At 65.4% G+C, this 56,055-nt stretch carries 54 protein-coding genes and 1 pseudogene (1 of these 55 only partly in view); 31 read left to right on the top strand and 24 right to left on the bottom strand.

Annotated elements, in window-relative coordinates; translation table 11 throughout:
- The 5 genes in view from prfA to RBR29_RS00605 are tightly spaced (at most 57 nt apart) and all read left to right on the top strand, a layout consistent with a single transcriptional unit that may run on beyond the window.
- On the top strand, window positions 1-895 hold the 3' portion of the coding sequence (gene prfA, locus RBR29_RS00625) for a peptide chain release factor 1 (protein ID WP_320346208.1). 185 nt of this gene lie to the left of the window's left edge; only the last 895 of its 1,080 coding nucleotides appear in the window; the start codon falls outside the window, past its left edge; its stop codon occupies window positions 893-895.
- Window positions 892-1,713: a peptide chain release factor N(5)-glutamine methyltransferase gene (gene prmC / locus RBR29_RS00620; RefSeq protein ID WP_320346206.1), complete on the top strand. Its 822-nt coding sequence runs from the start codon at window positions 892-894 to the stop codon at window positions 1,711-1,713. Before prfA ends, prmC begins: the two co-directional genes overlap by 4 nt.
- A 57-nt stretch (window positions 1,714-1,770) precedes the next feature.
- The gene (grxD, locus tag RBR29_RS00615; protein ID WP_320346204.1) at window positions 1,771-2,112 is read left to right on the top strand and encodes a Grx4 family monothiol glutaredoxin; all 342 of its coding nucleotides are present in this window, start codon (window positions 1,771-1,773) and stop codon (window positions 2,110-2,112) included.
- The gene (locus RBR29_RS00610) at window positions 2,109-2,735 is read left to right on the top strand and encodes a UbiX family flavin prenyltransferase (RefSeq protein ID WP_320346202.1); all 627 of its coding nucleotides are present in this window, start codon (window positions 2,109-2,111) and stop codon (window positions 2,733-2,735) included. Before grxD ends, RBR29_RS00610 begins: the two co-directional genes overlap by 4 nt.
- Window positions 2,736-2,768: 33 nt before the next feature.
- Complete coding sequence (locus RBR29_RS00605) at window positions 2,769-3,995, top strand: HD-GYP domain-containing protein (protein ID WP_320346200.1); 1,227 nt, start codon at window positions 2,769-2,771, stop codon at window positions 3,993-3,995.
- Here the strand turns inward: RBR29_RS00605 and RBR29_RS00600 are convergent.
- Window positions 3,988-5,238 (bottom strand): MFS transporter, encoded by a 1,251-nt coding sequence (locus tag RBR29_RS00600; protein ID WP_320346199.1) that lies wholly within the window; start codon window positions 5,236-5,238, stop codon window positions 3,988-3,990. The two genes, RBR29_RS00605 and RBR29_RS00600, sit on opposite strands and share 8 nt — an antisense overlap.
- Window positions 5,239-5,438: 200 nt before the next feature.
- Between RBR29_RS00600 and RBR29_RS00595 the strand changes: the two genes are divergently transcribed.
- From RBR29_RS00595 to RBR29_RS00585, 3 genes are all read left to right on the top strand, one after another.
- A complete protein-coding gene (locus tag RBR29_RS00595) occupies window positions 5,439-6,527 on the top strand; it encodes a TRAP transporter substrate-binding protein (protein WP_320346197.1) in 1,089 nt (362 codons plus the stop codon).
- Window positions 6,528-6,641: 114 nt separating this feature from the next.
- On the top strand, window positions 6,642-7,253 hold the full coding sequence (locus tag RBR29_RS00590; RefSeq protein WP_320346195.1) for a TRAP transporter small permease subunit: 612 nt from the start codon (window positions 6,642-6,644) through the stop codon (window positions 7,251-7,253).
- 2 nt (window positions 7,254-7,255) lie between these two features.
- Window positions 7,256-8,935, top strand: coding sequence for a TRAP transporter large permease subunit (locus tag RBR29_RS00585; protein ID WP_320346193.1), 1,680 nt, complete (start codon window positions 7,256-7,258; stop codon window positions 8,933-8,935).
- Window positions 8,936-9,001: 66 nt separating this feature from the next.
- Here the strand turns inward: RBR29_RS00585 and RBR29_RS00580 are convergent.
- Window positions 9,002-11,515 (bottom strand): annotated as a pseudogene (locus tag RBR29_RS00580) (EAL domain-containing protein); the annotation flags it as partial.
- Window positions 11,516-11,795: 280 nt separating this feature from the next.
- Here RBR29_RS00580 and RBR29_RS00575 point away from each other — a divergent pair.
- Complete coding sequence (locus tag RBR29_RS00575; RefSeq protein WP_320346191.1) at window positions 11,796-12,998, top strand: glycine C-acetyltransferase; 1,203 nt, start codon at window positions 11,796-11,798, stop codon at window positions 12,996-12,998.
- A gap of 74 nt (window positions 12,999-13,072) precedes the next feature.
- Window positions 13,073-14,098, top strand: a complete 1,026-nt coding sequence (tdh, locus tag RBR29_RS00570; RefSeq protein WP_320346189.1) for an L-threonine 3-dehydrogenase — start codon at window positions 13,073-13,075, stop codon at window positions 14,096-14,098.
- Between the two features lie 3 nt (window positions 14,099-14,101).
- Here tdh and RBR29_RS00565 read toward each other — a convergent pair whose 3' ends face one another.
- Both RBR29_RS00565 and RBR29_RS00560 read right to left on the bottom strand, forming a co-directional pair.
- Window positions 14,102-15,073 (bottom strand): asparaginase, encoded by a 972-nt coding sequence (locus RBR29_RS00565; protein WP_320346187.1) that lies wholly within the window; start codon window positions 15,071-15,073, stop codon window positions 14,102-14,104.
- Entirely contained in the window at window positions 15,073-16,362 is a 1,290-nt protein-coding gene (locus RBR29_RS00560) for a Glu/Leu/Phe/Val dehydrogenase (protein WP_320346185.1), read from the bottom strand. Before RBR29_RS00560 ends, RBR29_RS00565 begins: the two co-directional genes overlap by 1 nt.
- 222 nt (window positions 16,363-16,584) lie before the next feature.
- Here RBR29_RS00560 and RBR29_RS00555 point away from each other — a divergent pair, with 222 nt between their 5' ends.
- The 3 genes from RBR29_RS00555 to RBR29_RS00545 all read left to right on the top strand — a co-directional run bounded on the left by RBR29_RS00555 (window position 16,585) and on the right by RBR29_RS00545 (window position 19,623).
- Window positions 16,585-17,352 (top strand): phosphoadenylyl-sulfate reductase, encoded by a 768-nt coding sequence (locus tag RBR29_RS00555; protein WP_320346219.1) that lies wholly within the window; start codon window positions 16,585-16,587, stop codon window positions 17,350-17,352.
- Window positions 17,349-18,260, top strand: coding sequence for a sulfate adenylyltransferase subunit CysD (gene cysD / locus RBR29_RS00550; protein ID WP_320346184.1), 912 nt, complete (start codon window positions 17,349-17,351; stop codon window positions 18,258-18,260). Before RBR29_RS00555 ends, cysD begins: the two co-directional genes overlap by 4 nt.
- A gap of 64 nt (window positions 18,261-18,324) precedes the next feature.
- Window positions 18,325-19,623: a GTP-binding protein gene (locus RBR29_RS00545; RefSeq protein ID WP_320346183.1), complete on the top strand. Its 1,299-nt coding sequence runs from the start codon at window positions 18,325-18,327 to the stop codon at window positions 19,621-19,623.
- A gap of 43 nt (window positions 19,624-19,666) precedes the next feature.
- Here the strand turns inward: RBR29_RS00545 and RBR29_RS00540 are convergent, their stop codons facing one another.
- Window positions 19,667-20,341, bottom strand: coding sequence for a Crp/Fnr family transcriptional regulator (locus RBR29_RS00540; protein WP_320346181.1), 675 nt, complete (start codon window positions 20,339-20,341; stop codon window positions 19,667-19,669).
- Window positions 20,342-20,490: 149 nt separating this feature from the next.
- Here RBR29_RS00540 and RBR29_RS00535 point away from each other — a divergent pair, with 149 nt between their 5' ends.
- The 8 genes from RBR29_RS00535 (at window position 20,491) to RBR29_RS00500 (ending at window position 30,016) form a co-directional block, all read left to right on the top strand.
- Complete coding sequence (locus RBR29_RS00535) at window positions 20,491-22,452, top strand: AMP-binding protein (RefSeq protein WP_320346179.1); 1,962 nt, start codon at window positions 20,491-20,493, stop codon at window positions 22,450-22,452.
- Window positions 22,453-22,461: 9 nt separating this feature from the next.
- Window positions 22,462-23,292 (top strand): ABC transporter ATP-binding protein, encoded by an 831-nt coding sequence (locus tag RBR29_RS00530; RefSeq protein ID WP_320346177.1) that lies wholly within the window; start codon window positions 22,462-22,464, stop codon window positions 23,290-23,292.
- Window positions 23,293-23,301: 9 nt separating this feature from the next.
- Window positions 23,302-24,231: a branched-chain amino acid ABC transporter permease gene (locus RBR29_RS00525; RefSeq protein WP_320346175.1), complete on the top strand. Its 930-nt coding sequence runs from the start codon at window positions 23,302-23,304 to the stop codon at window positions 24,229-24,231.
- Window positions 24,232-24,245: 14 nt separating this feature from the next.
- Entirely contained in the window at window positions 24,246-25,307 is a 1,062-nt protein-coding gene (locus RBR29_RS00520) for a branched-chain amino acid ABC transporter permease (protein ID WP_320346173.1), read from the top strand.
- A gap of 79 nt (window positions 25,308-25,386) precedes the next feature.
- On the top strand, window positions 25,387-26,718 hold the full coding sequence (locus RBR29_RS00515; protein ID WP_320346171.1) for an ABC transporter substrate-binding protein: 1,332 nt from the start codon (window positions 25,387-25,389) through the stop codon (window positions 26,716-26,718).
- Window positions 26,719-26,764: 46 nt separating this feature from the next.
- Window positions 26,765-27,592, top strand: coding sequence for an ABC transporter ATP-binding protein (locus RBR29_RS00510; protein ID WP_320346169.1), 828 nt, complete (start codon window positions 26,765-26,767; stop codon window positions 27,590-27,592).
- Window positions 27,593-27,607: 15 nt separating this feature from the next.
- Window positions 27,608-28,879: an AMP-binding protein gene (locus RBR29_RS00505; RefSeq protein ID WP_320346167.1), complete on the top strand. Its 1,272-nt coding sequence runs from the start codon at window positions 27,608-27,610 to the stop codon at window positions 28,877-28,879.
- A 117-nt stretch (window positions 28,880-28,996) separates the two neighbouring features.
- Window positions 28,997-30,016, top strand: coding sequence for an amino acid ABC transporter substrate-binding protein (locus RBR29_RS00500; RefSeq protein WP_320346165.1), 1,020 nt, complete (start codon window positions 28,997-28,999; stop codon window positions 30,014-30,016).
- Here the strand turns inward: RBR29_RS00500 and RBR29_RS00495 are convergent, their stop codons facing one another.
- The 3 genes from RBR29_RS00495 to dprA are packed head-to-tail and all read right to left on the bottom strand — an operon-like array spanning window position 30,017 to window position 32,613.
- A complete protein-coding gene (locus RBR29_RS00495; RefSeq protein WP_320346217.1) occupies window positions 30,017-30,490 on the bottom strand; it encodes a hypothetical protein in 474 nt (157 codons plus the stop codon).
- On the bottom strand, window positions 30,490-31,404 hold the full coding sequence (locus RBR29_RS00490; RefSeq protein WP_320346163.1) for a hydroxymethylglutaryl-CoA lyase: 915 nt from the start codon (window positions 31,402-31,404) through the stop codon (window positions 30,490-30,492). The genes RBR29_RS00495 and RBR29_RS00490 overlap by 1 nt, the downstream gene beginning before the upstream one ends.
- A 33-nt stretch (window positions 31,405-31,437) precedes the next feature.
- On the bottom strand, window positions 31,438-32,613 hold the full coding sequence (dprA, locus tag RBR29_RS00485; RefSeq protein WP_320346161.1) for a DNA-processing protein DprA: 1,176 nt from the start codon (window positions 32,611-32,613) through the stop codon (window positions 31,438-31,440).
- A gap of 290 nt (window positions 32,614-32,903) precedes the next feature.
- Here dprA and def point away from each other — a divergent pair, with 290 nt between their 5' ends.
- Both def and fmt read left to right on the top strand, forming a co-directional pair.
- On the top strand, window positions 32,904-33,428 hold the full coding sequence (gene def, locus RBR29_RS00480; RefSeq protein ID WP_320346159.1) for a peptide deformylase: 525 nt from the start codon (window positions 32,904-32,906) through the stop codon (window positions 33,426-33,428).
- Window positions 33,429-34,379: a methionyl-tRNA formyltransferase gene (fmt, locus tag RBR29_RS00475; RefSeq protein WP_320346157.1), complete on the top strand. Its 951-nt coding sequence runs from the start codon at window positions 33,429-33,431 to the stop codon at window positions 34,377-34,379.
- Between the two features lie 65 nt (window positions 34,380-34,444).
- On the opposite strand, the gene RBR29_RS00470 is transcribed toward fmt, so the two are convergent.
- The 4 genes from RBR29_RS00470 to rsmB form a co-directional block, all read right to left on the bottom strand.
- Window positions 34,445-35,158 carry a response regulator gene (locus RBR29_RS00470; RefSeq protein WP_320346156.1) on the bottom strand — a complete coding sequence of 238 codons (714 nt, stop codon included), beginning with the start codon at window positions 35,156-35,158 and terminating at the stop codon, window positions 34,445-34,447.
- Window positions 35,159-35,164: 6 nt separating this feature from the next.
- Window positions 35,165-37,498, bottom strand: a complete 2,334-nt coding sequence (locus RBR29_RS00465; protein WP_320346215.1) for an ATP-binding protein — start codon at window positions 37,496-37,498, stop codon at window positions 35,165-35,167.
- Entirely contained in the window at window positions 37,498-38,067 is a 570-nt protein-coding gene (locus RBR29_RS00460) for a DUF4390 domain-containing protein (RefSeq protein ID WP_320346154.1), read from the bottom strand. Before RBR29_RS00460 ends, RBR29_RS00465 begins: the two co-directional genes overlap by 1 nt.
- A gap of 88 nt (window positions 38,068-38,155) precedes the next feature.
- On the bottom strand, window positions 38,156-39,478 hold the full coding sequence (rsmB, locus tag RBR29_RS00455; RefSeq protein ID WP_320346152.1) for a 16S rRNA (cytosine(967)-C(5))-methyltransferase RsmB: 1,323 nt from the start codon (window positions 39,476-39,478) through the stop codon (window positions 38,156-38,158).
- A gap of 153 nt (window positions 39,479-39,631) precedes the next feature.
- Here rsmB and rimO point away from each other — a divergent pair, with 153 nt between their 5' ends.
- Window positions 39,632-40,954, top strand: coding sequence for a 30S ribosomal protein S12 methylthiotransferase RimO (gene rimO, locus RBR29_RS00450; protein WP_320346150.1), 1,323 nt, complete (start codon window positions 39,632-39,634; stop codon window positions 40,952-40,954).
- On the opposite strand, the gene RBR29_RS00445 is transcribed toward rimO, so the two are convergent.
- Window positions 40,951-41,907, bottom strand: coding sequence for a methyltransferase domain-containing protein (locus RBR29_RS00445; RefSeq protein ID WP_320346148.1), 957 nt, complete (start codon window positions 41,905-41,907; stop codon window positions 40,951-40,953). The genes rimO and RBR29_RS00445 overlap by 4 nt on opposite strands.
- Before the next feature lie 269 nt (window positions 41,908-42,176).
- Between RBR29_RS00445 and RBR29_RS00440 the strand changes: the two genes are divergently transcribed.
- Both RBR29_RS00440 and RBR29_RS00435 read left to right on the top strand, forming a co-directional pair.
- Window positions 42,177-42,734 (top strand): phosphoribosyltransferase family protein, encoded by a 558-nt coding sequence (locus RBR29_RS00440; protein WP_320346146.1) that lies wholly within the window; start codon window positions 42,177-42,179, stop codon window positions 42,732-42,734.
- 32 nt (window positions 42,735-42,766) lie between these two features.
- Complete coding sequence (locus RBR29_RS00435) at window positions 42,767-43,237, top strand: tRNA (cytidine(34)-2'-O)-methyltransferase (protein ID WP_320346144.1); 471 nt, start codon at window positions 42,767-42,769, stop codon at window positions 43,235-43,237.
- 55 nt (window positions 43,238-43,292) lie between these two features.
- Here the strand turns inward: RBR29_RS00435 and RBR29_RS00430 are convergent, their stop codons facing one another.
- Genes RBR29_RS00430 through RBR29_RS00415 form a run of 4 tightly spaced genes read right to left on the bottom strand, consistent with a single transcriptional unit; the run spans window position 43,293 to window position 45,589 of the window.
- Entirely contained in the window at window positions 43,293-44,333 is a 1,041-nt protein-coding gene (locus tag RBR29_RS00430) for an NAD(P)H-dependent glycerol-3-phosphate dehydrogenase (protein WP_320346142.1), read from the bottom strand.
- A gap of 20 nt (window positions 44,334-44,353) precedes the next feature.
- A complete protein-coding gene (secB, locus tag RBR29_RS00425; RefSeq protein WP_320346140.1) occupies window positions 44,354-44,863 on the bottom strand; it encodes a protein-export chaperone SecB in 510 nt (169 codons plus the stop codon).
- A 45-nt stretch (window positions 44,864-44,908) separates the two neighbouring features.
- A complete protein-coding gene (gene grxC / locus RBR29_RS00420; RefSeq protein WP_320346138.1) occupies window positions 44,909-45,166 on the bottom strand; it encodes a glutaredoxin 3 in 258 nt (85 codons plus the stop codon).
- Between the two features lie 12 nt (window positions 45,167-45,178).
- Complete coding sequence (locus tag RBR29_RS00415) at window positions 45,179-45,589, bottom strand: rhodanese-like domain-containing protein (protein WP_320346136.1); 411 nt, start codon at window positions 45,587-45,589, stop codon at window positions 45,179-45,181.
- 88 nt (window positions 45,590-45,677) lie between these two features.
- On the opposite strand from RBR29_RS00415, the gene gpmA reads away from it, so the two are divergent.
- The 4 genes from gpmA to RBR29_RS00395 all read left to right on the top strand — a co-directional run bounded on the left by gpmA (window position 45,678) and on the right by RBR29_RS00395 (window position 50,260).
- The gene (gene gpmA, locus RBR29_RS00410) at window positions 45,678-46,430 is read left to right on the top strand and encodes a 2,3-diphosphoglycerate-dependent phosphoglycerate mutase (RefSeq protein ID WP_320346134.1); all 753 of its coding nucleotides are present in this window, start codon (window positions 45,678-45,680) and stop codon (window positions 46,428-46,430) included.
- Window position 46,431: 1 nt separating this feature from the next.
- Entirely contained in the window at window positions 46,432-47,817 is a 1,386-nt protein-coding gene (locus RBR29_RS00405) for a peptidoglycan DD-metalloendopeptidase family protein (protein ID WP_320346132.1), read from the top strand.
- Between the two features lie 113 nt (window positions 47,818-47,930).
- Window positions 47,931-49,460, top strand: coding sequence for a S41 family peptidase (locus RBR29_RS00400; RefSeq protein ID WP_320346130.1), 1,530 nt, complete (start codon window positions 47,931-47,933; stop codon window positions 49,458-49,460).
- Complete coding sequence (locus tag RBR29_RS00395) at window positions 49,460-50,260, top strand: HesA/MoeB/ThiF family protein (protein ID WP_320346128.1); 801 nt, start codon at window positions 49,460-49,462, stop codon at window positions 50,258-50,260. Before RBR29_RS00400 ends, RBR29_RS00395 begins: the two co-directional genes overlap by 1 nt.
- Here RBR29_RS00395 and RBR29_RS00390 read toward each other — a convergent pair.
- From RBR29_RS00390 to RBR29_RS00365, 6 genes are all read right to left on the bottom strand, one after another.
- The gene (locus tag RBR29_RS00390) at window positions 50,190-50,945 is read right to left on the bottom strand and encodes a pyrimidine 5'-nucleotidase (RefSeq protein ID WP_320346126.1); all 756 of its coding nucleotides are present in this window, start codon (window positions 50,943-50,945) and stop codon (window positions 50,190-50,192) included. The two genes, RBR29_RS00395 and RBR29_RS00390, sit on opposite strands and share 71 nt — an antisense overlap.
- Window positions 50,946-50,947: 2 nt before the next feature.
- Window positions 50,948-51,853 carry an acetylglutamate kinase gene (gene argB, locus RBR29_RS00385; RefSeq protein WP_320346124.1) on the bottom strand — a complete coding sequence of 302 codons (906 nt, stop codon included), beginning with the start codon at window positions 51,851-51,853 and terminating at the stop codon, window positions 50,948-50,950.
- A 1-nt stretch (window position 51,854) separates the two neighbouring features.
- Complete coding sequence (locus RBR29_RS00380; RefSeq protein WP_320346122.1) at window positions 51,855-52,349, bottom strand: TlpA disulfide reductase family protein; 495 nt, start codon at window positions 52,347-52,349, stop codon at window positions 51,855-51,857.
- On the bottom strand, window positions 52,346-53,053 hold the full coding sequence (locus RBR29_RS00375) for a BON domain-containing protein (RefSeq protein ID WP_320346120.1): 708 nt from the start codon (window positions 53,051-53,053) through the stop codon (window positions 52,346-52,348). Before RBR29_RS00375 ends, RBR29_RS00380 begins: the two co-directional genes overlap by 4 nt.
- Entirely contained in the window at window positions 53,053-53,646 is a 594-nt protein-coding gene (locus RBR29_RS00370) for a phosphoheptose isomerase (protein WP_320346118.1), read from the bottom strand. Before RBR29_RS00370 ends, RBR29_RS00375 begins: the two co-directional genes overlap by 1 nt.
- A 65-nt stretch (window positions 53,647-53,711) precedes the next feature.
- Entirely contained in the window at window positions 53,712-54,098 is a 387-nt protein-coding gene (locus tag RBR29_RS00365; protein WP_320346116.1) for a YraN family protein, read from the bottom strand.
- A 145-nt stretch (window positions 54,099-54,243) separates the two neighbouring features.
- Here RBR29_RS00365 and rsmI point away from each other — a divergent pair, with 145 nt between their 5' ends.
- On the top strand, window positions 54,244-55,170 hold the full coding sequence (gene rsmI, locus RBR29_RS00360) for a 16S rRNA (cytidine(1402)-2'-O)-methyltransferase (protein ID WP_320346115.1): 927 nt from the start codon (window positions 54,244-54,246) through the stop codon (window positions 55,168-55,170).
- 88 nt (window positions 55,171-55,258) lie between these two features.
- On the opposite strand, the gene RBR29_RS00355 is transcribed toward rsmI, so the two are convergent.
- Window positions 55,259-56,055 (bottom strand): septal ring lytic transglycosylase RlpA family protein (locus tag RBR29_RS00355; protein ID WP_320346114.1); only part of this gene is annotated, 797 nt, incomplete at its 5' end.

Raw genomic sequence — 56,055 nt, 5'->3', positions numbered from 1 at the left:
GGACGCGGCGCGGGACATGCTGTCCGATCCCGACATGAAGGCCCTGGCCGAAGAAGAGCTGGCGGGTGCCGACGACCGCATCGAGGCGCTGGAGGGAGAATTGCAGATCCTGCTGTTGCCGAAGAATCCGGATGATGACCGCAGTGTCTTTCTGGAAATCCGCGCGGGCACGGGGGGCGATGAGAGCGCCCTGTTTGCGGGCGACCTGTTGCGCATGTATACCCGTTACGCGGAAATCTGTGGCTGGCGGGTGGAACTGATGTCCGAGAGCGCATCCGAATTGGGGGGCTACAAGGAAGTCATCGCCCACGTCGAAGGCGATGGCGTCTATGGGCGGCTGAAGTTCGAGTCCGGCGCCCACCGCGTCCAGCGTGTGCCCGAAACCGAATCCCAGGGGCGGGTCCATACGTCGGCCTGCACCGTGGCCGTGATGCCCGAGGCCGATCCCCAACTCGATATCCAGATCGACCCCAATGATCTGCGTATCGACACGTTTCGCGCCAGCGGGGCCGGAGGGCAGCACATCAACAAGACCGATTCGGCGGTACGTATCACGCACCTGCCGACCGGCCTGGTGGTGGAATGCCAGGACGACCGTTCACAGCACCGCAACAAGGACAAGGCCTTGCAGGTGCTGGCCGCCCGGCTGAAAGATCGCCAGCAGCAGGAAATCCATGCCCGCGAGGCGGCCCAGCGCAAGAGCCTGGTGGGCTCGGGCGATCGCTCCGAGCGCATCCGCACCTATAATTTTCCGCAGGGTCGCGTCACCGATCATCGCATCAACCTGACGCTGTACAAGCTGGCGCAGGTGATGGATGGTGACCTGGTCGAATTGACGGATGCCCTGTTGGCCGAACACCAGGCTGAACAGCTCGCTGCGCTGGCGCTGGAATGAGCCTGACCTTGCGCGAATCCCTGGTGACCAGCGCCTTGCCGCGCCTGGAAGCCCAGCTGTTGTGGCAGCGGGTACTGGGCGTGCCGCGCGCCTGGCTGATCGCGCATGACACCGACCCGCTGGATCCGGCGCAGGTCGCCGCCTATCGGGCGCTGGAGGCCCGCCGGCTGGCCGGCGAGCCGATCGCCTATATCCTCGGGTATCGGGAGTTCTTCGGGCGCAATTTCCAGGTCACGCCAGCGGTGCTGATTCCTCGGCCAGACACCGAACTGCTGGTCGAATGTGGCCTGCGGGCGATCCGGGACGTGCGCGCGCCCCGCGTGCTGGATCTGGGCACGGGCAGCGGCATCGTTGCCGTCACGTTGGCGCTGGAACGGCCCGATGCGCAGGTGCGGGCGACCGACTGCAGTGCCCAGGCCCTGGACGTGGCGCGAAAGAACGCAGGCGCTCTGGGGGCAAAACTATGGTTTTCGCACGGGAATTGGTACGATACAGACCTGGGTTCGGGGCAGTTCGACCTGATCGTCTCGAATCCGCCGTATATCGACGCGCGGGATGGGCATCTTGGGCGGGGAGACCTGCGTTTCGAACCTCTGGGCGCCCTGACCGATGGGGCCGATGGCTTGCGGGACTTGCGCGCGATCGTGCGGGGGGCGCCGGATCATCTCGCCCCAGGCGGGATTCTGTGTGTGGAACATGGCTGGGACCAGGCTGAATCGGTGCGCTCCCTGTTGCTGGACCGGCGGTTTGACGCTGTGTCCAGCGAGCGGGACCTGTCCGGCATCGAGCGTGTCACCCAGGGCCGTGCCCCGGCCTGAATTTTTTCCGCCAGGCTGCCGCAAGTGCAGCGTGGGGGGTTATCAAGCGAGACCAACATGAGCGAAACAGTCCAATCCGAAGTCCAGAATTTCATCCGTGAAACCGTCACCGGCCACCCGGTCGTCCTGTTCATGAAAGGCACGGCCCAGTTCCCGCAATGCGGTTTTTCCGGCCGTTCTGTCCAGATCCTGAAGGAAGCCGGGGTCACCAAGCTGGTGACCGTCAATGTGCTGGAAGACCCGGAGGTCCGCCAGGGCATCAAGGACTACGCCAACTGGCCGACGATTCCCCAGCTCTACATCAAGGGCGAATTCATCGGGGGCACCGACATCATGAACGAAATGCACCAGAACGGTGAACTGGCCCAACTGCTGAAGGACGCCGGGGCGATCGAGTGAATTCCCCCAGGGGGCCTGCCGAACACGTCCCGCGCCTGGTTGTCGGAATCAGTGGCGCAACCGGGGTTCGGTACGCCACGCGGCTGCTGGAAATCGCGCGGGAACATGGCGGGGTGGAAACCCACCTCGTCATGTCGCCTTCGGGCGTGCTGAATGTCCGCCATGAACTGGGCCTGGATCGCCAGGCCGTGCATGCGCTGGCCGACCACGTCCACAGCTATCGGGATGTGGGGGCCGTACTGGCCAGCGGCAGCTTTCGCACGGCCGGCATGGTGGTGGCGCCCTGTTCCATGCGGACGCTGGCCGCCGTGGCGCACGGTCTGTCGGACAACCTCATCACGCGGGCGGCGGATGTCACGCTCAAGGAACGTCGCCGGCTGGTGCTGATGGTGCGGGAAACGCCCTTCAACCTGGCGCATCTGCGCAACATGACGGCCGTGACCGAAATGGGCGGGATCATTTTTCCCCCGCTGCCGGCGTTCTACCTGCGCCCGGCCACATTGGATGACGTGATCGATCATACGGTGTGCCGCGTGCTGGAATTTTTCGATATCCATGTGCCCGGGCCGCAATGGGAAGGCCTTGACGATCCGGGTACGCCTCCGCGCACAGAGACCGTTTGATGCGTGGACCGCTGCTGTTTCCAGGAATTGTGCATGATCAAGAAAGTCCCTGTGTCCCAACTGTGCATCGGCATGTATGTGCATGATCTGGGTGCTTCCTTTTTGGATCACGCCTTCTGGCGTTCGCGGTTTCTGATCCACAACGAGCGCAAGCTGCGCCGCCTGCGGGAATCCAAGCTGGAATGGGTGCTGATCGACACCAGCCGGGGGGTGGACCTGCCCACGGGCGGGACCGGTGCCGTGGCTGCGCCGGCTCCGCAGGCAGCCCCCAGTGTGGCGGCGCCTGCCACGAAGGCGGTTGACGACGCTGCGCCCCCGCCCGCGACGACGGAGCAGCAGGCCTTTGATGATGCCAAGGACATCATCGACGGCTCGCGCGAGCAGGTCCAGCAGTTGTTTGTCGAAGCGGATCTGGCAGGCAAGATCGATCTGCGGCAGATCGAAGGCCTGGTCCAGGACATGGCGGATTCCATCGAGGGCCATCCGGATGCGCTGACCAGCCTGGCGCGCATCAAGCGTGCCGATCAGTACCTGTATGCCCATTCTGTGGCGGTGTCGGCGCTGATGACGGCCCTGGCGCGGACCCTGGGTCTGTCCGATGAACAGGTCCATCTGGCTGGCATGGCTGGTTTGCTGCACGACATCGGCAAGGTGCGCGATCCCGACGAGGCACCCGGCAAGCTGGGCCGCCCGGTCCAACTGGCCCAGGAACTGCAGCGCAAACACCCGCAAAGTGGCGCCGAAGTGCTGCGCCAGGACCCAAGCGTGCCGCCCGAAGTCATCGACGTCTGCCTGCACCACCACGAGCGCATCGACGGTACGGGTTTCCCGGACGGCCTGGCCGGGGAACAGATCAGCCTGTTGGCCCGAATGGCGGCCGTTTGCAATTATTACGACGACGTCACCTCGACGCGGCCTTTCAAAAAAGGCTGGGATCCGGCGTTTGCGCTGTTCAAGATGCTGCAATCCTCGGGGCAGTTCGACATGGATGTCCTGGGCGCTTTCGTGCGCACGGTGGGGCGCTATCCGCTGGGTTCCATCATCAGTCTGACGAACAGCGAACTGGGCCTGGTGGTGGCGCAGAATCCAGGCATGCCGGAACTGCCGGTGGTCAAGATCTTCTATTCGATCCGCTGGAGCCATGCCATTCCGGAACGCCGGGTGAATCTGGCCGATCCGGATTGTCCCAGCCGCGTCTTGCCCGTGGTTGCGCCGGTGGACTGGGCCCAGTCGGGCCTGCCGGTGCCGCCCATCATCTAGGGCCTGGACGCACAGGGCCAGGGCTGGTGGGAACTATCCTGCGCGGCAGCCAGCGCCAGAACATCCACGCAGCGACGAACCCCAGGGCGCCAATGGCGGTGATGCCGCTGGCCAGTGACAGGGCGGCAGTGATGGCCGACAGCAGCAAGGGGCCGCCGCCGCCGCCCAGGTCGGTGATCAGGCGCCAGATGCCCAGGAATCGGGTGCGATCGGCAGCAGGAGACGCATCGGCGCCAATGGTCATGATGATGCCCGAGCCGATGCCATTGCCCATGCCCAGCACGGTACTGACCACCAGCAGGCTGGAGAATCCCGTGGTCCAGGGGATGGCGATCAGGCTGGTGCCCATGATCAGCATGCAGGGCAGGGCCACCCAGAGACGCCCGCGCAGATCCATGACCCGGCCAGCCGGGTAGAACAGCAGCATGTCCACGCCGCCCATGATGCCGTAGATCAGGGCGGTTGCAGTTGCGTCCAGGCCGATCTGGTCGGCCCAGAGCGGAATGACGATCTGGCGGCAGGACCGGATCGCTGCGACCAGCGCCGTGGAAATGCCCAGCGTCAAAAAGACTCGCGCGTGTTCTCGGGCCAGCCTCGTCAGGGGGGAGTGGGGCCTGCCGTGGGCGGGGGCATCGTCGCGGGGGTGGAGATCCGGGACGGTCAGAGCCAGGATGCCGGTCCCCAGAAACGCCAGGATGGCCGCCCAGTAGGCTCCGGAAAGCCCCACCAAGTGGATGAAACCGGCGGCCAGGAAAGGGCCGGTGAACAGGCCCACCCGCATGGTGCCGCCCAGGGTGGACATTGCTCGTGCGCGCATCGAGGGCGGAACGGCCTCGATCAGATAGGTCTGGCGCGCCAGCATGAAAACGGAACTGGCCAGGCCGATCATCAGGACGCCCAGGCCAAAGACCCAGGGGGTATGGGCGGCCAGGCACAGCACCAGAGCGACCAGGCTGAACAGGGCAGCGCCGACCATGGCACGGCGTTCTCCGTAGCGGTTGGCCAGCATGGCGGCTGGTACGTTGGCCGCCATGGAGCCGATGCCGATCAGGGCCACGATCAGGCCCGCCTGCGCCGAACTGGCACCCAGGTCGCGGGCGCTCAGCGCCAGGACCGGGAAGATCGCGCCTTCGCCCAGTCCAAAGAGCAGCGAGGGGCCGAACGCTGGCAGGGCGATATGGATCAGGCTGAAGGTATCGGGATCGGAGGGCTTGCCAGCGGGACGTCGTGGCCAGATCGGCATGTGTTGTGCGCGGAACAGTCGATGGTTGCAGTGGATTTCCCTATCGCGGCCGTGGGATTGGCTGGCACCAGATCGGAACGCGCTAGCGTTTTTACCGATTGCGGGAAGCTTCAAGGTTCGTGCATTATGCCCCCGCTCTCGCCCGTTCACAAAACGGCACATTTGACCGGTTTACCAACCAAACTTAGGGGCTCTCTCTCATGCAACGTCGTTCCTTCCTCAAGAAGGCGGCCCTTGGCGCGGCCGCTGGCGGCGCTACCCTGGCCGCTCCCGCTTTTGCCCAGGAATCACCCACGATCAACTGGCGTCTCGCTTCCAGTTTTCCCCGTAGCGCCGACGCCATCTATTCCGGCGGCGAAAACATCGCCAAATTCGTGTCCGAGGCGACTGGCGGCAAATTCCAGATTCGCGCCTTTCCCGGTGGCGAGATCCTGCCCGCCCTGGGCGTGCTGGACGGCGTGCAGAACGGGACGGTCGAATGCGGCCATACTGCGTCCTACTACTATTTCGGCAAGGATCCGGCCCTGTGCTTTGATGGCGCCGTGCCCTTTGGCCTGAATACCCGCCAGTACAACGCCTGGGTGCGTCACGGTGGTGGCCTGCAGATCTTGCGCGAACTGTTCGCCAAGTTCAATATCGTGAATTTCCCCTGCGGCTACACCGGGACCCAGATGGGCGGGTGGTTCCGCAAGGAAATCAAGACGGTCGATGACCTGAAGGGCCTGAAGTTCCGCACGGCGGCCTTTGCCGGGGCCGTCCTGATGAAGCTGGGCGTGGTGCCGCAGCAGATTGCCGGTGGCGACATCTACCCGTCCCTGGAAAAGGGCACCATCGACGCAGCCGAATGGATCGGCCCCTACGATGATGAAAAACTCGGCTTCCATCGCGTGGCGCCGTTCTACTATTTCCCCGGCTGGTGGGAAGGCACGCTGCAAGTGTCCCTGTACGTCAACAAGGACCGATACGAAGCCCTGCCCAAGCATTACCAGGCCGTGCTGGACCAGGCGTCTGCCCTGGCGACCAATACCATGATCGCGACCTATGATGCCGAAAACCCCAACGCACTCAAGCGCCTGATCGGCGAAGGTGCCAAGCTGCGCGCCTTTCCGAAACCCGTCATGGACGCCTGCTACAAGGCGGCCCAGGAAACCTACGCGGAACTGTCTGCCAAGGATCCCGGCTTCAAGAAGATTCACGATGCGTACATGGGCTTCCGGGATCACGAAATCCCCTGGTTCCGTATTGCCGAAGGCAGCTTCGACCAATACATGGCCTCGGCAGCCAAGTAATCGACGCCTCGTGCCGGCCTGCTTTTGCAGGCCGTTCCTGACCCGATCATGTGCTGGCCCCCCTCGCGGGGGCTTGCGCGTGTCCGGTCGTAATCATTTGCATTGGCTCTTACCATGAATGCACTTCTCGCCCTGTCGCGAGCGATCGACGCCGTCAATCGCCGCGTGGGCCGGGCCGTGACCTGGTTGATCCTGCTTGCGGTGCTCGTCAGCGCCACCAATGCGACGGTACGCAAGCTGTTCAACGTCAGTTCCAACGCCTGGCTCGAATTGCAGTGGTATCTGTTCGGCGCCGTTTTCCTGCTGGCGTCCGGCTATACCCTGCTCAAGAACGAACACGTCCGTGTCGATGTCCTGGCCGCGCGCTTTTCCCGGCGCACTCAGCTGTGGATCGAAATCATCGGTGTGCTGTTTTTCCTGCTGCCTGCTTGCGGGCTGATCATGTGGCTGTCCTGGCCGTTTTTCATGGATGCTTTCGTCAACGATGAGCAGTCCTCGAACGCGGGCGGCCTGATCCGCTGGCCGGCCAAGCTGATGATTCCCATCGGGTTCGCCTTGCTGGTGTGCGCCGGGCTGTCGCATCTGATCAAGTGCATCGGCTGCCTGCGCGGCCAGTGCCCCGATCCCCGTGACGTGCATGCGGGCAAGTCCGCCGAGGAACTGCTGGCCGAGGAAATCGCCCGTGAGGCGCAACAGCGCGAGGCCGCCTCGCAGGTGAGGCACTGATCATGGAAGCATTGTTACTGGCCTATATGGCGCCGATCATGTTCGGCATGCTGGTGGTCTTGCTGTTGCTGGGTTTTCCGGTGGCGTTTTCCCTGGCGGCCAACGGCATTCTGTTCGGTCTGATCGGCATTGATCTGGGGCTGCTGTCCCCGGCCTTGTTCCAGGCCCTGCCGCAGCGCGTGTTCGGCGTGATGAGCAATGAATCCTTGCTGGCGGTGCCCTTTTTCACCTTCATGGGTCTGATTCTGGAACGTTCCGGCATGGCCGAGGACCTGCTGGAAACAGTCGGGCAATTGTTCGGGCCACTGCGCGGCGGCCTGGCGATCGCGGTCGTCCTGGTGGGGGCGATGCTGGCGGCCACCACGGGCGTGGTGTCGGCCTCGGTGATCTCGATGGGATTGATTTCGCTGCCCATCATGTTGCGCTATGGCTATGATCGTCGTCTGGCCACCGGGGTGATTGCGGCGTCCGGCACGCTGTCGCAGATCATCCCGCCGTCGCTGGTGCTGATCGTGCTGGCCGACCAGCTGGGCCGTTCCATCGGCGACATGTACAAGGGCGCCTTTCTGCCGGGCTTTGCCCTGACGGGGCTGTACATTCTGTATGTCATCGCGATTGCCCTGTTCAAGCCGAAATCGGCGCCCGCCATTCCGCCCGAGGCGCGCACCTTCGTCGAGCCCAATGGGGGGCATGGCATCCCCTCGCTGCTGGTGCTGATGGCCCTGTCCGTCGGCATCGCCTTTGCCGGTGTGGAATTCCTGCTCGATGACAATGTGCATGTGGATGAGCTGATCGTCACCAGTATCCTGATCTGGGGTGCGGCGGCCTTCGTCATGGCCGTGCTCAACAAGATCCTGCGTCTGGGCTTGCTGTCGCAGATTGCCGAACGCGTGACCTTTGTCATGATTCCGCCGCTGGCGCTGATCTTTCTGGTACTGGGCACGATCTTCATCGGGGTGGCCACGCCCACCGAAGGCGGCGCCATGGGGGCCGTCGGCGCGCTGGTGATGGCGCTGGCCAAGCGGCGGCTGAATCTCGGGCTGTTGCGTCAGGCCATGGACACGACCACGACGTTGACCTGCTTTGTGGTGTTCATCCTGATCGGCTCATCGGTCTTCAGCCTGACCTTCCGTGGCGTGAATGGCGACCTGTGGGTCGAACATCTGCTCACCAGCCTGCCGGGTGGACAGATGGGCTTTCTGGTCGTGGTCAGCATCCTGACCTTCTGCCTGGCCTTTTTCCTGGATTTCTTCGAACTGGCCTTCATCATCGTGCCGCTGATCGGCCCGGTGGCCGACAAGATGGGCATCGACCTGATCTGGCTGGGCATCCTGCTGGCCGTGAACATGCAGACGTCTTTCATGCACCCGCCGTTCGGTTTTGCGCTGTTTTATCTGCGGTCGGTCGCGCCCAAGGATGACTACCAGGATCGGGTCACGGGCCAGACCATTGCCAAGGTCACCACAGGCCAGATCTACTGGGGCTCGATCCCGTTCATCGTGATCCAGATCGTCATGGTCGTCGTGGTGCTGCTGTATCCGGGCATGGTCACGCACTACAAGGCTGATCGGCCCCAGGTGAATGTCGAAGACGTCGAACTCGACATCAGCGGCTTCAGCGGTTATGGCACCGGGGACGATGGCCAGACGTCGGATCAGGACTACAACAATATGTTCAAGTAGGGGGGTATCCTGCCGCTGGCCGCGCACCATGCCCAGCCAGGATTCAAGTGGCATGGGCCGGGCCAGCAGGTAGCCCTGCAGGGCATCGCAGCCGTGTTCGAACAGGAACTTGGACTGCGCCTCGGTTTCGACGCCTTCGGCGACCACGCGCAGGTTGAGCTGGCTGGCCATGGCCAGGATCAACTGGGCGATGGCGATGCTGTCGCTGTCGTTGGGGATGTCCTGGACCAGGCTCTTGTCGATCTTCAGTTCATACAGCGGCAGGCGTTTCAGGTAGGCCAGGTTGGAATAGCCGGTGCCGAAATCGTCGATGGAAAACCGGATGCCCAGCCGGGCCAGAGCCTGCATGCGGCTGGCCACGGCCTGCATGTCCTGGATCAGCACGCCTTCGGTGATCTCGAAGATCAGCCGGTTGCCCGGGACGCCCTTGCTGCCCAGAATGTCACGCACGGATTCGACGAACTGGGACTCCATCAGCTGGCGTGGGCTGACGTTCAGGGACAGGGGATAGGTTTCCCCCGCTGCCTGCAATGCCAGCAGGGCGTCGCAGGCGAATTGCAAGGACCAGGCCCCCAGCAGGCTGATCAGGCCGGTTTCCTCGGCGACGGGGATGAACTGGGCGGGCGGGATCGCGCCCCGGTCGGGGTGGGTCCAGCGGATCAGCAGTTCGCCGCCGGTGATGCGGCCGTCGCGCCCGAATTGTGGCTGGATGTGCAGGGTGAGGCCGGGGGTGTCGATGGCCTGCAGCAGATCGTGTTCCAGCCAGAGTCGTTGCTCGACCTCGGACTGCAGGCTCTGCTCGTAGAACGTGACCTGATTGCCGCCGTTCTGCTTGGCGCGGTGGATGGCCATGTCGGCCTCGCGCATCACGGTGTCGATGGTCTGGCTTTCGGGCAGGATCAGGGTCAGGCCGATGCTGCTGGTGGCGTAGGCGGGCTTGCCCTGAATGGAGAACGCGCTGTTGCAGATGGCGAGCCGCAGTTTTTCGGCCACGTGCATGGCGTTGCGGGCAGCATCGCTGATGGCGATGCCCAGGCCGTCGAGCAGCACGACGAATTCGTCGGCGCTGATGCGCGACACCAGATCGCGGTCGCGCACATTGGTCCTCAGGCGGTCGGCGATGCCGCACAGCACCTGGTCGCCGGTGTCGTGCCCGTGCATGTCGTTGATCCGCTTGAAGCCGTCCAGGTTGATCAGCAGCAGGGCGCCGATGGACCGGCCCTGTTGGGCCGATTCGAGCATCTGCGTCAGGTGGGCCAGCGCCGTGCGCCGGTTGGGCAGGCCGGTCAGTGCGTCGTAGAAAGCCAGGTGGTGGGCGGTTTCCTCGGCGCGCAGGCGTTCGGTGATGTCGGTGGCGACTGTGCAGATGGCTTCCAGGGCGCCGTCCGGGCCGTGCATCGGGGCCTTGATCGTCAGGAACGTACGGGGCTCGCCGTGGCGCGGCCGCAGCGTCATCTGGGATACGCTGCGTTCCTGGGAATCGATGACAGCCTGTTCGCTGAGGTGGATGCTGGCCAGGGAATCGGCGTCGGTCAGCGTTTCGTCGTCGCCCAGGCCGATGAGCCCGCCTTCGCCCAGGCCCAGGAATTCCTCCAGCTTGCGATTGGCAAAGGTATAGCGGTGGTTCAGGTCCTTGATGCTGACGGAGGCATCGATGGCGTCCAGAATGGCGCCCAGGCGGCGTTCGGATCGTTGCAGCAGCTGCCGCTGGCGGCCGAGCTGGATGCGCAGCGCCAGGGAAAAGAGCAGGGCCAGGACCAGCAGCCCGCCCAGTCCGGCAACGATCCAGGCGCCGTACTGGCTCAGCAGGGATTGGGTGCGCGGCAGGCGCCAGCTGTCCAGGGTGCGGTAATAGAATGAATCTGGCGTGGCCTGCCAGGCACCAAGATGGCGGTCGATGGCCGCCAGGACTTCCGGGTGCCGGCCCTTGGGCGTGGCATAGAAAGCCTGGGTAGGCTGGAAGATGATGGGCGTGGCGACCAGATGGTATTGCTGCGCGAACAATTCACCGATATAGAAGTCGGCCGCCACGGCGTCGGTCAGCTGGGACTGGACCCGCTGGAAGCCGAGTTCGAGCTGTTGGACGGCGTCGGCGCGGGCGTCGATCCGCAGGCCGGAGAACGTGGTCTTCAGGTAATCCTGCTGGGTCGATCCGGCCAATACGGCGATCGAATGGCCGTCCAGGTCTTCGATCGAACGCAGAGCGTGGTCGGGCCGGGCGTAGACCTGTGACCAGCTGTGCAGGGCCGGGACATGATGCAGGCCGAACGACTGCGCCCGTTCCGGGGTGTAGTAGACGTCGGGCAGCAGGTCGATTTTGCCATCGGTCAGCCACTGCATGCACTGCGCCCAGTCACAGGCCAGGGGCCGGATCGTCCAGCCTTCCTGGCGGGCGATTTCATTCAGCAGTTCGCCCAGAATGCCAGCCGGACGGCCGTCCCGGGCGATGTAGATATCGGGTTTCTGGCTGTAGATGCCGACGTCCAGCGTCAAGGCGCGGGCGAGCGGCGCGTGCAGGCCCAGGCACAGCGCCAGGGTCGGCAGAAAAATGCCACGGTGCGGACGGTCGCGAGAGGCCATGAATCGGGTTCGGTATCCGGATGGCTGGCGCACGAGCCTTCCCAGGATCGGTGCGCCCTTGGATAAAGCAAATAGAAATCATCATAGTGCCCGTCGTGCGGCGGCAAAGTGTTGCTCAGCCTGCTGGATTGTCACCAGTTGTCGAGATTGTCGGCCATGCAGACACTGTGGCTTGTGCGGCCAGGGTGGACTGGTGTTGAGGGTTGGGGGATCCGTGGGCTGCGGCGTACAATCCCGGCACGCGGTTTCATTCCAATGCATTCCCCCCAAAAGGTGGATCATGTCCCAGCGATTTCTTGCGGATGCGCGTGCCCGGATCGGGCAGTTGCGCGAAGACGGTTTCTACAAGTCCGAGCGCGTCATCGCCAGCCAGCAGTCCGCGCACGTGCGGCTGGGCGATGGCGCTGACGTGCTGAACTTCTGCGCCAACAATTACCTGGGCCTGGCCAACGATCCGCGCCTGATCCAGGCGGCCAGCGAAGGGCTGGCCAGCGACGGCTTCGGGCTGGCGTCGGTGCGTTTCATCTGTGGCACCCAGACCGGGCACAAGGCGCTGGAATCCGAACTGGCTGCTTGGCTGGGGATGGGCGATGCGATTCTGTATTCCAGTTGTTTCGACGCCAATGGGGGCCTGTTCGAAGCCTTGCTGGACGAGCAGGACGCCATCGTCAGCGATGCCTTGAATCATGCCAGCATCATCGATGGCATCCGTCTGTGCAAGGCGCGTCGCTATCGCTACGCCAACAATGACATGGGCGATCTGCGCGCGCAGCTCCAGGCGGCGCGCGATGGCGGGGCGCGGCACGTCATGATCGCCACCGATGGCGTGTTTTCCATGGATGGCATCGTGGCCGATCTGCCGGCGATCTGCGACCTGGCCGATGAATTCGATGCCCTGGTGATGGTGGATGATTCTCATGCCGTGGGTTTCATGGGCGCGGGTGGGCGCGGTACGCCGGAACACTGCGGGGTTCTGGGCCGGGTTCATATCCTGACCGGGACGCTGGGCAAGGCGTTGGGCGGGGCCTCGGGCGGGTATGTCGCCGCCGATCCCGTGATCGTCGATCTGCTGCGCCAGCGTTCGCGCCCGTATCTGTTTTCCAATACGCTGGCGCCGGCCATCGTGGCGGCGTCCCGGCGGGTGATCGATCTGCTCCAGGGCGCCGAAGGCGCCGAACTGCGCGTTCGCGTGCATCGCAACGGCGCGCATTTCCGCCGCGAGATGCAGGCGCTGGGGTTCGATCTGGTGCCTGGGGACCACCCGATCATTCCGGTGATGCTGGGCGATGCCGCCTTGGCCAGCCGCATGGCCGATGCCCTGCTGGCGCAGGGCATCTACGTGATCGGCTTTTCCTATCCGGTCGTGCCCAAGGGCCAGGCCCGCATCCGCACCCAGATGAGCGCGGCCCATGCGCCCGAGGACATCGACCGCGCCGTTCGCGCCTTTGCCCGCGTGGGCCGCGATCTGGGTGTGATCCGCTGACCGATCTTGCCGCCGCCCGGCCGTCCTCGGATTCACATGCCGAAGGCGCGGCCTGGGGGCATGAAGGAGCTTTCATGAGAGCCTTGGCCAAAATGCAGCCCGCTGCGGGGCTGGAACTGGTGGACGTCCCCAAGCCCGTCATCGGACACAATGATCTGCTGATCCGCATTCGCAAGACCGCCATCTGCGGCACGGACATCCACATCTGGAAATGGGATGATTGGGCCGCACGCACCATTCCCGTGCCCATGCATGTGGGCCATGAGTACGTGGGCGAGGTCGTCGAGATCGGTCAGGAAGTCCAGGGTTTCCAGATCGGCGACCGCGTCTCCGGCGAAGGCCACATCACGTGCGGTCATTGCCGCAACTGCCGTGCCGGGCGGCGGCATCTGTGCCGCAACACCCAGGGGGTGGGCGTGAACCGGCCTGGCGCTTTTGCCGATTATCTGGCGATTCCGGCCTTCAATGCATTCCGGATCCCGGACGATGTGTCCGATGACCTGGCCGCCATTTTCGACCCTTATGGCAATGCCACCCATACGGCCCTGGCCTTCGATCTGGTGGGCGAAGACGTGCTGATCACTGGTGCCGGTCCGATCGGGGCCATGGCGGCGGCAATCGCCCGCCATGTGGGGGCGCGCAATGTCGTCATCACCGATGTCAACGATTATCGCCTGGATCTGGCTGCCCGCCTGGGCGCCAGCCGCACCGTGAATGTGGCGCGCGAAGATCTGCGCGACGTGATGCGCGAACTGGGCATGACCGAAGGTTTTGATGTGGGCCTGGAAATGTCGGGGGTGCCCAGTGCCTTTGCCTCGATGCTGGATCAGATGAACCATGGCGGCAGGATCGCCATGCTGGGCATCCTGCCCGATGGCGTGGGCATCGACTGGAGCCAGGTGATTTTCAAGGGCCTGGAGATCAAGGGAATCTATGGCCGCCAGATGTTCGAGACCTGGTACAAGATGGTCGCCATGCTGCAAAGCGGCCTGGACCTGTCGCCCATCCTGACGCACCACTATCCAGTCGCGGATTTCCGCCAGGGATTCGAGGCTATGCTGTCAGGCCGCAGCGGCAAGGTCATACTGCAGTGGGATTGAGCCCTATAGCCTGCGCAACAGCCCGGCAATGTCGGTGCGGTCCAGGCCGCGCGCCAGCGCCAGGCGCAGGGTGATGCGTGCCTGCAGGGGGTTGAGCGCATGGGCCGCCAGCGGGCCGTGGTCGTCTTGGGAATCCGTGACCAGACCGTCCGGCACCCGGCTGGCGCGCACGCACACCAGACCGTGGCGGATGGCCTGGGCGCAGCCCCGCGCGGCGGCCGTGCTCAGGCTGCCGTTGCCCATGGCCGCGACGATGATGCCGCGAGCCCCGGCCTGGATGGCGGCGGCGTAGGGGTGCGCAGGCGCGTCCTGATAGTCCAGAATGATGTCCACTGGCGGCAGTGCGCGCAGACCAGCCAGGGAAAAGACCGCCGCATCGGGCAGGTCGGGTCGCAGGGCGTAGCGTACCTGGCCGTCGGTGATGGCGCCCAGGACGCCGGCGCCGTCCGTCCAGAATGCATCCACCCGGGTCGTATGGCGTTTGGCCGCATGCCGCGCCGCCAGGATGCGGTCATTCATGACGACCAGCACGCCCCGGTTGCGGCTGCCAGGATCGGCTGCCACCAGCAGGGCGTTGAGCAGATTCAGCGGCCCGTCGGCGCTCAGGGCCGAGGCGGGGCGCATGGCGCCCACCAGCACGACGGGCTTGGGGCTGTGTGTCGTCAGGTGGAGGAAGAAAGCGGTTTCTTCCAGACTGTCGGTGCCGTGGGTCACGACCACCGCGTCCACCGCCGGATTGCGCAGGTGGCGATTCACGGTGCGCGCCAGGCGCAGGACCTGGGCCGTGTTCAGGTTCCGGCTGTCCACATTGAACGGCTGTTCGCAGTGGATGTCGGCGATGTCGGCCACCCCGGGGATGGCCGACAGCATGGCCTCGATCCCCTGGGTGACCCGGTAGCCGGTCAGGGTGCGGGCGTCGCCAGCCGTGGCGGCAATGGTACCGCCCGTGCCGATCAGGACCAGGCGTGGTTGCATCAGGGATACAGGCCGCGCACCTGGCGGGCTTCGAGGATGCGGGTGCAAGCCACGATGAAGGACGCCGTGCGCAGTGACACCCCGTGCTGGCGGGCCACCGCAGATACGGAGGCATAGGCGGCACGCATCATGGCTTCCAGGCGGTGGTTGATTTCCTGTTCCGTCCAGAAGAAGCTGGAGAAATCCTGCACCCATTCGAAATAGCTGACCGTGACGCCGCCCGCGTTGGCGACGACGTCAGGGACGATGACCGTGCCTTTGGACGAGATGATGTCGTCGGCCTCGGGGGTGGTGGGGCCGTTGGCGCCCTCGACCAGGATCCGGGTGCGGACCAGGTCGGCATTGTCGCGGGTGATCTGGCCTTCCAGGGCGGCGGGGATCAGGATTTCGGTTTCCAGCGACCAGAATTCCTGGGGCGTGATCGCCTGGGCATCGGGGGCGCCCGCCACGCCGCCGTTTTCGCGTACGTGGTCGAACAGGGCCAGGACGTTCAGGCCATTGGCGTTGTGGACGATACCGGTGTGGTCGTAGACCGCGACGACCTTGGCGCCGGCTTCGTGGAACAGGCGCGCGGCGGTGCCCCCCACGTTGCCGAAGCCCTGGATGGCGATGCGTGCGCCCTTGATGTCGATGCCGGCTTCGCGCGCGGCTTCGCAGGCGGTCACGTACACGCCGCGGCCCGTGGCTTCGACGCGGCCCAGGCTGCCGCCCAGGGAGATCGGCTTGCCGGTGACCACGCCAGTGGTGGTGGCGCCTTCGTTCATGGAATAGGTGTCCATCATCCAGGCCATGACCTGGCTGTTGGTGTTGACGTCGGGCGCGGGGATGTCCTTGTTGGGGCCGATGATGTCGTGGATTTCACTGGTGTAGCGGCGTGTGATGCGTTCCAGTTCGCCCGGGGAATACTTGCGCGGATCGATGCGGATGCCGCCCTTGGCGCCGCCAAAGGGCAGGTTCACGGCGGCGGCCTTGATCGACATCCAGGCCGACAGGGCCATGACTTCCGACAGGGTGACGTCCTGGTGGTAGCGCACGCCGCCCTTGCCGGGCCCGCGCGAAGTGTTGTGCTGCACCCGGTAGCCTTCGAAGTGGGCGACTGTGCCATCGTCCAGTTCCACCGGCACGTCCACGATCAGGATGCGCTTGGGGCGTTTCAGGGTTTCGACCCAGCGTGTCAGGGAACCCAGGTAGGGTGCGACGCGATCGACCTGTTCCAGATAGATGCCCCAGGGGCCGGGGTGATCCGGATCCAGGTAGGAGGGCAGGGCTTGGGAAATCGGCTCGGGCATGATGTGCGACCTTTTGTATGAGTGCAGAACAGACAGTGACATACTACTGGCCCCATTTTAGTGCGGCTGCGGCGTTCTGTGTCCCGATCTGGCCGGAAGGGGACGTGATTCCGGTTATATCGAATCAACGTTTTTTTCGTTCCCTGCCGCCGCGTGGCCGGGCACACTGGTTGCTTCCGCCGGCAGGAAGCCGGCTCATCCTGTTGGAGATCGACCGTGCCGATGCTGCTGCCTGCGCCGCTGGCGGCGCGCTGGGAAGCCCTGCTGGCAGGCCTGGCGCGCATTGCGGAGGTGCATCCGGATGCGTTGCTGGCTTCGTCCATGGGGGTCGAGGATACGCTGCTGATCCACGCCGTGGCGCAGTTGCCCCGTCCGTTGGGCGTCTTCATGCTCGATACCGGCCGCCTGCATGCCGAGACCCTGGGCATGGTGGATGTCGTGCACGCCCGCTACGGCATTGCGGTCCGGGTGATGCGCCCCGATCCGGACGCGGTGCGGGCCCATGTGACCGCGCATGGTGAATTTGCCTTCTATGACAGCATTGAATTGCGCCAGGCCTGCTGCGGCATCCGCAAGGTCGAGCCGCTGCGCCGCGCGCTGGCGGGGCGTTCGGCCTGGGTGACCGGCCAGCGGCGCGAACAGTCCCTGACCCGGGTCGAACTGCCTGAAACCCAATGGGACGACGCCTTCGGCCTGCAGAAATTCAACCCGCTGGCGTTCTGGACAGCTGACCAGGTCTGGGCGGTGGTGCGCGCGCTGGACGTGCCTTACAACCCGCTGCATGACCGGGGCTACCCCTCGATCGGCTGCGAACCCTGCACGCGCGCCGTGCGTCCCGGCGAGGATCCGCGCGCCGGCCGCTGGTGGTGGGAACAGCGTGACAGCCGCGAGTGCGGCCTGCACGCCGGCAATCTGCGCGTGGCCGGCGCGCCGGCCGTGCATCCGCGCGCCTTTATTTCCACGGACACTACGGAAACCCCGACCCCATGAGCACTGCCCTGATTGCCCGAACCCATCTCGATTGGCTCGAATCGGAAGCCATCCACATTCTGCGCGAGGTCGCCGCCGAATGCGCACGGCCCGTGCTGCTGTTTTCCGGGGGCAAGGATTCCTGCGTGCTGCTGCGGCTGGCGGAAAAAGCCTTCCGTCCGGGGCGCTTTCCCTTTCCGCTGATGCACATCGACACGGGCCATAACTTTCCCGAAGTCATTGCCTTCCGCGATCGCCGGGCGGCCGAACTGGGCGAAGCGCTGATCGTGCGCAGTGTCGAGGATTCCATTGCGCGCGGCACGGTCGTGCTGCGCCATGCCAACGATTCGCGCAATGCGGCACAGGCCACCACCTTGCTGGAATCGATCGCGGAATTCGGCTTCGATGCCTGCATCGGCGGCGCCCGCCGGGACGAGGAAAAGGCCCGCGCCAAGGAACGCATCTGCTCGTTTCGCGATGAGTTCGGCCAGTGGGATCCCAAGGCGCAGCGGCCGGAACTCTGGAACCTGTACAACACGCGCGTGCATCCGGGCGAAAACATCCGCGTCTTTCCGATTTCGAACTGGACCGAACTGGACGTCTGGCAGTACATCGAGCGCGAAGGCCTGGATCTGCCTTCGATCTACTACGCGCATGAACGCGAGGTCGTGCGCCGCAACGGCCTGCTGGTCCCCGTCACGCCGCTGACGCCGCCGCGCGAGGGCGAAGCGGTCGAACGCCTGAGCGTGCGCTTCCGCACGGTGGGCGACGTGTCCTGCACCTGCCCGGTGGCGTCTGCGGCAGCCACGCCGGCCGACATCATCGCCGAGACGGCCGTCACCACCATCACCGAGCGCGGCGCCACGCGCATGGACGACCAGACTTCGGAGGCATCGATGGAACGGCGCAAGAAACAAGGCTATTTCTGAGCGCCTTGCCTGACAAGCCCAGGCATCCGGACTTGAGCATCCGAATCGGATCAAGGAAATCACCATGAACGCAATCAATGAACAATGGCAGGCTGCGCCGGAAACCAGTGTGCTGCGACTGATCACCGCCGGGTCCGTGGACGACGGCAAGTCCACGCTGATCGGCCGCCTGCTGCTCGACAGCAAAGGCGTGTTCGCCGACCAGCTGCAGGCCATTGCGGGTTCGAAATACACGCGTGCCCCCAATAGCGAACTGGATCTGGCGCTGCTGACCGACGGCCTGGAAGCCGAGCGCGAGCAGGGCATCACCATCGACGTGGCCTACCGTTATTTCGCCACTCCGGCGCGCAAGTTCATCGTTGCCGATGCCCCTGGGCACGAGCAGTACACGCGCAATATGGTGACGGGCGCTTCGACGGCCGATGCCGCCGTGATCCTGATCGATGCCAGCCGGGCGGGCGACGGCCGGCTGTTGCCGCAGACCAAGCGCCACAGCACGCTGGCCCGCCTGCTGGGGCTGCGCCACATCGTCGTGGCCGTCAACAAGATGGATCTGGTCGGCTGGGACCAGGCGGTATTCGACCGGATCCATACGGCGTACCGGGACCTGGCCGAACGGCTCGGTATACCGGCATTCCACGTCGTGCCGCTGTCGGCCCTTTCGGGGGACAATGTGGTGCGGCCAAGCGACCGGACGCCCTGGTATCCGGGGCCGCCGCTGCTGACCCTGCTGGAAAACCTGCCGGCGGCTGCGGAGCCTGCGCAAGCGCAGGCGCGTTTTTTCGTGCAATGGGTGATTCGCCACAACGGCAGCGGCCCGGGTGCGTTCCGGGGCTACGCCGGACAGTTGCAGGGCGGCACCTGGCGGGTGGGCGATGCCGTCCAGGTCCTGCCAAGTCGCGAACCGGCCCGGATTACGGGCCTGCTGCGCGGCGCGCAGGCGGTCGACCAGGCGCAGCCGGGCGACAGCATCACAGTGGTGCTGGACCGGGACATCGACCTGTCCCGGGGGGATGTGCTGGTCGATGCCCAGGCGCAGCCGGTGCTGGACCGGGATTTTGAGGCCGATCTGTGTTGGCTGGACCAGCAGGCGCTGAATCCGGCGCGGCTGTATTGGCTGAAGCAGGGCACCCGGCTGACCCAGGCGCGCATCCAGGCCGTGCACACCCGGCGGGACATCCATGAGTTGCGCTCGGTCGATTGGAACGGCACCCTGGCCATGAACGACATCGGCCGTGTGCAGCTGCGCACGCGCGACCCCCTGGTGCTGGACGATTACGATGCACTGCGCGCGACTGGGTCGTTCATCCTGATCGACATGGCCACGAACCAGACGGCGGCGGCGGGGCTGGTCCGGCGTTGAATGCGGGCTGCGGCGGTTGTGGCGACGATCGCCGCAGCGGCCCTCAGATCCCGTAGTGTTTCAGTCCGTCCAGGTCCAGCACCTGGACGGCGCCGTATTCGATCTTCAGCAATTGCGCGGCTTCCAGGGTGCGCAGGGCCTGATTGGTGCGCTGGCGGGATATGCGCGCCAGGAAGCCGATTTCTTCCTGTGTGATTTCCAGGCGCGTCGAGTTGCCTGGGTACAGCAGCGGATTGAACTGTTCCGCCAGGCAGCGTGCTACGCGGGCATCGGGTGCCAGCAGGCGGTCATATTCGGCCTTGCCAATGAATTGCGCCACGCGTTCGTTCAATTGGTGCAGCAGGTAGCGATTGAAGGGGATGCTGGCATCCAGCAGCCAGTAGAACGTGTCGCCGCGCAGGCGGGCAATGGTGCTGCGGCGCAAGGCGATGATGTCGTATTTGCGGGCTTCGCGTTTCAGCAGCGAACCCTCGCCGATCCAGCCGCCGGCCGGCACCCCGGTCAAGGATGCCAGCTTGCCGTCGGCATTGCCCACCGAGACTTTCAGCAGCCCGTCGAGCACGCCGATCCAGGCGCAGGCGACCACGCCCTTGTGTTCGATGATGGTGCCGGATTCAACATGCGCCACGGTGGTGTCCTGCAGGACGCGTGCCTGCTGCTCGTCGTCGAGCAGGTCGAACCAGGCGGCGCGGGCCGGCAAAGCCTGAGACAGATTCATGGGGACTTACCCTAGATCGAGATCGAATGTCATACGTGCGACAGTCCGAGCGGGTCGCAGCCTGTACTTTAGTGCACGACACCGCCCATCAGAGGCGCACTAAAAAGGCCACGCGGGTTGCAGGATCCTCGCAAGGCCCAGGAGACATCATGGTACAGGAAACCACCGCCGCGACGACGTTCCCCGCTCTGTTGATGCATCATGCACGGGTGCGCGGCTCGAAACCCGCGATCCGGGAAAAGGATCTCGGCATCTGGCAGACGCTGACCTGGGCCCAGGTGGCGGCCGAGGTCCGGCGCGTGGCCTCGGGGCTGGTCGATCTGGGGGTCCAGGCTGGCGAGCACGTCGCCGTCGTCGGCGAAAATCGCCCACGGCTGTACATGGCGATGATGGCGGCCCAGTGCATCGGGGCGATTCCCGTACCGCTCTACCAGGATGCCGTGGCCGAGGAAATGGCCTACGTGCTGCAGGACGCCGAGGTCGGCGTGGTGGTGGCCGAGGACCAGGAACAGGTCGACAAGATGCTGGAAGTCACAGGCCGCTGTCCGGCGCTGCGGCATGTCGTCTACGACGATCCGCGCGGCATGCGCCATTACGACGATCCATGCCTGCTGGCCTGGGAATCCCTGCTGGCCCGAGGTGAAGACCGCGTGCGGCAGCATCCCGACGAAATCGATGCGCGCATCGCCGCCATTGGCCCCGATGACACCGCTGCGATGTTCTACACGTCCGGGACCACCGGCAAGCCCAAGGGCGTGGTGCTCAGCCATCACGCGCTCATCGACCGGGCGCGGGTCATCGAGCGTTTCGAAGGCCTGACCGACCAGGAAGACGTGCTGGCCTACCTGCCGCCAGCCTGGATCGGGCAGAACATGTTTTCCTACACCCAGTTCCTGACCACGGGCTTCACCGTGAATCACCCGGAATCGCCCGAGACCGTGTCGATCGACATGCGCGACATCGGGCCCACCTATTATTTCGCGCCGCCGCGCGTGCTCGAAGGCCTGCTGACCCACGTCACGATCCGCATGGAAGACGCCGGCCGGTTCAAGCGCTGGCTGTACCGCCAGGCGATGGGCCTGGCGCGGCGGGTGGGGGACCGGATCCTGGACGGCGGCGCTGGCGTTGGCGTGTTCGACCGCCTGAAATACGCCCTGGGCGATCTGCTGATCTATGGTCCGCTGCGCAATGCCCTGGGCATGAGCCGGGTGCGCGTGGCCTATACGGCAGGCGAGGCCATCGGTCCCGATCTGTTCGTCTTTTACCGCTCCATCGGCATCAATCTGAAGCAGCTCTACGGCTCGACCGAGACGTCGGTCTTCGTCTGCGTCCAGGCCAATGGCCAGGTGCGCGACGATACGGTCGGCCCGCCCTGCGAGGGGGTGGACATCCGCGTGGCCGACAATGGTGAAATCCAGCTGCGCAGTCCCGGCCTGTTCACAGGCTACTACCGCAACCCCGAAGCAACGGCCGAATCCTACACGGACGACGGCTGGTATCACACCGGGGATGCAGGCTACCTGGATGCCGATGGCCAGCTCAAGATCATCGATCGCGCCAAGGATGTCGGCCGACTGGCCGACGGCAGTCTGTTTGCGCCGAAATTCATAGAAAACAAACTCAAGTTCTTTGCCTTCGTGAAAGAGGCCGTGGCCTTCGGGGCGGACCGTTCCGAGGTCTGCGCTTTCATCAACATCGACCTGGAAGCCGTGGGCAATTGGGCCGAACGGCGCGGCCTGCCCTATGCCGGCTATACCGACCTGGCAGGCAAGGACGAGGTCTATGCCCTGATCCGGGACTGCGTCGAGCAGGTCAACGCCGACCTGGCGACGGATCCGCAACTGGCCGCTTCCCAGATCAGCCGCTTTCTGATCCTGCACAAGGAACTGGACCCCGATGATGACGAGCTGACCCGCACCCGCAAGGTCCGCCGTGCCTTCATCGCCCAGAAATACGCTGTGCTGGTCGATGCGCTGTTCGAAGGCCGTGCCAGCCAGTTCATCGAAACCGAGGTCAAGTTCGAGGACGGCCGCACGGGCCGGATCTCTGCCGACCTGCGGATTGAATCTGCGGCCGTCATGCGGCCCGAACCCCTCAAGAAGGTAGCCTGAATGATCCAGATGGCGACAGCACAGACCACGGAGACGGCGCCAGGTGGCGCTGCGGACCGCGCCGGGCGCATCGGCGAGGTCATCCTGGACCTGCAGAACATTTCCCTGTCCTTTGGCGGTGTCAAGGCGCTGACGGACATTTCCTTCGATGTGCGCGAACACGAGATCCGCTCCATCATCGGCCCCAATGGCGCAGGCAAGAGTTCGATGCTGAACGTCATCAATGGGGTCTACACGCCCCAGGAAGGCCGCATCCTGTTGCAGGACCAGAAATTCACGCGGATGAATCCGCGCCGCGCTGCAGAAATGGGCATTGCCCGTACCTTCCAGAACCTGGCCCTGTTCAAGGGCATGAGCGTGCTGGACAACATCATGACGGGCCGCAACCTGCGCATGCGCAGCGGTGTGCTGGCCCAGGCGTTGCGCCTGGGTTCGGCCGAGCGCGAAGAAATCGCGCACCGGGAAGTCGTGGAAAACATCATTGATTTCCTGGAAATCCAGGCCTGGCGCAAGACGCCGGTCGGGCGCCTGCCCTACGGCCTGCAAAAGCGCGTGGACCTGGGCCGGGCGTTGGCCATGGAACCGCGCATCCTGCTGCTCGATGAGCCCATGGCGGGCATGAACATCGAGGAAAAGCAGGACATGAGCCGGTACATCCTGGACGTGAACGACGAATACGGCACCACGATCGTGCTGATCGAGCATGACATGGGGGTGGTCATGGACATCTCCGACCGGGTCGTGGTGCTGGACTACGGCCGCAAGATTGGCGACGGCACGCCCGCCGAGGTGCGGGACAATCCCGAGGTCATCCGGGCCTATCTGGGCGCCAGCCACTGAGGAGTCGCAATGGGATTCTTATTGGAAACAGTGATCGGCGGGTTGATGAGCGGCATGCTCTACGCCCTGGTGGCCCTGGGTTTCGTGCTGATCTTCAAGGCGTCGGGGGTGTTCAATTTCGCCCAGGGCGCGATGGTGCTGATCGCGGCGCTGGCCATGGCCCGCCTGTCGGGCTGGATCGACGCCTGGCTGGGTGGCGCCTCGCCCGTGCTGGCCAATCTGCTGGCTTTCGTGCTGGCCGCCCTGTTCATGTGGCTGATCGCCGTGCTGGTCGAACGCCTGGTGCTGCGCCATCTGGTCAACCAGGAGGCCACCACGTTGCTGATGGCCACCATCGGCATCAGCTACTTTCTGGATGGCATCGGCCAGATTCTGTTCGGCAGCTCGGTGTATTCGATCGACGTGGGCATGCCCAAGGATCCCGTCATCATCCTGGATACGGTGTTCGACGGCGGCGTGCTGGTCAGCCTGGAAGACCTGACGGCAGCCGTCATCGCTGCCGTGCTGGTGGCCGTGCTGGCGTTCTTCTTCCAGTACACCACCGTTGGCCGGGCCTTGCGTGCCGTGGCCGACGATCACCAGGCCGCGCAGTCGGTGGGCATTCCCCTGAACCGCATCTGGGTGGTGGTCTGGACCGTGGCCGGTCTGGTGGCCCTGGTCACGGGCATTGTCTGGGGATCCAAGTTCGGCGTGCAGTTCACCCTGTCCACAGCAGCCTTGCGCGCCTTGCCGGTGGTGATCCTGGGGGGGCTGACCTCGGTGCCGGGCGCCATCGTCGGCGGCCTGATCATCGGCGTGGGTGAAAAGCTGTCCGAAGTCTACCTGGGACCCTTCGTGGGCGGCGGCATCGAGATCTGGTTCGCCTACGTGCTGTCCCTGGTGTTCCTGCTGTTCCGGCCCCAGGGCCTGTTCGGCGAAAAAATCATCGACCGCGTCTGACAGGAAACCCGACCATGTTCTATCGTGAAAATGGCCAGTTCAAGAGTACCTACCGATCGGACCAGCAGATCTTTCCGATCCGCCAGGACCGCTGGTTCATCTCCGCCCTGCTGCTGCTTGCCTTCGTCGGCGTCCCCCTGGGGGCATCGGACTACTTTCTGCAGGCGATCTTCATCCCCTTTCTGATTCTGGCGCTGGCCGCCATCGGCCTGAACATCCTGGTGGGCTATTGCGGTCAGATTTCCATCGGTTCCGGGGCCTTCATGGCGGTGGGCGCCTATGCGGCCTGGAATTTCGGCGTGCGCCTGGACCTGCCGCTGGTAGCCCAGATCCTGATGGGCGGTGTGTTCGCCACCCTGACAGGTGTGGTGTTCGGCGTGCCCAGTCTGCGCATCCGCGGCCTGTATCTGGCGGTGACGACGTTGGCGGCGCAGTTCTTCATGGACTGGGCCTTCCTGCGCATCCCGTATTTCACCAACTATTCGTCCTCGGGCAATGTGTCGGTGCCGACGCTCGACGTCTTCGGCCTGCCGGTGGTCACGCCCGCGCAGAAATACCTGTTCGTGCTGTGCTTCGTGGCGATCATCGGCCTGCTGTCCAAGAATCTGGTGCGCGGCGCGATTGGCCGGCAGTGGATGGCGATTCGGGACATGGACGTGGCCGCTGCCGTCATCGGCATCCGGCCGGTGTACGCCAAGCTCACCGCCTTTGCCGTCAGTTCCTTCATCATCGGCGTGGCGGGTGCACTCTGGGCCTACATCCACCTGGGTTCCTGGGAACCCCTGGCCTTCGACCTGAACCGCTCGTTGCAACTGCTGTTCATCATCATCATCGGCGGCCTGGGGTCCATCATTGGCAGTTTCTTCGGTGCGGCCTTCATGGTGCTGGTGCCGGTGCTGCTGACCAACGTGCCGCACTGGCTGGGCCTGGACATCCCGGTGGACGTGGCCTCGCACATCGAGCACATGGTTTTCGGTTTCCTGATCGTCTTTTTCCTGATCGTGGAGCCGCACGGCCTGGCCAGACTGTGGAGCATCGCCAAGGAAAAACTCAGGATCTGGCCGTTCCCCCATTGAGGGGCCTTTGGGGCGGCGTTCGAACGGACCCGTTCTTTGTTGACACGATAGGTGCCATACGCACCAGGAGGAGCTACAAATGAAGCATGCATTGACGAAGACCGCCGCCGCAGCGCTGCTGGCTGCCGTCGGGTTGGCGGGGGTCGCGGGCACGGCCCAGGCCGCCGAGGAACAATTCGTCCCGCTGCTCGTCTATCGGACCGGCTCGTTTGCGCCGCTGGGCATTCCCTGGGCCAACGGCAAGATCGACTACCTCAAGCTCATCAACGAGCGCGACGGCGGCGTCAATGGCGTCAAGATCACCTACGAGGAATGCGAGACGGCCTATTCCACCGACAAGGGCGTGGAATGCTACGAACGCCTGAAAAACAAGCAGGGCGGGGCGTCCGGCTTTGATACCCAGTCCACCGGCATCACCTTTGCCGTGACTGACAAGGCGATCGTCGATGGGCAGTCGGTGATCACCGTAGGCTACGGTCTGTCGCAGTCGGCCGATGGCCGGGTCTTCAAATGGAATTTCCCGCTGCTGGGCACGTACTGGACGGCAGCCGATGTCATGATCCAGGACATTGCCAAGAAACTGGGCGGCGAAGACAAACTCAAGGGCAAGAAGATCGCCCTGATCTATCACGATTCGCCCTTTGGCAAGGAACCCATCCCGCTGCTCGAAGAACGCTCCAAGGCCAATGGCTTCGAGCTGCAGCTCTATCCGGTGGCCGCCCCCGGCGTCGAACAGAAATCCACCTGGCTGCAGATTCGCAAGAACCGCCCCGACTACGTCATTCTCTGGAGCGCCGGGATCATGACGCCGACCGCCATCCGCGAGGCGCAGGGCGTGGGTTATCCGCGCGACAAGATGTACGGCATCTGGTGGGCCAGTTCCGAGACCGACGTCCAGGATCTGGGTGACGTCGCCAAGGGCTATCACGGCATCACGATCCAGAACAGCGCGGAACATGGCCGGGTGCATGACGACGTCAAGAAATACGTCTACGACAAGGGCGAAGGCGCCGACAAGGACGGCACCACCTTCGGGTCGCTGGCCTACACGCGCGGCATGATGATTTCCATGCTGCAGGTCGAGGCCATCCGTACGGCCCAGGAAAAATTCGGTAAAGGCAAGCACATGACGCCCGAGCAGGTGCGCTGGGGGTATGAAAACCTGAATCTGGACCAGGAACGCCTGGAACAGCTGGGTTTTGCCAAGCTGATGCGTCCGGTGAAGACCTCGTGCGAGAACCACATGGGCGATGACTGGGCGCGCATCATCCAGTGGGACGGCAAGAAATTCAATGTCGTCTCTGACTGGTATCAGTCCAATCCGAAATACGTGCAGCCGCTGGTGAAGGCTCTGGGCGACAAGTACGCCGCCGAAAAGAAACTGCCGACGCGCGATTGCGCTGCCGAGTAAGCCGTGCCGGGGCCGGGCAGCGCCCGGCCCCCTGGGAGAGGAATCAATGGAAAGCGCACAGGCGTCCGAACCCGCAGTGCTGTTGAACGTCAACGGCATCGAGGTCATCTATAACCACGTCATCCTGGTGCTCAAGGGGGTGTCCCTGACCGTGCCGGAAGGCCGGATCGTGGCGCTGCTGGGCGCCAATGGCGCGGGCAAGACGACCACCTTGCGGGCCATTTCCAATCTGCTGCGCGGCGAGCGCGGCGAGGTCACCAAAGGTGGGATCGAATATCGCGGGGAACGCATCGAATCCCTGTCGCCGGCCGATCTGGTCCAGCGCGGGGTAGTCCAGGTCATGGAAGGCCGGCACTGTTTCGCCCACCTGAGCATCGAAGAAAACCTGCTCACGGGCGCCTATACCCGGCGCCTGAGTCGGGCCGATCTGGATGCGGCCCTGGACAAGGTCTACCGTTATTTCCCGCGCCTGAAACAGCGGCGCAAGAGTCAGGCGGGCTATACGTCTGGCGGCGAACAGCAGATGGCGGCCATCGGCCGGGCGCTGATGGCCGACCCGCGCATGATCCTGCTGGACGAGCCTTCGATGGGCCTGGCGCCGCAGATCGTCGAGGAAATCTTCGAGATCGTGCGCGACCTGAACCAGCGCGAGGGGGTCAGTTTCCTGCTGGCGGAACAGAACACCAATGTGGCCCTGCGCTATGCGGACTATGGCTACATTCTGGAAAACGGCCGCGTGATGATGGACGGCGACGCCCGCGCATTGGCCGAGAACGAGGATGTAAAGGAATTCTATCTGGGCGTCTCGGGGGCGGGGCGCACCAGCTTTCGTGACACCAAGTTCTATCGCCGGCGCAAGCGCTGGCTGGCTTGATGCGAGGGTAATGCCATGCAGGCATATTACGATGCGCGTGAAACCCTGCCTCCCGATGCGCGTGAGCGGCAGCTTTTCGAGCGCCTGCCCGCCGCGCTGGAGCGGGCGCGGGCGCGGGCGCCGGCCATCGCCCGGCAGCTCCAGGAGATCGATCTGGCGGCGCTGGATTCGCGCGCGGCCCTGGCCCGCGTGCCGGTGCTGCGCAAGAGCGAACTGTTGCAGGCCCAGCATGCCGCCCACATGGCCCGCACGGATGGTACCGGCGATGCCGAACGGCAGCGCGTGTTCGGCGGTTTCTCGACGCTCGGCTGGGGCGAGGCGCGGCGGGTGTATGCCTCGCCAGGGCCCATCTACGAGCCTGAAGGTCCGCGCCCGGACTACTGGGGTTTTGCCCGTGCATTGCACGCAGCGGGAGTGCGCTCCGGCATGCTGGTGCACAATTGCTTTTCCTATCACTTCACGCCTGCCGGTTCCATGATGGAAACTGCTGCGCACGCGCTGGGCTGCACGGTGTTCCCCGGCGGGGTCGGGCAGACCGAACTGCAGGTGCGCACCATGGCAGACTTGGCGCCGCATGCCTACACCGGCACGCCCAGTTTCCTGCGCATCATTCTGGAAAAGGCCGACGAAATGGGGGTGGCGTTGCCTTCGTTGAGGCGGGCGTTGTTTTCGGGCGAGGCGTATCCGCCGTCGTTGCAGGCCTGGTTCCGGGACCGTGGCATCCAGGGTTTCCAGGCCTATGGCAGTGCCGACCTGGGCATGGTGGCGTTCGAGACGCCTGCGCGCGAAGGCCTGGTCGTCAACGAGGATCTGATCCTGGAAATCGTCCGGCCAGGGACTGGCCAACCGGTGCCCGCAGGCGAGGTCGGCGAACTGGTGGTGACGACCTTGAATGCGGACTACCCGCTGCTGCGCTTCGGCACCGGCGATCTTTCGGCCTTGATGCCTGGGGTTTCGCCCTGCGGCCGGACCAATCTGCGTATCCGCGGCTGGCTGGGACGGGCTGATCAGACGACGAAAGTCCGAGGCATGTTCGTGCATCCCGAACAGATTGCCCGTGTGCTGGATCGGCATCCGGAAATCAGCCGCGCGCGCCTGGTGGTGTCGGGGGGCGCGGGTCACGACATCATGACGCTGCACGTCGAGACCGGGGGCGCGCTCGATGCCGCAGCCGTGGCCGATACGGTTCGCGAGCAGACCAAGCTGCGGGCGCTCGTCGAAATCGTGGCGGCCGGCAGCCTGCCCAACGATGGCAGGGTGATCGAGGATGCCCGCCACTACGACTGAATGGTCGTGCGACATGGCAGCGGCAGTGATCAACATATAGTGACAGGGCATATTGATTCCCGGGCTCCCTCGGTTACTATGTGCAAATCCGTACAGCAGACCAAGGGAGACCTTTCCATGCGTGGATTCAAACTGATCACTGGCCTGGCCGTCCTGCTGGGCGCCGGCATGCCTCTGGCCCAAGCCGATACCCTGTCCGTGGTCAAGGCACGCGGCGCTGTGCAGTGCGGCGTCACCACCGGCTTTGCCGGGTTCTCGGCGCCGGATGCCAAGGGCGAATGGAAAGGGCTGGACGTGGACATGTGCCGTGCCGTTGCGGCCGCCGTGCTGGGCGATGCGTCCAAGGTCAAGATCGTGCCTCTGAATGCGCAGCAGCGGTTCACTGCCCTGCAGTCGGGTGAAATTGACCTGCTGGCGCGCAACACGACTGTGACGCAGTCCCGCGATACCGCGCTGGGCGCCATTCATGTGGCCATCAACTTCTATGACGGCCAGGGTTTCATGGTGCCCAAGTCCCTGGGCATCGCCTCGGCCCGCGACCTGAATGGGGCCACGGTCTGCATGCAGACCGGCACGTCCAACGAACAGAACATGGCCGACTGGGCGCGTGCGCACAACGTGCAGTACAAGCCGGTCGTGATCGAGCAGTTCAACGAGGTCGTCAACGCGTTCTCGGCGGGCCGCTGCGATGTGTTCACCACCGATGCCTCGGGCCTGGCTTCGATCCGCATTTCCAAGCTGTCCAAGCCTGCCGACTACGTGATCCTGCCGGAAATCATCTCCAAGGAACCCCTTGGGCCTTTCGTGCGGCAAGGTGACGACGCCTGGCTGAACATCGTCAAATGGTCCTTTCACGCCATGGCGGGCGCCGAGGAACTGGGGGTGAGTTCGGCCAACGTCGATGCGCAGCTGAAAAGCGCCGATCCCAACGTGCAGCGCCTGCTGGGCGTGACCGGCAGCGCGGGCAAGAACCTGGGCCTGGACGAACAATGGGCCTACAACATCGTCAAGCAGGTCGGCAACTACGGCGAATCGTTCGAGCGCAATGTGGGCATGGGCAGTCCGCTGCAGATCCAGCGCGGCCAGAACGCGCTCTGGAAGGATGGCGGCCTGCTGTATCCGTTGCCGATCCGCTAATCAGGTTCTTTTTCGGTACACCAGGCTGATGCGCGCGAAGGCCGCCTGGAGTTCCGGCGTGCCGGCCTGGAAGACCACGGGCCGGCCCTTTTGCACGAAGCACACCAGTTTTTTCGAGGCGAACAGCGGAATGAACTTGGTGGACTGGATGTCGGCCCAGGGGACTTCGCGGCGCGTGATCCAGGATTGACGGATCCCCCAGCCGGAGATCTCTGTGACCGAGGTCCACATGTGGACGCTCATCCAGAGCAGGGCGCCGAAGCACACGACGATGCTGGCGATGACCGGCATGGGCAGTGATTCTGCAGGTGCCAGCTGCAGCACGATGACCAGGCGCACGGCGATCATGGCCATGATCACCCAGGCAATGGCTGCGATCCAGCGCGGCCAGGCGCGGCCGCGCAGCGGCAGCGGGCCGATCTGGGCCATGAGCGCCGCATGTTCTTCGGCTGAGGGACGGCCGAAAGGGGACATCAGCACGTCTTTTTCAGGGCCAGTGCGCGACCTGCGCGGCTGGCCGTGGAGCGGCCGATCTGTGCGGAAATCCATTGCCCGATGTCTACGACGGCATCCAGATCGACATCTGTGCGCAGTCCTTGGCCGCGCATCAGGTACAGCACGTCTTCTGTGGCAACGTTGCCGGTCGCGCCCTTGGCGTAGGGGCAGCCGCCCAGCCCGGCGACCGAACTGTGGAAGATGCGCACGCCGCATTCCAGCGCGGCCAGGATATTGGCCAGCGCCTGGCCATAGGTATCGTGGAAATGCCCCGAAACCCGGGTGCCCAGATCGGTGACCTGGCCAACGGCACGCAGCACGCGCCCGACCTGGGCGGCGGTGCCCACGCCGATGGTGTCGGCCACGTCGATTTCGTCGCAGCCCAGCCGCAGCAGGCGTTCGGCGACGTCCACCACAGCAGCGACCGGGGTTTCGCCCTGGTAGGGGCAGCCCAGCGCGCAGCTGATGCTGCCGCGCAGGCGCAGTCCGGCTTCTTTTGCGGCGGCCGCCACGGGTTCAAAGCGGGCGATGGATTCGGCGATGGAGCAGTTGATGTTGCGCTGTGAGAAAGCCTCGCTGGCGGCGCCGAAGATCACGATCTCGTCGGCACGGGCGGCCAGGGCACCTTCGAATCCGCGCAGGTTCGGCACCAGGACGGAATGGATCGTGCCCGCGCGGCGTGTGATCCCGGCCATGACGGCGGCACCGTCGGCCATTTGCGGCACCCATTTGGGGGAAACGAAGGATGCGGCCTCGACATTGGCGAAGCCAGCCGCCGTGAGGCGGTCGACGAGTTCGATCTTGATGGCAGTGTCGACGAACTGCTTTTCATTCTGCAGGCCGTCACGCGGCCCGACTTCGACGATCTTGATGTATTCGGCCATGGGGGTCATCCGGCGAAGTGTTCGAGGCAGGAGAAACAGCCATCATAGCGCAGCCGAGGGCGCACGCCGGTAGCGGCCATCGGCAGTGCGTTCGATCCGCCCGGCGATTTCCAACAGGGTCAGCCGGCTCATCAGGCGGTCGATGGGCCAGTCCAGATCGGCCTGCAGCGTGTCCAGGGCGACCGGGTCCAGGCCGATCCGCCCCAGCAGGGCGCGGGCGTCAGGATCCAGGGCGGAATCTTGGGCGGGTGCCACATCAGGAACAGTGGCAGATTCCGTCGGGGGAACGGGTGTGGTCCCTGTCAGGCCAGGCAACGTGCCCTGCCGGAGTTCCTCGACGATGTCCTGTCCGGATTCGACCAGCTTGGCCCCTTGGCGGATCAGGGCGTGGCAGCCGCGTGACAGGGGCGAATGGATGGAGCCGGGAATGGCAAAGACTTCGCGTCCCAGTTCGCCTGCCAGCCGGGCGGTGATCAGTGAGCCGCTGCGCGCTGCGGCCTCGACCACCAGCACCCCCTGGCTCAGGGCGGCGACGATGCGGTTGCGCTGCGGGAAATGAAACGGCAGCCCCGGCGCGCCGAGGGGAAATTCCGACAGCAGCAGGCCGCAGGCGGCGATGCGATGGGCCAGGGCATGATGCGCGGGGGGGTAGACCCGGTCGACGCCGGTGCCCAGGACGGCCAGGGTGCTGCCGCCCGATTCGCCTGCGTCCAGGGCGCCGGCATGGGCCGCGCCGTCGATGCCGCTGGCCAGCCCGCTGACGATGCACCAGCCCTGCAATGCCAGGTGGCGCGCGAAGGCGTGGGCGTTGCGCTCGCCGTCCGCTGTGGCATGGCGCGCGCCGACGATGGCCAGCATGGGGCGGCGCAGGACGTCCAGCCGGCCGTGGGCGTACAGGATTGGCGGCGGGTCGGTCAGCGCGTACAGGGTGCGTGGGTAGTGGGGGTCGGCCAGGGTCAGCAGGTGATGATCGTCGGCTTGCAGCCAGTCCAGCGTCTGATCGATTGCGGTCTGGATCGAAGATTCTGGGGGCTGGCGCAGACGGGCTGCCAGTGCGGGGTCCAGGTATCGGGCCAGGCTGCCGGTGGTGGCGGCGACGATCTGCTGCGGCAGGCCGAACACCGACAGCAACAGGCGGATCCGGGCCGCGCCAAGTTCGGGTTCGAGGCTCAGGCGAATCCAGGCACGCAGTTCGTCTTCAGCGATGGTCTGTGACATGGGTGCAGTGTGCCATGGATTGCCCGGGTCGCGTGGGCGAGTGTGACGCAAGCAGCATGGCATGACAGTGATTTCCGTCAACCCTGACAGGAGTCGAATCATGTTGCGTCACAAATGGCCCTGGATCCCCGCATCCGAGATTACGCCGGAATCTGTCTGGGCATCACGCCGGTCGTGGATGAGGCAGGTCGGATATGGCACCCGGGTCTTGAGCGCACTGGATGACGGGCTTGGGTGCTGTTCTATGTTCTATGATGGAGGTCTGGCTTTTATCGATTCAGACAATCACCATGGCCCTGCTACCCATTCTCAAGTATCCGGACCCCCGCTTGCACACGGTCGCCGCGCCGGTCCAGCAGGTGGATGACCGTATTCGCCAGCTGGTGCGCGACATGGCCGAAACCATGTATGCGGCACCCGGGGTCGGTCTGGCCGCGACCCAGGTGGATGTCCACGAACGTGTCGTGGTCATCGATGTCTCCGAGGACGGCAACGACCTGCGCGTACTGATCAACCCCGAAATCACCTGGAAAAGCGAGGAACTCCAGGTGTACGAAGAAGGCTGCCTGTCGGTGCCCGGCGTCTATGACGAGGTCGAACGCTCCGCGCGCATCCATGTGCGTGCGCTGGACGAACGCGGCGAACCCTATGAATTCGATGCCGAAGGCCTGCTGGCCGTGTGTGTGCAGCACGAACTCGATCACCTGTTGGGCAAGGTCTTCGTCGAGTACCTGTCCACGCTCAAGCAGAACCGGATCCGCACGCGCCTGCGCAAGCAGCAGCGCGAGGCCCAGCGCGAATCCGCCGGGGCCTGAATGCGCATCGCTTTTGCAGGAACGCCGGAATTCGCCCGGCAGGCCCTGGCCGCACTGATCGAGGCCGGGCACGAAGTCGTGTGCGTCCTGACCCAGCCGGACCGGCCGTCGGGGCGCGGCATGAAGTGTCTGCCCAGCCCTGTCAAACAGGCGGCCATCGACGCTGGCATTCCCGTGCTGCAGCCGCGCAGCCTGCGGCTGGACGGCAAATATCCAGAGGATGCCCAGGGGGCCGAGGCTGCATTGCGGGCCCTGGCGCCGGATGTCATGGTCGTGGCGGCCTATGGCCTGATCCTGCCCCGCTGGGTGCTGGACCTGCCGCGCTGCGGTTGCCTGAACATCCATGCCAGCCTGCTGCCGCGCTGGCGCGGCGCGGCGCCCATCCAGCGGGCGATCGAGGCGGGCGATGCCGCCAGTGGCGTGACCATCATGCAGATGGACGAGGGACTGGACACGGGCGACATGCTGCATCGGGTGGAACGCCCGCTGGCGGCAGACGAGACTGGCGCCAGCCTGCACGACAGGCTGGCGGCTGACGGTGCGCAGGCCATCGTGGATGTCCTGGCGCGGTTGGATGCCGGGGATGCGCCGACGCCGGTCCCCCAGCCAGAGGCGGGGGTGTGCTACGCAGACAAACTGCTGAAATCCGAATCGGCGCTGGATTTTTCCCGTCCTGCGACAGAACTGGCCCGTCGGGTGCGGGCCTTCGATCCGTTTCCCGGCACGACGATGGCATTGCCTGGATTGGATGCGCCGCTCAAGGTCTGGGGCGCGCAGGTGCTGACGAACCAGGCCGGTGCCGGTGGATCGGCGCCGGGCACGATCGTGGGCATGGGGCCGGACGGCATCGATGTGGCAACGGCCGATGGGGTGCTGCGCGTGACGGTGGTGCAGAAACCGGGCGGACGACGTCAGCCGGTGGCCGAATTCATGCGGGCGTATCGCGGCTAGGGTTGTCCTGCCTGCAGGGTTGGCGTTGGCCGGACTCTGGCTGGACGCCTGAGTGTGGCGCCGGATCAGCTGCCGGAGGATTTCTTGCGCGAAGTATCGATGCCGAGCTGTTTGAGCTTGCGGTACAGGTGGGTGCGTTCCAGCCCGGTGCGTTCGGACACCCGTGTCATGCTGTGATTTTCGTGCAGCAGATGGTATTCGAAGTAAATGCGCTCGAATTCGTCGCGGGCCTCGCGCAGGGGCTGGTTCAGTGAGATTTTGCCCAGGTACGAATCGTCGTGGGCCTGGGGGGCGGGTTCTGCGCCCATGGACGGCGGGACGGCAGGCCCGCCTGCCAGCGCCGGCGGTTGGGTAAAGACCGGATCGGCCGGGATCACTGGGCGTTCGGTGCGACTGCGCATGGAAGCCGGGATCACCGGGCGCGCGAGACCGGCAGAGACGGCCTTCAGCAGTTTTTGCAGGGTGATGGGTTTTTCCAGGAAATCGACGGCGCCGATGCGGGTCGCCTCGACAGCGGTGTCCACGGTTGCGTGGCCGCTCATCATGATGACGGGCATGTTCAGCAATCCCTGGCTGGACCATTCCTTGAGCAGACTGACGCCGTCGGTATCGGGCATCCAGATATCCAGCAGCACCAGATCGGGTCGCTGGCGGAGACGGGATTCCCGGGCCTGCGCCGCATTTTCCGCGAGCTCGACCGTGTGGCCTTCGTCGTAGAGAATTTCGGACAGCAGTTCGCGGATGCCGATTTCGTCGTCCACCACCAGAATTCTGGCCATATCACCTCACTTTAAGTTCTGCGTATTATCCTGTGCTTGCCGGGGCGCGTCCAGCCGGGGGGCCTCGTTGGCCAGTCTGGAAAACAGGATCGAAAGACGGGCGCCGCCTTCGGTCCGGTTGGAAATGTCCACTTGGGCTGCATGTTCTTCGATGATCTTCTTGACGATCGCCAGCCCGAGCCCGGTGCCGGTCGGCTTGGTCGTCACGTAGGGCTCGAAGACCCGGTGCAGGACTTCGGGGGCAAAGCCTGGGCCGTTGTCCGAGACGGTCAGCCGGACGCGTGGCTGGCCGGCATCGTCATCCGGGCGGATCAGGCGGGTCTGCACCCGGACTTCGGCCGTGCCGGGCGCGGCATGCTGGCAGGCGGCGTCGCGGGCGTTGGCCAGCAGGTTGTGGATCACTTGACGCAACTGGGCGGGGTCGCCCTGGATGAGGGGCAGGTCGGCGGCCAGCTGGGCATCAAAGCGGGCCGTGCCCTGGGTGGTCGGTGGCAAGGTGGGCTCGGCGGGATCCCAGCCGTACAGCATCAAGACTTCAGTCAGCAGGGCGTTCAGGTCGATGTCCTGCATCTGCGCCGGCGGCGTGCGGGCGTATTCACGGAAATCATCCACCATGCGTTTCAGGGATGCGACCTGGTTGACGATGGTCTGGGTAGACCGGTGCAGCATGGCGGCGTCGTCTGGTGTCAGCCGATCCGCCAGTTTCATGGCCAGTCGCTCGGCCGATAGTTGGATGGGGGTCAGCGGGTTCTTGATCTCGTGGGCCAGTCGGCGGGCGACCTCGCCCCATGCGACGGTACGGCTGGCGGAGATGACCTCGCTGATGTCGTCGAACACCACCAGGTAGCCATCCTCGCGGCCATCCATGATCAGCCGGGTGCCTCGGGCCAGCAGCGTGATGACGTGTTTCTTGCGTTCGTTGTCTGGCGCGGCCTGGAGTTCGATTTCGAACTGCTGCTGCCAGTAGGGGCGTGTGGATTCGACTGCATCGTGGGCAGAGAATGCCTGACGGATCAGGCGCGCGAGCGCCAGGGCGCCGTCTGCGGTTTCCAGCGGGCGGCCCTGCACGGTGCGCAGATCGACGTGCAGGATGGTCTGGGCGCCCTGGTTGAACAGGGTCAGGCGGAAGGCGCGGTCGAACACCAGCACCCCGGAGGACAGGTTGCTGAGCACGGATTCCAGGTACAGATTGCTTTGTTCCAGCTGGCGACGATGGCGGTCCACCATCTGACGGGCTTCGTCCAGCTGGCGTGTCATGGCGTTGAACGATCGCGTCAGCTGGCCGACCTCGTCGCGGGCCGGGGGTTCGGGCAGGGGGCGATAGTCGCCGACCCCGACGGCCTGGGTACCCGAGGCCAGGGTCAGCAGGGGCTGTACCAGGCGCCGCGAGACGGCCAGCGCCACGACCACGGCGGCGAACACGGCCAGTATCAGGGCCAGGGTCAGGGTGATGCCGTAGAGTTTGCGCAGTCCCAGGCGCGACAGGGCCAGTTCCTGATAATCACGGAACCCCTGCTGGACCTGGCTGGCGTTGTGGGCGATGCGTTCCGGCACGGCCTGGATCACTTGCAGCCAGCGCGAATCGCCCCCCAGGCTCATGGGGCTGCCCAGCCGGTCCGATGTGGCCGGCCCCAGCGGGATGATGACGCGCAGGTGCAGAGCATCGTTGGTCGGCCCGTCGCCGTTCGCCACATCGGCTTCGGCCGCCGCGTAGCCCTGGGCCACGCGCAGTTGGTTCATGACGCTGCTGGGGGGCGGGTCCGGCAGCAGCTGGCTGAAGGCGGATGAGGAAAAAGCGATCAGGCGGCCATTGCCGGTAAAGACCATGGCTTCGTCGATTTCGTTCGCGGATCGCAGCGAGGTGAGCAGCGAGGCGATTTCGGCATCGCTGGCGTTCGTGAGCCGCAGGACCATGTTGCGCGCCCGGCCATTGAGCTCGGCAAGTTGCGTGTCCAGCGCTGCGCGGCCAAGGTTCAGGCCGGCTTCCAGGGCGGTGTCCACCCGCACGTTGAACCAGGATTCGATCGAGCGCGACATGAACTGTACTGACAGCACGTAGATCAGCACGCCGGGCAGAATGCCGATCAGGGTGAAGTACAGCGTGAAACGGGCCGTCATCCGGGCGCCGAACTGGCGCCTGCGGATCTGGCGCCACAGCCGGATCGCGAGGATGGCGACCCAGGAGATCAGGGCGATCGCCAGTATGCCGTTGAGCAGCAGCAGTACGTCGTATTGCTGCGCATAGCGCGAGGCATTGCCGGTGGACCAGACCAGCAGGCCCAGCAATGCGATCGCACTGGCGGCGGCGACCCCCAGCGCAGAGCGCAGCGCCCAGCGGATCAGCCGCGGGGTGTTGCGGCGGAGATTGAAAAGGTGAATTCTTTCCATGGGGTCGTCAGTGACCAGGCAGCGCTGTTGAGCGCATCGACCTGGAAGGGGCGGGCCAGGCGGGAAGTATCCAGCCGCAGCCGCAGCCGTCCCTGGTAGGTCTGGTCGGGCGTGAACTGGTCGGCGTTGCCGAGGGGCCAGTCGCGGATATGGCGAACCAGGTCCAGGGCTTCGTCCAGGGATGTGGCCGGCAGGGACAGGTCCCCGGTGCCGACCCGCCACTGGCGGGTCAGGGCGTTGTACTGGATGCGCCAGGTCTGACTGGCCGACAGGACCGTTTTGTTGAACCACCACCAGCGAGGGTGTTCGATGTTCAGGTCGGCTGTGAAGTACAGGGGCAGCCCCTTGCGGGCGGCTTCGTGCAGTTCGCCGCCCAGCGTGAAGTCGATGTCGGCATTCAGCAGCAGCTGTCCCTGGCTGAGCACGGGTTCGATGCGGATGACCTGGCCGTCATCGGCCTGGGCAGCCGCAGGTGCCAGGAACAGAAGGCTGAAGGCCAGGAGAATCAGAAAGCGTGGCATGCGCTGGCGGTGGTGGGACATAGGATCGCGGACAGTCGCAGTATTGTTGACCCAGCGCCAAAGCGCAAGCCGCGCGGCCCTGTCCGGGTCATGCGGGCTTGCGCAGCAGGGCGAAATAGAAGCCGTCGCCGTCGTCCGGGTTGCCGGGCAGGATGTGGCCGGGTGCCGGCATGCGTCGCGCCTCGGGGTGCCGGTCCAGGAAGGCTGCGATCTGCCATTCACCTTCCTGGGGAAAGATCGAGCAGGTGGCGTACAGCAGGTGGCCACCGGGAGCCAGCAGCGGCCACAGCGCATCCACGATGCCGGCCTGGCTTTCTGCCGTGCGGGCCAGATCGTCGGCGCGGCGCAGCCAGCGGATATCGGGATGGCGGCGCACCACGCCGGACGCCGTGCAGGGCACGTCGGCCAGAATGGCTTCGTAGGGCTGGCCGTCCCACCAGTCGCCGGGGCGGGCGGCATCGGCGCATCGCAAGCACACATCGGGGGATTCCAGGCCCAGCCGCTGCAGATTTTCGCCGACGCGGCCCAGGCGCTGGGCATCGCTGTCCAGTGCAGTCAGGCGCAGGGTATGGCGTTCCAGCAGGTGGGCCGTCTTGCCGCCTGGTGCTGCGCAGGCGTCCAGCACGCGCATGCCGTCTTGCAGCGGCAGCAGCCGCGCGGCCTGCTGGGCCGAGAGATCCTGTACCGACCACCAGCCTTCGGTGTAGCCAGGGATGTTGCGCACGGGGCGCGGTGTGCCCAGAATCAGGCCGTCCGCGCCCGCAGGCCGGGCGTCCAGACCCGCAGCATTCAGGCGCGTCTGCAGCGTGTCCCGGTCGATGCGCCGGACATTGGCACGCAGCGCCATGGGCGGCGCCTGATCGGCGGCGGTCAGGATTGTCTGCCAGTCGTCCGGCCAGGCAGTGCGCACCGTGTCGATCCACCAGCCGGGATGGTTCCAGACGGCCTCGGGCGTATCGGCCAGCGCGGCGTTCAGCGCTGCGCGCTCGCGTCCGTAGCGGCGCAGCACGGCATTGATCAGGTTCTTGGCGGGTCGCGTGCGGCGGTCGGCGGCAGCGGCTTCGACCAGCTGGTGGACCAGCGTGTGTGCGGTGTAGATCGGCGTGCCGGGCGGCTGGTCGGCGCCTTCGGCCTGGCGCAGGCTGGCTTCCAGCAGGCTCAGGCCCAGCAGGATCAGGGCCTCGACCAGGCGTTCCGGCGGGCGGCGCGGCACCAGCCGTTCGCGCACAGCGCGGGCATGGCCCAGGCGGCGCATGGCGTGAAAGGACAGGGCCTGGGCGGCGGGGCGCAGCGCAGCGGGGCTCGATTCCAGCGCTTCGGACAGCGACTGGCCGCCCAGTACCGCACGGATGGCACGGGCGGCGGCCAGCAGCTGGTCGGACAGAGCGGGGGAATGTGGCGATTCCGGCACGGAAAGTATCCAGAATGGAGAAATGATGAGTCAGACCCCGGGGACTTTAGCACCGATTGGCTAAAATCAAGGATTCGCTTCGTTCCGGTTCGCCTGGCTGTGGCTGGCCGGGGCGCATGATGTCTTTCCGTCCGCCTGCCACCGAGTATTCCCATGAGCCAATCCCCCCGTGTCGGTTTCGTCAGCCTGGGTTGTCCCAAGGCCCTGGTCGATTCCGAACGCATCCTGACCCAGTTGCGCACCGATGGCTACACCATCAGCCCCGATTACGAGGGGGCCGATGTCGTTGTGGTGAATACCTGTGGTTTCATCGACAGCGCCAAGGCTGAATCCCTGGATGCCATTGGCGAGGCCATCACGGAAAACGGCAAGGTCATCGTCACTGGTTGCCTGGGCGTGGAAGCCGACATGATTCGCAACGTGCACCCGGCCGTGCTGGCGGTCACCGGTCCCCAGCAGTACGAGCAGGTGGTGCGCGCCGTGCATGCCGCTGCGCCCCATGAACGTCCGCACGATCCCTACGTGGACCTGGTGCCGCCCCAGGGCATCCGCCTGACGCCGCGCCACTATGCCTACCTGAAGATCTCCGAAGGCTGCAACCACAACTGCAGTTTCTGCATCATCCCGTCCATGCGCGGGCGGCTGGTCAGCCGGCCGATCGGCGACGTGCTGGGCGAGGCCCGCCGCCTGGTCGATGCGGGGGTGAAAGAACTGCTGGTGATTTCCCAGGACACCAGCGCCTATGGCGTGGACGTCAAATACCGCACAGGTTTCTGGGACGGCCGCCCGGTCAAGACGCAACTGACCGCGCTGGCCAATGCGCTGGGCGAGTTCGGTGTCTGGGTGCGCATGCTCTATGTCTATCCCTACCCCCATGTGGATGAACTGATCCCCCTGATGGCCGCAGGCCGCATCCTGCCGTATCTGGACATTCCCTTCCAGCACGCCAGCCCGCGCATCCTGAAAGCCATGAAGCGCCCCGCCTTCGAGGACCGTACCCTGGCCCGCATCCGCCAGTGGCGCGAGGCCTGTCCGGACTTGACGCTGCGTTCCACTTTCATCGTGGGCTTTCCCGGTGAAACAGAGGAAGACTTCCAGTACCTGCTGGACTGGATGACGGAAGCCCAGCTCGACCGCGTTGGCTGTTTCCAGTATTCGCCAGTCGCAGGCGCGCGCGCCAATGAACTGGCCGATCCCGTGCCCGACGAGGTCAAGGCCGAGCGCTGGGAACGCTTCATGGCGCATCAGCAGGCGATTTCCACGCAGCGGCTGGCGGCCAAGGTCGGCCGCACCCTGATGGTGCTGGTGGACGAGGTGGACACAGAAGGCGGCGCCACGGCGCGTTCCATGGCCGATGCCCCCGAAATCGACGGCAATGTGTTGCTGCGCGATGCGGCGGGCCATGCTCCGGGCGATCTGATCCAGGTCAGGATCGAGGACGCGGACGAATACGATCTGTACGGGGTGCCGGTTTAAGCCGGGTCTTCGGGTTTGCGCGGCACCACGCGCGGGGGCGGTTTGCCGGCTTCCAGGGGCTGGGCGCGCTTGAAGGTGGTCACGGGCAGGTCGCCGAACACGCCGCGCCGTGCGGCGGCGCGCCAGGCGTGGCCATAGGCGACTTCCAGGCTCAGGTGGATCGTGCCGTCGGCGTGGCGGCGGCGTTCCAGGGCGCGGACCAGGCGTTCGCGCCAGGCGCGGCCCGGCAGGCCCGGCCTGCGGCTTGGGTGGGGGTTGCCCCCCAGCGCGCGCACGTCTTCCAGCAGTTTGTCGGCGGTCTTGTAGGTCAGGGTGATGATTTCCTGATCCATGACGGGGTCGGCGAACCCCACTTGCAGCATCAGGTCGCCGAAATCGTGCATGTCCACGAATTCCATGGGTTTCGTGTCGGGGTCGGCTTCGGCCAGGGCCTCGCGCAGTTCGCGGAAGGTGCCGGGTCCCAGGCTGGAATACATCGCCAGCGCGTCATTGCGCAGGATGCGGCGCCATTCCTGCAGCACCAGATGCGGTTCCGGGTGCCAGTGCAGCGCCAGGTTCGACCAGACCAGGTCCAGGCTTTCGTCTGCCAGGCCGGTCTCGGCCAGATCCGCTTGCCGGAAATCCGGTTTTGGCGTGGGTTTGTTGCGCAGCCGGTGCCAGAAGCCAGGCCGGGTCGCGTAGCGGCTGCGTGCCGTGTCCAGCAATGCGCCGCAGGCGTCCAGGCCGATGTAATGCTGGTCGGGATAGCGGGCCCGTAACGGGTCCAGCGCATGGGCCGCACCGCAGCCTGCATCCAGGATATCGTGCGGCGCGATGCGGATATAGCTCAGGCGGCGCAGCATGCGCTGGGCAATTTCCCCGTACAGGAATTGCGGGGCATCCAGGGGCGCGCGCCGGGCGAACTGGCGCGTCACGGCCTGGGGGTCGATGGGCAGTCGGGGCAGCTGTGGCATAAATGATCAAGACTGGCTTCGGGACGCCCCGAAGCGTGCTGTGATAGCGGTTTCCTGTGGAGGGACACGCCATTATGCTGCATCTGCCGCTGAACCGTTGGCGCGACTGGATTCCAGCCGACTGCCCGTGCTGTGGCCGCCGCACGGCCGGCCAGGGCCCATGTCCCGATTGTCAGGCGCGCCTGCGGCCGGATGATGCGCAGCCACGTTGTCCGTGCTGTGCGCATCCGTTGGACGCAGGGCGGTGTCCTGATTGCGATCCGGGGCAGATGGCTTTTGACCGTGTGGTTGCCGCGTTCGATTATGCCGGTTTGGGCCGGGGACTGATTCATGATTACAAGATCCGGCACCGCCTGCCCCTGGCGGGCGTACTGGTGGATCAACTGGAACGGGCGGTGCGTGCGGCGGGGACGCAGGCCGATCCGCCGGACTGGATCGTGCCGGTACCGGCCAGGCGTGCAGCGTTGCGCCAGCGCGGATTCAGTCCGCCCGCCGAGGTGGCCCGCCTGCTGGCGCGCAGGTTGGGACTGCGCTATCGGCTGGATGGTGTGCTGCGGGTCCGTGAAGGCGGCCGGCAAGTGGGGCGGGACCGTGCGTTGCGCCTGCAGGCCCAGGCCGGGTCATTTGCGTGCGGTGTGCCGGGCGGGGTGTGCGGCCAGCGGATCGCGGTGGTGGACGATGTCCTGACCACGGGCGCCACGCTGCAGGCGGTGGCCGCCGTGTTGAAGGACGCGGGCGCCGCCCGGGTCGAAGGCTGGGTCCTGGCCCGGGCGGTGCATGTGCACCACCATGGCGGTGCGCCTGCCGATGGGCGCGCCGTACAATAGGCGCCGCTGGCTCGCTGCCTTGATTCCGATCCATGTTCCACATCGTCCTCGTCGAACCCGAAATTCCACCCAATACCGGCAATGTGATCCGCCTGGCGGCCAATACCGGTGCGTTTCTGCATCTGGTGCGGCCGCTGGGGTTTGCCCTGGATGACGCGCGCATGCGGCGGGCGGGGCTGGATTATCACGAATGGGCGCGTTTGCAGGTGCATGATGGCCTGGATGAGGCGCTGGCGGTGATCGGCGGGGATCCGTCACGGCGTTTTGCGCTGACGACGCGCGGATCGTCACTGATCGGCGGACAGACATTCCAGCCGGGCGACGTGTTCGTATTCGGACGAGAAACCGCCGGCCTGTCGGCTGGACAACTGGCCGTTTTCCCCCTGGCGCAGCGCATCCGCCTGCCCATGCAGCCGGGACAGCGCAGCCTGAACCTGTCCAATGCCGTGGCGGTCACGGTTTTCGAGGCCTGGCGGCAGGCCGGTTACGCGGGCGGTATTTAATTACTGCACGGCAAGGCGAACCAACGAGGCAATTCGACCGAATGCCGGGTCGGAATTATTCGTCGCGCGGATCGCGTGCCAGCAACGCCGCCACTGCCTGGGTCGGGGCGACACCGCCGAACAGCACGCCGCAGACGGCGTTTGTAATGGGCAGGTCCAGGCCGTACTGTCGGCCCAGGGCCTGGGCGGCGCGCGCGCAGCGCACGCCTTCGGCGGTCATGCCGCCCGCCAGGATGGCGTCCAGTGTTTGGCCCTGGCCAATGGCGATACCTACCTGGCGATTGCGGGACAGGTCGCCCGTGGCCGTCAGGACCAGATCACCCAGTCCGGTCAGGCCGGTGAATGTGTCTGCCTGCCCCCCCAGCGCGATGCCCAGACGCTGGATTTCAGCCAGCCCGCGTGTGATCAGGGCGGCGCGGGCATTGGTGCCCAGTTGCAGGCCATCGCTGATGCCGCAGGCGATGGCAATGACGTTTTTCAGGGCGCCGCCAACCTCGACTCCCATGACGTCCCGGGTGCTGTAGATACGTGCCCGGGTGCCATGAAAGGCAGCCTGGGCGGCGCGGCCAGTGGCCGGATCGTGGCTGGCGGCCGTCAGGGCCACTGGCAGGCCCTGGGCCACCTCGCGGGCGAAGGATGGGCCCGACAGCACCCCGGTGCGCAGCCAACCGATGCCGGACAGGGCTGCATCCACGATCTGGTGCGGCCATTGGTGGGTGTCTGGGGTGATGCCTTTGCATGTCCACAGCAGATGGACCGGCGGCGCGTCGGCGGCACGGTCAGGCAGTGCGTCCGCGATGCGCCGGCACACGTCGGCCAGGCCCGCCATGGGCACGCCCAGCACGATCAGGCGTTCTGCCGGGGTGGTGGCGTTCAGCACATGTGCCAGGGCGGTGTCGAAATCGCCGGTCGCCCGCAGGGTGGGCGGCAGCGCGATGTCGGGCAGGTGGCGCGGATTGAGATGCTGCTGGTCGATGGCACGCGCCTGGTCGGGGTCGCGGGCCCAGATCAGGACGTCGGACCGGGCGCTGGCCAGGGCCGCCAGGGCGGTGCCCCAGCTGCCCGCGCCCAGGACGCAAAGCCGGACCGGCGCCATGGTTGTGCGGTCCTGCGCGATCAGTTGCGCGCGCCAGGCGGCAGGATCAGGCCCGAGTCCTTGTCCTGGGCCGGCTCGCTGCCCGCTTGTTGTGCCAGGCGCTGTTCGTACAGGGCCTGGAAATTCATTTCGCTCAGGTGCAGCGGCGGCATCGAGGTGCGCGTGATGGCATCGGCGACGTTGGCGCGCAGATAGGGGTAGAGCATGGTCGGGCAGACGATGCCCAGCAGCGGGTCGAGTTGTTCGGCCGGGATGTTGGCGGCTTCGAAGATGCCGGCCTGGCAGAGTTCGACCAGGTACAGGACTTTGTCGCCGATGCGGGTGGTCACCGTGGCCGTCACGGTGGATTCGAATACCGATTCGGCCAGTTGCTGGCCGCCGACCTGGATGGAGACCTCGACGGTCGGGCCTTCCTGTTCAAGGAAGATTTCCGGGGCGTTGGGCATTTCCAGCGACAGGTCTTTGACGTAGGTGCGCTGCAGGCCGAAGCTGGGGGTCTGGCCGTTCTGGGTTTGGTTTTCGTCGGACATGAGGGGTTCCGGTAAGGGGTGGGTGGGCTGAGCTTGCGCGCGGGATCAGGCCTGCAGCAGGGGCAGCAGGCCGGCAGCGCGGTCGAGCGCCGAAAGGTCGTCGAAGCCGCCGATATGGCGTTCGCCGATGTAGATCTGCGGGACGGTGCGCCGGCCAGTGCGTTCCATCATGATGGCACGCTGGTCGGGATCGCGGTCGATGAAGATCTTGTGGATTTCGGTCACGCCGCGTTGTTTGAGCAGCATTTCGGCGCGTATGCAATAAGGGCACACGGTGGTGCAGTACATGGTGACTTGGGCCATCGGGATTTGCAGTCAGGATTTTTTCAGGGGCAGGCCGCTTTCGGTCCAGGCGTTCAGTCCGCCATCCAGGCAGGATACCTGATCGAAGCCGTGCTTGCGCAATTGCGCGACGGCCTTGGCGCCGTCGCGCCCATGGGCATCGACCAGGACGATGGGCTTGTCCTTGGGCAGGCTGTTGATGTGGGCTTCCAGCGTGTCCAGAGGGATGTTGCGCGCCTGGGGGATGGCGCCGGTCTTGAACTGGTCGGCGGGGCGCACGTCCACGAACAGGCCATGTCCCTGGTTGACCTGGCGGATGGCTTCGGCCAGGGCGACGCGCCCGGTTGCGCGGCCCTTGGACAGGCTGGGCCACAGCAGCAGGCCTCCGGAAGCCAGGGCGATGAGCAGAATCCAGAGGTTGTTCTGGCTGAGTAAGAAGTCCACGGCAGTTCCTGTGACAGGGGTCGGAAAAAAAGAAAGCCCCGGGATTATAAAATGGTCGGCAGTTTTGAACTTTGCAGGCTTGCCGATCATGCACAAACTGGTACTCATGCGCCATGGCGAAAGCCAATGGAATCTCGAAAACCGCTTCACGGGCTGGACGGACGTGGATCTCACCGACACCGGCCGTGAACAGGCACGCCTGGCAGGCAAGCTGTTGCGCGAGCAGGGCTACGAATTCGACCTGGCCTACGCCTCGGTGCTCAAGCGCGCCATTCGCACCCTGTGGATCGCTTTGGATGCCATGGATGCCATGCATACCCCCATCGGGCTGCACTGGCGGCTCAACGAGCGCCACTATGGGGCGCTGCAGGGGCTGAACAAGGCCGAGACGGCTGCCCGCTATGGCGAGGATCAGGTGCTGCAATGGCGCCGCGCCTATGCGATTGCCCCCGATCCCCTGGCCGATGATGATCCGCGTCATCCGCGCTTCGATGCCCGTTATCGCCGCGTGCCAGCCAATGAACTGCCGGCCACGGAATGCCTGCGCGACACGGTGGATCGTGTGGTGCCCTTCTGGAATGAATCCATTGCACCCGCCATCCGTTCCGGGCGGCGGGTGCTGATCTCGGCCCATGGCAACAGCCTGCGTGCCCTGATCAAGCATCTGGACGGGATCTCGGATGAGGACATCGTCGGCCTGAATATCCCGACCGGCCAGCCGCTGGTCTACGAATTGGATGACGAACTGCGCCCCTTGCGCCACTATTACCTGGGCGACGAGGAACAGATCCGCGCCGCCATGCAGGCGGTTGCCAACCAGGGCAAGGCAAATCAGGCCTGATATGCGCCATATAGGCCCGGGGTTGCTGCTGTGCCTGGCCGCAGTCTGCGCCCAGGCACAGCCGTCCTTGCAGGCGCGCCAGGCGCAGGCCCGCGAGGATCGGCAAACCTTGCGCGAGCAGATCGATGCGCTGCAAAAACGCATCGAATCGTCAGAATCATCGCGCGCTGACGCCAGCCGTGCGCTGCAGGCTTCCGAGCAGGCCATTTCCGACATCAGCCGTGACCTGGCCGAACTGGGCCGGCGCCAGACTGCGCTGCAGGATACCCTGCGCCAGCTGGATGCCGCGCATGGCCAGCAGTCCGCAGAACTCGAACGCCAGCAGCGGGCTCTGGCCGACCAGTTGCGTGCCCAGTACGCGAGCGGCCTGTCGCCCTGGACGGCCTTGCTTTCGGGGCGCGATCCCCAGGATATCGGCCGTGAACTGGCCTGGCTGGCCTATGTCACCCGGTCCCGCACCCAGGCGCTCGATGCCTTGCAGGGCACGCTGGATCGGCTGGCCGAATTGCGCCAGCAGACCGACGACAGCCGCCGCGCCCTGGATGCGGTCCAGGCGGATGTCCAGGCGCGGCGCGAGGCATTGCAGGCCCAGCAGGCGCAGCGTCGCGAAGTCCTGGACAGGATCCGGGCGCAGTTGGACGATGAGCGGGGCCAGGCAAAACAGCTCCAGGCGCGCGATGCACGCCTGGGCCGCCTGATCAAGGATCTGGATGTCGAGATCGCCCGGGCCGAGGCCCGGCGCCAGGCGGCGCTGAAGGCCGAGGCCGAGCGCCGCGCCCGCGAACAGGCGGCTCGCGAACAGGCCGAGAAAGCCCGTCAGGCACGAGAGCGAGCACGCGCCGCCGAACAGGCGCGCCAGGTGCGCGAGCAGGCCGAGCGGCATGTGCGAGAAACCGAGGCTCAAGAGTCCGGGGCAGATCAGGCTGCCGATGATCGTGCATCTGTACGGACTGAGCCGTCCGGAGAGGCAAGGGGCACGCGGACTGAACCCGAGGGCGGCTTCCCCGGCCTGAGCAAGGGGCTGCCGCGCCCTGTTGCCGGCCAGATCCAGGGCCGGTTCGGTGCCCAGCGCCCCGATGGCGGCCTGTGGCGCGGGGTCGTGCTGCGTGCGACTGCGGGCACGCCCGTGCGTGCCGTGGCCGCTGGTCGCGTGGTGTTCGCGCATTGGCTCAGCGGTTTCGGCAATTTGCTGATCATCGATCATGGCAAGCAGTATCTCAGCATCTACGCCTACAATCAGGCGCTGCTGCGTCAGGTCGGGGATGTGGTGGCTCGGGGTGACGAAGTCGCGCGGGTCGGCGCTACCGGTGGGCAGGTCGAACCCGGCCTGTATTTTGAATTGCGGCACCAGGGGGCGCCCATCAATCCAGAGGTCTGGTTGAAATAGAGTCGGCCCCCTGCGGATGGCCTGCTGCGGACAATTCCCCGCTTAATTTTTGTACTATGTACCATTCGTCGTCTGTGGCGCCGTCCGGCGGCCCGACCACCATAGGAACGTGCATGAGCACTCGAAAAAATCGATCGTTGAGCTGGGTCCTGGCGGGCTTTCTGGGGGGGATACTGGTCAGCCTGGGCATCTCGGCCGTTGCGCAGAAAGGCGAACCTTTGCCGCTCAAGGCATTGCAGCAGTTCGCCAACGTTTATGGCGCGATCAAATCCAGCTATGTCGAGCCGGTGTCCGACCAGACCCTGATCGACGATGCGATCAAGGGGCTGTTCACGGATCTGGATCCACATTCCGTCTATCTGGACGAAGAAGCCTACAAGCAGATGCAGGACATCACGCGCGGCGGCTTCGGCGGATTGGGTATCGAGATCGGTACCCAGGACGGCATGCCCAAGGTCATTGCGCCGATCGAGGACACCCCGGCAGCACGCGCCGGCATTCTGACGGGTGACCTGATCACCCATGTCGATGGCGAATCCACCAAGGGCATGAACCTGAACGACGCCGTGAAAAAAATGCGGGGCGAGCCCGGCACGCCGATCGACCTGACGATTCAGCGCGCCGGCAGTCCCAAGCCGCTGAAATTCCACATCGTGCGGGAAATGATCAAGACCCGCAGCGTGCGCGGCAAGATGCTCGACCATGACATTGCCTACGTGCGCATCAGCCAGTTCCAGGACCGCACCACGTCCGACATGATCCGGATGCTGGCCAGCCTGTCCAGGCAGCACGCGCCCAAGGGGCTGGTGCTCGACCTGCGCAATGATCCGGGTGGCCTGCTGGACGGCGCCATCGGCGTGGCTTCTGCCTTCCTGGAACCCGGCAAGCTGGTCGTGTCCACCAAGGGCCGCATTCCGTCCTCGAACGAAGAATTCTACGCCCGCCCCCTGGATGGCAGCCATGGCATCGAGGGCGGCAGTCTGCTGCCCGCCTGGACGCGCACGGTGCCGATGGTGGTGCTGGTCAACGTGGGTTCGGCCTCGGCCTCGGAAATCGTGGCCGGCGCCCTGCAGGATTACAAGCGCGCCCGCATCATTGGCAACCGCACGTTCGGCAAGGGTTCCGTCCAGTCCGTCCTGCAGTTGGACAAGGATACGGGTATCAAGCTCACCACGGCGCGCTACTACACGCCCAGTGGGCGTTCGATCCAGAATACGGGGGTGGCGCCGGACGATGTCGTGGACGACAGCGCCGCCGGCAACCTGTTCCGCATGCAGCGCGAGGTCGATCTGCAGCATCACCTGGAAAGCCAGTCCGGCGCTCCGGGCGCGGACGATCCTGAGGATGGCGATTTCGTCCAGGGCGAGATCAAGATGTTTGAATTCGGGGGGGCTGATGACTGGCAGTTGCAGCAGGCGGTCAATGCCTTGCTGGGCCGTCCGGTCCAGAAGTCCGATCCGGAACAGGTCCGGCAGGCGCGTGCCGATGCCGCAGCAGGGGAAGCGACAGCCAGGCCCGCCGCCGATGCAGGGAACGGTTCCAGTCGGAAACCCGCCCAGGCGGAAAAAAAAACCCTGAATGACGCCGGCGACGGGGTCGAGCGCTACCGTGTCACCCCGGATGGCCTGATCAGGGTTCGGTGATGGGAGCTGCATCCGCCCTGGATGATGATGCGCGTCTGACGCGCTATGCCCGGCACATTCTGCTCGATGATCTGGGCATCGAGGGGCAGGAACGCCTGCTGGCCGCCCATGCGCTGATCGTCGGTGCGGGCGGGCTGGGTTCCCCGGCGGCGCTGTATCTGGCCGCCGCGGGCGTTGGACAGATCACGTTGGTGGACGATGATGTGGTCGAACTCAGCAATCTGCAGCGCCAGATCCTGCACGTCATGGCCAGCCTGGGCCGGCCCAAGGCCGAGTCGGGGCGGGATGCCCTGCTGGCCCTGAATCCCGACGTTCAGGTGCGGGCGCTGGTCGAGCGCCTGGATGCATCCCGCTTGTTCGAACTGAGCCAGGACGCCGATGTGGTCCTGGACTGCTGTGATAATTTTGCTACCCGGCACGCCATCAACCGCGCCTGCGTGGCGGCCCGCAAGCCGCTGGTGTCAGGGGCGGCGATCAAATTCTCGGGCCAGATCAGCGTCTATGATCTGCGGGCTGCGGATGCCCCCTGTTATCACTGCCTGTTTCCCGAGGCCGCCGATGTCGAGGAACTGCGCTGCGCGACCACGGGCGTGCTGGGACCATTGGTCGGCATGGTCGGCAGCGTTCAGGCAGCCGAGGCCATCAAGGTGATCGCAGGCATGGGCGAACCCCTGGTCGGGCGGTTGCTGTCGGTGGATGCCCTGCGGATGCAGTGGCATACGATCCGTTTCAGGCGCGACCCCGATTGCCCGGTATGCGCCCGGCGCGGGCTTGCACCAACAGCGACCCCAGGCGGTTGATCCTGGCGTCCACATACAGGTCGCGGCCGTTGCGCTGGCGGGAAAACGGTGTGCCCGGATGATAGATCCAGACGGTGCGCATGCCGACCTGGCGGGCGGATTTCAGATTGCGCTCGGTGTCTTCGACCAGAATGATCCGGCGGGGCGGCCCCCCCAGTCGCGCAGCCACCATGCGCATCAGGCCAGGCGAAGGCTTGGGCCGCGCCAGTCCCATGGGCATCATGTGGTCGATGGCCCACAGGCCATCGAATTCCTGCAGGATGCCCAGGGCGCGCAGCACGCGCCGGGCGTAGTGAGCCGGGGCATTGGTCAGCACGATGCGCCGGCCAGGCAGGCCGCGCAAGCGGGCCGCCAGGCCGGTTTCCGCATGCACGAGCGGGGCGATGTCGAAATCATGGCAAGTGGCCAGGAACTGGTGCAGATTCACCCCGTGGTGGCGCGCCAGGCCGATGGCGGTCGCACCATAGCGTTGCCAGTAGCGCAGGCGCAAGGCATTGGCCTGGTCCTGGGGTAGATTCAGGGCCCGGGCCACGGCAGCGCCCATGCGCTGGTCGATCACACGAAAAATACCCCGCGAGGCGTCGTGCAGCGTGTTGTCCAGGTCGAACAGCCAGATCGGGTCATTGGGCCCGATGGCCCGTCGGCGGCGCAGGGGGCTGGGTGTGCGCAGCGGGGTGGGCACCATGATCAGTGCGAACTGATCATGGTGCCCACGCCACGGTCGGTCAGGATTTCCAGCAGCAGGCAGTGCGGCACACGGCCATCGATGATGTGTACCGAGTTCACGCCGAACCGGGCGGCATCCAGCGCCGAGGAAATTTTCGGCAGCATGCCGCCCGACAGGGTGCCGTCCTGGAACAGGGCGTCGATGGTCTGTGCCGACAGACTGCGCAGCAGCTGACCGCTCTTGTCGAGCACCCCTGGGGTGTTGGTCAGCATGACCAGTTTTTCAGCGCCCAGGACCTCGGCCATCTTGCCGGCGACGACGTCGGCGTTGATGTTGTAGGCCTGCCCGTCTTCGCCGTAGCCGATGGATGAAATGATGGGAATGAACTGATCGTCCTGGAGCGCCTTGACCACGGCCGGTTCGATGCGTTCGATGTCGCCCACGAAACCGATGTCCAGCATCTGGCCGGGATGATCCGGGTCAGGCATGAGTTTCTTGCGCGCCTGGATCAGACAGCCATCCTTGCCGGTCAGGCCCACAGCCTTGCCGCCGGCCTCGTTGACCATCATGACGATGTCCTGTTGCACCTGGCCGCCCAGCACCCATTCGACGACTTCCATGGTTTCGGCATCGGTCACGCGCATGCCCTGGATGAAGGTGCCTTGCTTGCCGATGCGCTTGAGCGCGCTGTTGATCTGCGGGCCGCCGCCGTGCACCACCACCGGGTTCAGGCCGACGAGCTTGAGCAGCACCACATCATGGGCAAAGCTGCGCTGCAGGTGTTCGTCGGTCATGGCGTTGCCGCCGTACTTGATGACGACGGTCTTGCCGTGGAACCGGCGGATGTACGGCAGGGCCTCGGAGAGGACTTCGGCCTTGAGGGATGCTGCAGTCTGGGATGGGGTGTCCTGGGAAGTATTCGTCATGTCAGGAAGCCAGTGCCTGTTCGACCGTGGCCATGAAGGCTTTTTCGTCGTAGTTGCCGAGATAGCGTTTGATGATGTGGCCTTGCTTGTCGATCAGAAAGGCCGTGGGGGTCAGGCGGACATCGCCGAAAGCCTGGGCGATCTTGCCCTGGGCGTCGATGACGACCGGAAAGGGCAGTTGACGGGTTTCGGTGAAATTCTTGACGTAGTTGGGCGGGTCGTACTGCATGGCCACGCCGATGGTTTCGAAGCCGCGGGATTTCAGTTCCTGGTAGTGGCGGATGGTATCGGGCATCTGCGCCACGCAGGTGGTGCAACTGGTGGCCCAGAATTTGACCAGCACGACTTTGCCGCGCAGGTCCTGCATGGTGACGGTATGGCCGTTCAGGTCGGTGAAGGTCACATCGGGCGCCGCCTGGGCGGAACCCTGGAATTGCCAGAGGACGGCGGCTCCGATGGCCACGCAGGCCGCCAGGCCAAGGAGTATTTTTTTCATTGCACGGGCATCGCCTGGGCGCCGCCGGTGTCTTCAGGAGCCGGGGCGGAGGAGGCATTGGAGTCGTTGGTGATGGGCGCAGCATTCTGCCGGCCAGGTTCGGTGAGCAGGGTTTCGCGCGCCACGATGGTGAACAATTTGACGACTTTGTTGACCCCTGAGATGCCGGAGGCAACGGCGGCGGCGCGGCGGCCTTCGTCGTCCGTGACCTTGCCCATCAGGTAGACGACCCCGCGTTCGGTCGTGGTCTTGATGGTGCGAAAGGGCACGTTTTCGGTGGCGACCAGCTGGCTCTTGACTTTGGAGGTCAGCCAGGTGTCGTTGGTACGCACGCTCAGGGGCGTCAGGTCCCCGACCCGGATGTAGTTGTCTACCGAGCGGACCTTGGTGATGCTCCGGGCGATGGTTTCTGCCTGTTGCCGGTCGGCGTCGGTGGGCACGTCGCCTACCAGCAGGAGCCGGCCTGCGTAGGATGTTCCCAGGACGCGGGCCTTGTCGCCAAAGGCCTTGTTCATTTCGCTGGAAACGCGCAATTCGATCGTCTGGTCGTCGAGCTGTTCACCGGCGGTGCGTCGGTCCGTGGCCACGGTGGCGGACGTGGCGGCCACGCCGCCGACGACGAACAGGCCGCAGCCCGACAGGGGGGCCAGGCAGGCCAGGCCAATCATCAGGCGGGCGAGGAGGGGGCGGACGGAAACGGGCATCAGAGAGGGTCTCCCAGGAGCAGGGCGTCGATGCCGTCGCACAGCGCATGCAGGAGCAGGATGTGGACTTCCTGGATGCGCATGGTGCGGTCGTGCGGGACGCAGAGGTGGATGTCGGTTTCATAGAGCAGGGAATTGACCTGGCCCCCGCCCTTGCCCGTCAGGGCGATGATCTGCATGTCGCGATCGTGCGCGGCTTCGATCGCACGCAGGACATTGGGTGAATTGCCGCTGGTCGTGATGGCGACCAGGATGTCGCCAGGCTGGCCCAGGGCGGTCACCTGGCGTTCGAATACGGAAGTGAAGCCGTAATCGTTGCCTACCGCCGTCATGATCGAAGTGTCGGTGTTCAGGGCGATGCCCGCCAGCGGCAGACGGTCGCGCTCGAAGCGACCGACGAGTTCGGCCACGAAATGCTGGGCGTCGGCGGCGGAGCCGCCATTGCCGCAGGCGAGAATGCGGGCGTTGTTGGTCAGGGCGCCGAACAGCAGATCGACCGCAGCCGCCAGGGGGGAGGCCAGTTCGCGAGCGCTGGAACGGAGCGTGTCGACGGCATCGTCGAAATGCGACGTCATGCGGGATGTCATGTCCATGGCGCCGATTATCGCATGAGCGCGGGGCTCCGGAACCCCTGAACGTAACAGTTTGCGGTATGAATTCAGGTGCGGAAGGCGTCGCGGATCCAGCGGGGCCGGTCTGCATCAAAGGCCACCACGTCAAAGCGGCAGGCCGGGGTCCGGCCGGCAAAATGCTGCCGAACGAGCCGGGGCAGGAAGTGGCGCGCGGTCCGGATCAGCCGGGCCTGCTTGGACCGGTTTACACTGGCAGCGGCACCGCCGAAGGCTGGATTGCGGCGTTCCCGTACCTCGATGAACAGCAGCAGGTCGCCGGCGCGGGCCGCCAGATCGATTTCCCCGGCGCGGCAGCGCAGATTGACTGCCAGGATGCGGACGCCGTGCATTTCCAGATAGCGTGCTGCCCGCGCCTCGGCCGCGTGGCCTTGGCGCTGGGTTGGGGAACCAGTGGCCGGGGTGTCGGTGTTCATGCCAGCGCCTCCAGATGCCGGGAGGGATCGTCGCAGGCGGCGACGGCGACGCGTTGCCGCCCGCTGCTGGGCCTGTCGGGCGGTTTCATAGGGATCGGCGGGCATGGCGGGTATCCAATCCGCAAGAACAGAGGAAACAATCAGTATGACGGACAGTGCAGATTGGGAAAAGGTCGGCCCGACGTGGAAACGTCACGCGGAACAGGTGGCGGATCAGTCGTGGCCGTCGGGCAGCCTGTATGTGGTCGCCACGCCGATCGGCAACCTGGGCGACCTGAGCCTGCGCGCCTGGGAGACGCTGCGCCGTTGCGATGCGATTGCCGCCGAGGATACGCGCACGACCCGGGCGCTGCTGGATGCCTGGGGGATCGCCACCCCGTTGCTGGCTGCGCATCGCCACAATGAGCGCGAAGCCGCCGAGACCGTGATCCGGCGCCTGGCCCTGGGCGAACGCATCGCTCTGGTGTCCGATGCCGGCGCACCGGCCATCAGCGACCCGGGTGCGCGGTTGGTGCGCGAGGTCCAGGCGGCCGGCCATCGGGTCGTACCGCTGCCGGGGCCCAGCGCGGTCGTTGCGGCCCTCATGGCAAGCGGCGCGACTCGTGACGACGAACCGGGTTTTGCCTTTGCCGGGTTCATGCCGTCCAAGGCCCAGGCGCGCCGCAAATGGCTGACGCAGTGGCTCGCCTGGCCGGTGCCGGTGGTGATGTTCGAGGCGCCGCATCGCCTGCGTGCGGCGCTCGTGGATCTGGCGGCGGTTGCCGGGCCGGCGCGCCGGGTGACCGTGGCGCGCGAACTGAGCAAGCGTTTCGAGGAGATCCAGACGCTGGCTGCAAAAGACGTCCTGGCCTGGCTGGATGAGGATTCCCACCGCGAGCAGGGCGAGTTCGTGCTGGTGGTCCATGCCGACGAATCGGTGCCCGAGCCGGACGTGGATCTGTCACCCGAACAGCGCCGGATCATGAAAGCATTGCTGGAGGAACTGTCGGTCCGCGATGCGGCGCGGATCGGCGCCCGCGTGACGGGCCTGGCGCGCGATCGACTTTACGCCTGGGCGTTGGCGCAGTCATGATTCTGGGTGCCGATCAGACCCGGCGGACGGATCGGCACTGGGCGAATCGGCGCGTCTTGCAAGGCGCGCCGTGGGCGAAGCGTGTGGGTCAAAGCCCCTGATCCAGGGCAATGACCGGGTTCAGGTTGGCGGATTCCGCCAGCTGTGCGGCAGTGCGTGCAGCCTCGTCGCGCGACAGGTAGGGGCCCATGCGGACCTTGTAGAGCGGTGGCTGATGAATGACCGTGGCCGGGCCTGCCTGGCCGGCGGCCTCGATGGTGACGCGCTGGGCCAGCGACTGGGCGTTCTGCGCCGAGGAAAAGGCACCGAATTGCAGGTAGATGCCGCCAGGCGGCGGTGTTTCTACAACGGGCGGAACGGGGGCTGAAGGCGGTGGTGGAGCAAGGGTGGCGGTGGGCAGGCTGACGGGCTGTGTCTGGACGGTATCGGACGGCGGGGGCGCCGGGGCCGCAGCCATCAGGGGCGCGGCCGGGTAGCGGCCGGCGCGAATGTCGGCATTGGTGATGGCCTGCACGATCACCCGGCCGCTGCCGGGGCCGATCAGGCCAAGCTTGGCAGCCGCTACGTAGGACAGGTCGATGATGCGTCCTGGGTGGAAGGGGCCGCGATCATTGATGCGCACGACCACCGAGCGGTTGGTGCCGACCCGGGTCACGCGCGCGTAGCTGGGCAGCGGCAGGGTCGGGTGCGCTGCCGTCATGGCGTACATGTCGTAGATTTCGCCGTTGGCGGTTCGTTCGCCGTGGAATTTGCGCCCGTACCACGAGGCCACGCCTTCCTGGCGGTAGGGCTGGTTTTCGCCGATGGGGACGTAGCGCACGCCAAAGACTTCGTAGGGGCGGAAATTGGCCGGGGCGTGCCGCTCGATGCGCGGAGTGGCGGCGG

The sequence above is a fragment of the Castellaniella sp. genome (assembly GCF_034007085.1).
Taxonomy (GTDB): domain Bacteria; phylum Pseudomonadota; class Gammaproteobacteria; order Burkholderiales; family Burkholderiaceae_B; genus Castellaniella.
The sequence above is the reverse complement of the archived record's forward strand: the minus strand, read 5'-3'. Positions and strand labels throughout refer to the sequence as shown.

Coding starts and splice junctions, on each gene's coding strand:
- prmC (WP_320346206.1), top strand. CDS start 892: ATGAGCCTGACCTTGCGCGAATCCCTGGTGACCAGCGCCTTGCCGCGC.
- grxD (WP_320346204.1), top strand. CDS start 1,771: ATGAGCGAAACAGTCCAATCCGAAGTCCAGAATTTCATCCGTGAAACC.
- RBR29_RS00605 (WP_320346200.1), top strand. CDS start 2,769: ATGATCAAGAAAGTCCCTGTGTCCCAACTGTGCATCGGCATGTATGTG.
- RBR29_RS00600 (WP_320346199.1), bottom strand. CDS start 5,238: ATGCCGATCTGGCCACGACGTCCCGCTGGCAAGCCCTCCGATCCCGAT.
- RBR29_RS00595 (WP_320346197.1), top strand. CDS start 5,439: ATGCAACGTCGTTCCTTCCTCAAGAAGGCGGCCCTTGGCGCGGCCGCT.
- RBR29_RS00590 (WP_320346195.1), top strand. CDS start 6,642: ATGAATGCACTTCTCGCCCTGTCGCGAGCGATCGACGCCGTCAATCGC.
- RBR29_RS00585 (WP_320346193.1), top strand. CDS start 7,256: ATGGAAGCATTGTTACTGGCCTATATGGCGCCGATCATGTTCGGCATG.
- RBR29_RS00575 (WP_320346191.1), top strand. CDS start 11,796: ATGTCCCAGCGATTTCTTGCGGATGCGCGTGCCCGGATCGGGCAGTTG.
- tdh (WP_320346189.1), top strand. CDS start 13,073: ATGAGAGCCTTGGCCAAAATGCAGCCCGCTGCGGGGCTGGAACTGGTG.
- RBR29_RS00565 (WP_320346187.1), bottom strand. CDS start 15,073: ATGCAACCACGCCTGGTCCTGATCGGCACGGGCGGTACCATTGCCGCC.
- RBR29_RS00560 (WP_320346185.1), bottom strand. CDS start 16,362: ATGCCCGAGCCGATTTCCCAAGCCCTGCCCTCCTACCTGGATCCGGAT.
- RBR29_RS00555 (WP_320346219.1), top strand. CDS start 16,585: ATGCTGCTGCCTGCGCCGCTGGCGGCGCGCTGGGAAGCCCTGCTGGCA.
- cysD (WP_320346184.1), top strand. CDS start 17,349: ATGAGCACTGCCCTGATTGCCCGAACCCATCTCGATTGGCTCGAATCG.
- RBR29_RS00545 (WP_320346183.1), top strand. CDS start 18,325: ATGAACGCAATCAATGAACAATGGCAGGCTGCGCCGGAAACCAGTGTG.
- RBR29_RS00540 (WP_320346181.1), bottom strand. CDS start 20,341: ATGAATCTGTCTCAGGCTTTGCCGGCCCGCGCCGCCTGGTTCGACCTG.
- RBR29_RS00535 (WP_320346179.1), top strand. CDS start 20,491: ATGGTACAGGAAACCACCGCCGCGACGACGTTCCCCGCTCTGTTGATG.
- RBR29_RS00530 (WP_320346177.1), top strand. CDS start 22,462: ATGGCGACAGCACAGACCACGGAGACGGCGCCAGGTGGCGCTGCGGAC.
- RBR29_RS00525 (WP_320346175.1), top strand. CDS start 23,302: ATGGGATTCTTATTGGAAACAGTGATCGGCGGGTTGATGAGCGGCATG.
- RBR29_RS00520 (WP_320346173.1), top strand. CDS start 24,246: ATGTTCTATCGTGAAAATGGCCAGTTCAAGAGTACCTACCGATCGGAC.
- RBR29_RS00515 (WP_320346171.1), top strand. CDS start 25,387: ATGAAGCATGCATTGACGAAGACCGCCGCCGCAGCGCTGCTGGCTGCC.
- RBR29_RS00510 (WP_320346169.1), top strand. CDS start 26,765: ATGGAAAGCGCACAGGCGTCCGAACCCGCAGTGCTGTTGAACGTCAAC.
- RBR29_RS00505 (WP_320346167.1), top strand. CDS start 27,608: ATGCAGGCATATTACGATGCGCGTGAAACCCTGCCTCCCGATGCGCGT.
- RBR29_RS00500 (WP_320346165.1), top strand. CDS start 28,997: ATGCGTGGATTCAAACTGATCACTGGCCTGGCCGTCCTGCTGGGCGCC.
- RBR29_RS00495 (WP_320346217.1), bottom strand. CDS start 30,490: ATGTCCCCTTTCGGCCGTCCCTCAGCCGAAGAACATGCGGCGCTCATG.
- RBR29_RS00490 (WP_320346163.1), bottom strand. CDS start 31,404: ATGACCCCCATGGCCGAATACATCAAGATCGTCGAAGTCGGGCCGCGT.
- dprA (WP_320346161.1), bottom strand. CDS start 32,613: ATGTCACAGACCATCGCTGAAGACGAACTGCGTGCCTGGATTCGCCTG.
- def (WP_320346159.1), top strand. CDS start 32,904: ATGGCCCTGCTACCCATTCTCAAGTATCCGGACCCCCGCTTGCACACG.
- fmt (WP_320346157.1), top strand. CDS start 33,429: ATGCGCATCGCTTTTGCAGGAACGCCGGAATTCGCCCGGCAGGCCCTG.
- RBR29_RS00470 (WP_320346156.1), bottom strand. CDS start 35,158: ATGGCCAGAATTCTGGTGGTGGACGACGAAATCGGCATCCGCGAACTG.
- RBR29_RS00460 (WP_320346154.1), bottom strand. CDS start 38,067: ATGCCACGCTTTCTGATTCTCCTGGCCTTCAGCCTTCTGTTCCTGGCA.
- rimO (WP_320346150.1), top strand. CDS start 39,632: ATGAGCCAATCCCCCCGTGTCGGTTTCGTCAGCCTGGGTTGTCCCAAG.
- RBR29_RS00445 (WP_320346148.1), bottom strand. CDS start 41,907: ATGCCACAGCTGCCCCGACTGCCCATCGACCCCCAGGCCGTGACGCGC.
- RBR29_RS00440 (WP_320346146.1), top strand. CDS start 42,177: ATGGCTTTTGACCGTGTGGTTGCCGCGTTCGATTATGCCGGTTTGGGC.
- RBR29_RS00435 (WP_320346144.1), top strand. CDS start 42,767: ATGTTCCACATCGTCCTCGTCGAACCCGAAATTCCACCCAATACCGGC.
- RBR29_RS00430 (WP_320346142.1), bottom strand. CDS start 44,333: ATGGCGCCGGTCCGGCTTTGCGTCCTGGGCGCGGGCAGCTGGGGCACC.
- secB (WP_320346140.1), bottom strand. CDS start 44,863: ATGTCCGACGAAAACCAAACCCAGAACGGCCAGACCCCCAGCTTCGGC.
- grxC (WP_320346138.1), bottom strand. CDS start 45,166: ATGGCCCAAGTCACCATGTACTGCACCACCGTGTGCCCTTATTGCATA.
- gpmA (WP_320346134.1), top strand. CDS start 45,678: ATGCACAAACTGGTACTCATGCGCCATGGCGAAAGCCAATGGAATCTC.
- RBR29_RS00405 (WP_320346132.1), top strand. CDS start 46,432: ATGCGCCATATAGGCCCGGGGTTGCTGCTGTGCCTGGCCGCAGTCTGC.
- RBR29_RS00400 (WP_320346130.1), top strand. CDS start 47,931: ATGAGCACTCGAAAAAATCGATCGTTGAGCTGGGTCCTGGCGGGCTTT.
- RBR29_RS00395 (WP_320346128.1), top strand. CDS start 49,460: ATGGGAGCTGCATCCGCCCTGGATGATGATGCGCGTCTGACGCGCTAT.
- RBR29_RS00390 (WP_320346126.1), bottom strand. CDS start 50,945: ATGGTGCCCACCCCGCTGCGCACACCCAGCCCCCTGCGCCGCCGACGG.
- argB (WP_320346124.1), bottom strand. CDS start 51,853: ATGACGAATACTTCCCAGGACACCCCATCCCAGACTGCAGCATCCCTC.
- RBR29_RS00380 (WP_320346122.1), bottom strand. CDS start 52,349: ATGAAAAAAATACTCCTTGGCCTGGCGGCCTGCGTGGCCATCGGAGCC.
- RBR29_RS00375 (WP_320346120.1), bottom strand. CDS start 53,053: ATGCCCGTTTCCGTCCGCCCCCTCCTCGCCCGCCTGATGATTGGCCTG.
- RBR29_RS00370 (WP_320346118.1), bottom strand. CDS start 53,646: ATGGACATGACATCCCGCATGACGTCGCATTTCGACGATGCCGTCGAC.
- RBR29_RS00365 (WP_320346116.1), bottom strand. CDS start 54,098: ATGAACACCGACACCCCGGCCACTGGTTCCCCAACCCAGCGCCAAGGC.
- rsmI (WP_320346115.1), top strand. CDS start 54,244: ATGACGGACAGTGCAGATTGGGAAAAGGTCGGCCCGACGTGGAAACGT.